The sequence below is a fragment of the Nonomuraea sp. NPDC050022 genome (assembly GCF_044460705.1).
Lineage (GTDB): Bacteria > Actinomycetota > Actinomycetes > Streptosporangiales > Streptosporangiaceae > Nonomuraea.
In genome coordinates this window covers 395766-453436 of sequence record NZ_JBITKE010000006.1, presented here as the reverse complement: position 1 = coordinate 453436, position 57671 = coordinate 395766, and the positions used below count along the sequence as shown (strand labels likewise).

Annotated in this window: 46 protein-coding genes (2 of these 46 cut by a window edge); 26 read left to right on the top strand and 20 right to left on the bottom strand. The window is 70.9% G+C overall.

Features of this window, described 5'->3' with window-relative positions:
• Window positions 1–1018 carry the 5' portion of a sulfatase-like hydrolase/transferase gene (locus ACIBO2_RS27885; protein ID WP_397300515.1) on the bottom strand. It extends 524 nt beyond the left edge of the window, so 1018 of the gene's 1542 nt are visible here — the first part of the coding sequence; it begins with the start codon at window positions 1016–1018; its stop codon lies beyond the left edge, outside the window.
• A 107-nt stretch (window positions 1019–1125) separates the two neighbouring features.
• Here ACIBO2_RS27885 and ACIBO2_RS27880 point away from each other — a divergent pair, with 107 nt between their 5' ends.
• The 10 genes from ACIBO2_RS27880 (at window position 1126) to ACIBO2_RS27835 (ending at window position 15833) form a co-directional block, all read left to right on the top strand.
• On the top strand, window positions 1126–2934 hold the full coding sequence (locus ACIBO2_RS27880; protein ID WP_397300513.1) for a sulfatase: 1809 nt from the start codon (window positions 1126–1128) through the stop codon (window positions 2932–2934).
• A 147-nt stretch (window positions 2935–3081) separates the two neighbouring features.
• Window positions 3082–3711, top strand: coding sequence for a TetR/AcrR family transcriptional regulator (locus tag ACIBO2_RS27875; RefSeq protein ID WP_358556899.1), 630 nt, complete (start codon window positions 3082–3084; stop codon window positions 3709–3711).
• 176 nt (window positions 3712–3887) lie between these two features.
• On the top strand, window positions 3888–5462 hold the full coding sequence (locus ACIBO2_RS27870) for an ABC transporter substrate-binding protein (RefSeq protein WP_397300511.1): 1575 nt from the start codon (window positions 3888–3890) through the stop codon (window positions 5460–5462).
• Window positions 5459–6406, top strand: a complete 948-nt coding sequence (locus tag ACIBO2_RS27865; RefSeq protein ID WP_358556893.1) for an ABC transporter permease — start codon at window positions 5459–5461, stop codon at window positions 6404–6406. The genes ACIBO2_RS27870 and ACIBO2_RS27865 overlap by 4 nt, the downstream gene beginning before the upstream one ends.
• A gap of 2 nt (window positions 6407–6408) precedes the next feature.
• Entirely contained in the window at window positions 6409–7296 is an 888-nt protein-coding gene (locus tag ACIBO2_RS27860) for an ABC transporter permease (RefSeq protein WP_358556890.1), read from the top strand.
• Window positions 7293–9350 carry a dipeptide ABC transporter ATP-binding protein gene (locus ACIBO2_RS27855; protein WP_397300507.1) on the top strand — a complete coding sequence of 686 codons (2058 nt, stop codon included), beginning with the start codon at window positions 7293–7295 and terminating at the stop codon, window positions 9348–9350. The genes ACIBO2_RS27860 and ACIBO2_RS27855 overlap by 4 nt, the downstream gene beginning before the upstream one ends.
• Window positions 9347–10336 carry a formylglycine-generating enzyme family protein gene (locus tag ACIBO2_RS27850; protein WP_397300504.1) on the top strand — a complete coding sequence of 330 codons (990 nt, stop codon included), beginning with the start codon at window positions 9347–9349 and terminating at the stop codon, window positions 10334–10336. The genes ACIBO2_RS27855 and ACIBO2_RS27850 overlap by 4 nt, the downstream gene beginning before the upstream one ends.
• 73 nt (window positions 10337–10409) lie before the next feature.
• Window positions 10410–11972, top strand: a complete 1563-nt coding sequence (locus ACIBO2_RS27845) for a sulfatase (RefSeq protein ID WP_397300501.1) — start codon at window positions 10410–10412, stop codon at window positions 11970–11972.
• 16 nt (window positions 11973–11988) lie between these two features.
• Window positions 11989–14421, top strand: coding sequence for a glycoside hydrolase family 3 C-terminal domain-containing protein (locus tag ACIBO2_RS27840; protein ID WP_397300498.1), 2433 nt, complete (start codon window positions 11989–11991; stop codon window positions 14419–14421).
• Window positions 14422–14477: 56 nt separating this feature from the next.
• Window positions 14478–15833, top strand: coding sequence for a sulfatase (locus ACIBO2_RS27835; protein WP_358556876.1), 1356 nt, complete (start codon window positions 14478–14480; stop codon window positions 15831–15833).
• Window positions 15834–15839: 6 nt separating this feature from the next.
• Here the strand turns inward: ACIBO2_RS27835 and ACIBO2_RS27830 are convergent, their stop codons facing one another.
• Window positions 15840–16598, bottom strand: a complete 759-nt coding sequence (locus tag ACIBO2_RS27830; RefSeq protein WP_397300495.1) for an IclR family transcriptional regulator — start codon at window positions 16596–16598, stop codon at window positions 15840–15842.
• Between the two features lie 77 nt (window positions 16599–16675).
• On the opposite strand from ACIBO2_RS27830, the gene ACIBO2_RS27825 reads away from it, so the two are divergent.
• Both ACIBO2_RS27825 and ACIBO2_RS27820 read left to right on the top strand, forming a co-directional pair.
• Window positions 16676–17473 (top strand): cyclase family protein, encoded by a 798-nt coding sequence (locus ACIBO2_RS27825; protein ID WP_397300492.1) that lies wholly within the window; start codon window positions 16676–16678, stop codon window positions 17471–17473.
• A gap of 12 nt (window positions 17474–17485) precedes the next feature.
• Window positions 17486–18886, top strand: coding sequence for an MmgE/PrpD family protein (locus ACIBO2_RS27820; protein WP_397300489.1), 1401 nt, complete (start codon window positions 17486–17488; stop codon window positions 18884–18886).
• A 58-nt stretch (window positions 18887–18944) separates the two neighbouring features.
• On the opposite strand, the gene ACIBO2_RS27815 is transcribed toward ACIBO2_RS27820, so the two are convergent.
• Window positions 18945–20120 carry a hypothetical protein gene (locus ACIBO2_RS27815; RefSeq protein ID WP_397300486.1) on the bottom strand — a complete coding sequence of 392 codons (1176 nt, stop codon included), beginning with the start codon at window positions 20118–20120 and terminating at the stop codon, window positions 18945–18947.
• Window positions 20121–20209: 89 nt separating this feature from the next.
• Between ACIBO2_RS27815 and ACIBO2_RS27810 the strand changes: the two genes are divergently transcribed.
• Window positions 20210–20674, top strand: a complete 465-nt coding sequence (locus tag ACIBO2_RS27810) for a hypothetical protein (RefSeq protein ID WP_358556859.1) — start codon at window positions 20210–20212, stop codon at window positions 20672–20674.
• A 166-nt stretch (window positions 20675–20840) separates the two neighbouring features.
• On the opposite strand, the gene ACIBO2_RS27805 is transcribed toward ACIBO2_RS27810, so the two are convergent.
• From ACIBO2_RS27805 to ACIBO2_RS27780, 6 genes are all read right to left on the bottom strand, one after another.
• Window positions 20841–22028: an acyltransferase family protein gene (locus tag ACIBO2_RS27805; protein WP_397300483.1), complete on the bottom strand. Its 1188-nt coding sequence runs from the start codon at window positions 22026–22028 to the stop codon at window positions 20841–20843.
• Window positions 22029–22064: 36 nt separating this feature from the next.
• Window positions 22065–23087 (bottom strand): cation diffusion facilitator family transporter, encoded by a 1023-nt coding sequence (locus tag ACIBO2_RS27800; protein WP_397300481.1) that lies wholly within the window; start codon window positions 23085–23087, stop codon window positions 22065–22067.
• Between the two features lie 165 nt (window positions 23088–23252).
• On the bottom strand, window positions 23253–24416 hold the full coding sequence (locus ACIBO2_RS27795) for an acyl-CoA dehydrogenase family protein (RefSeq protein WP_397300478.1): 1164 nt from the start codon (window positions 24414–24416) through the stop codon (window positions 23253–23255).
• Between the two features lie 75 nt (window positions 24417–24491).
• On the bottom strand, window positions 24492–25742 hold the full coding sequence (locus tag ACIBO2_RS27790) for a hypothetical protein (RefSeq protein WP_397300475.1): 1251 nt from the start codon (window positions 25740–25742) through the stop codon (window positions 24492–24494).
• Window positions 25743–25953: 211 nt separating this feature from the next.
• A complete protein-coding gene (locus ACIBO2_RS27785) occupies window positions 25954–26568 on the bottom strand; it encodes an amino acid-binding protein (RefSeq protein WP_357952597.1) in 615 nt (204 codons plus the stop codon).
• 179 nt (window positions 26569–26747) lie between these two features.
• Window positions 26748–29861 (bottom strand): bifunctional cytochrome P450/NADPH--P450 reductase, encoded by a 3114-nt coding sequence (locus tag ACIBO2_RS27780; protein ID WP_397300472.1) that lies wholly within the window; start codon window positions 29859–29861, stop codon window positions 26748–26750.
• Between the two features lie 54 nt (window positions 29862–29915).
• Here ACIBO2_RS27780 and ACIBO2_RS27775 point away from each other — a divergent pair, with 54 nt between their 5' ends.
• A complete protein-coding gene (locus tag ACIBO2_RS27775; RefSeq protein ID WP_397300469.1) occupies window positions 29916–30476 on the top strand; it encodes a TetR/AcrR family transcriptional regulator in 561 nt (186 codons plus the stop codon).
• A 172-nt stretch (window positions 30477–30648) separates the two neighbouring features.
• Window positions 30649–31776, top strand: coding sequence for a S1 family peptidase (locus ACIBO2_RS27770; RefSeq protein WP_358556835.1), 1128 nt, complete (start codon window positions 30649–30651; stop codon window positions 31774–31776).
• A 151-nt stretch (window positions 31777–31927) separates the two neighbouring features.
• Here ACIBO2_RS27770 and ACIBO2_RS27765 read toward each other — a convergent pair whose 3' ends face one another.
• Window positions 31928–32905, bottom strand: coding sequence for an aldo/keto reductase (locus ACIBO2_RS27765; RefSeq protein ID WP_397300466.1), 978 nt, complete (start codon window positions 32903–32905; stop codon window positions 31928–31930).
• 68 nt (window positions 32906–32973) lie between these two features.
• Between ACIBO2_RS27765 and ACIBO2_RS27760 the strand changes: the two genes are divergently transcribed.
• Entirely contained in the window at window positions 32974–33645 is a 672-nt protein-coding gene (locus ACIBO2_RS27760) for a class I SAM-dependent methyltransferase (protein WP_358556829.1), read from the top strand.
• 32 nt (window positions 33646–33677) lie between these two features.
• On the opposite strand, the gene ACIBO2_RS27755 is transcribed toward ACIBO2_RS27760, so the two are convergent.
• Window positions 33678–34382 (bottom strand): TetR/AcrR family transcriptional regulator, encoded by a 705-nt coding sequence (locus ACIBO2_RS27755; protein WP_397300463.1) that lies wholly within the window; start codon window positions 34380–34382, stop codon window positions 33678–33680.
• 98 nt (window positions 34383–34480) lie between these two features.
• Here ACIBO2_RS27755 and ACIBO2_RS27750 point away from each other — a divergent pair, with 98 nt between their 5' ends.
• Entirely contained in the window at window positions 34481–35005 is a 525-nt protein-coding gene (locus ACIBO2_RS27750; protein ID WP_358556824.1) for a hypothetical protein, read from the top strand.
• 155 nt (window positions 35006–35160) lie between these two features.
• Window positions 35161–36174, top strand: a complete 1014-nt coding sequence (locus ACIBO2_RS27745; protein WP_358556821.1) for a LacI family DNA-binding transcriptional regulator — start codon at window positions 35161–35163, stop codon at window positions 36172–36174.
• A gap of 29 nt (window positions 36175–36203) precedes the next feature.
• On the opposite strand, the gene ACIBO2_RS27740 is transcribed toward ACIBO2_RS27745, so the two are convergent.
• From ACIBO2_RS27740 to ACIBO2_RS27730, 3 genes are all read right to left on the bottom strand, one after another.
• Complete coding sequence (locus ACIBO2_RS27740; RefSeq protein ID WP_397300459.1) at window positions 36204–36962, bottom strand: transcriptional regulator; 759 nt, start codon at window positions 36960–36962, stop codon at window positions 36204–36206.
• 180 nt (window positions 36963–37142) lie between these two features.
• Entirely contained in the window at window positions 37143–38297 is a 1155-nt protein-coding gene (locus ACIBO2_RS27735; protein WP_397300456.1) for a MalY/PatB family protein, read from the bottom strand.
• Between the two features lie 384 nt (window positions 38298–38681).
• Entirely contained in the window at window positions 38682–40412 is a 1731-nt protein-coding gene (locus ACIBO2_RS27730) for a family 43 glycosylhydrolase (protein WP_397300453.1), read from the bottom strand.
• A gap of 380 nt (window positions 40413–40792) precedes the next feature.
• Here ACIBO2_RS27730 and ACIBO2_RS27725 point away from each other — a divergent pair, with 380 nt between their 5' ends.
• Window positions 40793–41293, top strand: a complete 501-nt coding sequence (locus ACIBO2_RS27725) for a SigE family RNA polymerase sigma factor (protein WP_358550676.1) — start codon at window positions 40793–40795, stop codon at window positions 41291–41293.
• Window positions 41290–42408 carry a hypothetical protein gene (locus ACIBO2_RS27720; RefSeq protein ID WP_397300449.1) on the top strand — a complete coding sequence of 373 codons (1119 nt, stop codon included), beginning with the start codon at window positions 41290–41292 and terminating at the stop codon, window positions 42406–42408. The genes ACIBO2_RS27725 and ACIBO2_RS27720 overlap by 4 nt, the downstream gene beginning before the upstream one ends.
• Before the next feature lie 99 nt (window positions 42409–42507).
• On the opposite strand, the gene ACIBO2_RS27715 is transcribed toward ACIBO2_RS27720, so the two are convergent.
• The 5 genes from ACIBO2_RS27715 to ACIBO2_RS27695 are packed head-to-tail and all read right to left on the bottom strand — an operon-like array spanning window position 42508 to window position 49286.
• Window positions 42508–43752, bottom strand: a complete 1245-nt coding sequence (locus ACIBO2_RS27715) for a right-handed parallel beta-helix repeat-containing protein (RefSeq protein ID WP_397300447.1) — start codon at window positions 43750–43752, stop codon at window positions 42508–42510.
• A 59-nt stretch (window positions 43753–43811) separates the two neighbouring features.
• Entirely contained in the window at window positions 43812–45587 is a 1776-nt protein-coding gene (locus tag ACIBO2_RS27710; protein WP_397300444.1) for a glycoside hydrolase family 13 protein, read from the bottom strand.
• A gap of 6 nt (window positions 45588–45593) precedes the next feature.
• The gene (locus ACIBO2_RS27705) at window positions 45594–46433 is read right to left on the bottom strand and encodes a sugar ABC transporter permease (RefSeq protein WP_358184781.1); all 840 of its coding nucleotides are present in this window, start codon (window positions 46431–46433) and stop codon (window positions 45594–45596) included.
• Entirely contained in the window at window positions 46430–47998 is a 1569-nt protein-coding gene (locus tag ACIBO2_RS27700; protein ID WP_397300441.1) for an ABC transporter permease subunit, read from the bottom strand. Before ACIBO2_RS27700 ends, ACIBO2_RS27705 begins: the two co-directional genes overlap by 4 nt.
• Window positions 47999–48002: 4 nt before the next feature.
• Window positions 48003–49286 (bottom strand): maltose ABC transporter substrate-binding protein, encoded by a 1284-nt coding sequence (locus tag ACIBO2_RS27695; protein ID WP_358550667.1) that lies wholly within the window; start codon window positions 49284–49286, stop codon window positions 48003–48005.
• Between the two features lie 267 nt (window positions 49287–49553).
• Between ACIBO2_RS27695 and ACIBO2_RS27690 the strand changes: the two genes are divergently transcribed.
• The 3 genes from ACIBO2_RS27690 to ACIBO2_RS27680 all read left to right on the top strand — a co-directional run bounded on the left by ACIBO2_RS27690 (window position 49554) and on the right by ACIBO2_RS27680 (window position 53357).
• Window positions 49554–51041, top strand: coding sequence for a glycoside hydrolase family 13 protein (locus ACIBO2_RS27690; protein WP_397300437.1), 1488 nt, complete (start codon window positions 49554–49556; stop codon window positions 51039–51041).
• Between the two features lie 79 nt (window positions 51042–51120).
• Window positions 51121–52461 carry a HAMP domain-containing sensor histidine kinase gene (locus ACIBO2_RS27685; RefSeq protein WP_358550663.1) on the top strand — a complete coding sequence of 447 codons (1341 nt, stop codon included), beginning with the start codon at window positions 51121–51123 and terminating at the stop codon, window positions 52459–52461.
• Between the two features lie 77 nt (window positions 52462–52538).
• A complete protein-coding gene (locus tag ACIBO2_RS27680) occupies window positions 52539–53357 on the top strand; it encodes an SAM-dependent methyltransferase (protein ID WP_358550661.1) in 819 nt (272 codons plus the stop codon).
• A 40-nt stretch (window positions 53358–53397) separates the two neighbouring features.
• Here the strand turns inward: ACIBO2_RS27680 and ACIBO2_RS27675 are convergent, their stop codons facing one another.
• Window positions 53398–54738 carry a cation:dicarboxylate symporter family transporter gene (locus ACIBO2_RS27675; protein ID WP_358550659.1) on the bottom strand — a complete coding sequence of 447 codons (1341 nt, stop codon included), beginning with the start codon at window positions 54736–54738 and terminating at the stop codon, window positions 53398–53400.
• Between the two features lie 105 nt (window positions 54739–54843).
• On the opposite strand from ACIBO2_RS27675, the gene ACIBO2_RS27670 reads away from it, so the two are divergent.
• The 3 genes from ACIBO2_RS27670 to ACIBO2_RS27660 form a co-directional block, all read left to right on the top strand.
• Window positions 54844–56361 (top strand): sensor histidine kinase, encoded by a 1518-nt coding sequence (locus tag ACIBO2_RS27670; protein WP_358550657.1) that lies wholly within the window; start codon window positions 54844–54846, stop codon window positions 56359–56361.
• A complete protein-coding gene (locus tag ACIBO2_RS27665; RefSeq protein ID WP_397300433.1) occupies window positions 56358–57023 on the top strand; it encodes a response regulator in 666 nt (221 codons plus the stop codon). Before ACIBO2_RS27670 ends, ACIBO2_RS27665 begins: the two co-directional genes overlap by 4 nt.
• Window positions 57024–57095: 72 nt before the next feature.
• Window positions 57096–57671, top strand: partial view of an N-acetylneuraminate synthase family protein gene (locus tag ACIBO2_RS27660; protein WP_397300430.1) — the 5' end (the start) only. 1461 nt of this gene lie beyond the right edge of the window; the window shows 576 of its 2037 coding nt (coding positions 1–576); its start codon is at window positions 57096–57098; its stop codon lies beyond the right edge, outside the window.

The window sequence follows — 57671 nt, the reverse complement described above, 5'->3', positions numbered from 1 at the left end:
AGACGTCGACGAGTTCGACGAGGGCGTCGCTGGTGCGGCCCGCGGGCACCGGGCCGCCGCTGAGGATCAGGGGGTCGCGGGTGACGCAGGCGTGCATGGCCGACGGCCACTTCTCGATGACGCCGAAGTCGCCCAGGTACTCCCCGTGGTCGGAGAAGAAGGCGAACACGGTGTCCTCGGCCGCGCCCGTCGCGGCGACGGCGGCGCGCACGCGCCCGACGTGATCGTCCAGCCGGGAGACCATGCCGTGGTAGACGGCGGCGACCTCCTGCCAGATCTCGGGAGTGGCGCGGGCGAGTCCGTGCTTGTCCCGGATCGCCGAGAGGTAAGCCGGCGCGTTCCCGGACGGAGGCGGGACCGGCGCGGGCTGTGCGGCGCGGTCGTGCAGGGAGAACCACGGCTGCGGCACCTCGAAGGGGCAGTGCGGTGCCAGCAGGGGCACGAACAGCAGCCACGGTTGTTCGTGGGCGTCGCTCAGCCACGACTCCGCGGTCCGCACGGCCGCCTCGTCGAAGCCGACCGCGTCGTCCAGGACCTCGCCGCCGTAGAAGAGCCGGTCCCAGAGCGGGTCGTCGGCCCCGACCCCGGTGATCTCGGGGCGGCGGCGCCCGCGCTCGTACGGCTCGCCTCCCCAATGTGACCCGGCGGGCGGCCGCGTGAAGCCGTGCTCGTCCGCGCTGAGCTCGGTCGCGCCCGGCGCGAACGTGTCGCCCCGGTCGCCCGCCCAGACCACCCGGTAGCCCTGGTCGCGGAACGTGCGCAGGAAGTTCGGTTCCTCCGGCCGCAGGAGCGCGTCGAGGGTCCGGTGACCGGCCGTGTGCGGGTACCAGCCGGTGAGGAACGACGCCCGGCTCGGCGAGCACACCGGGTGCTGGACGAACGCGTTCGTGAACGTCATCCCGTCGGCGGCGAGCGCGTCGAGGTGCGGGGTACGGGCGCGCTCGGCGCCGAACGCGCCCACCGCGTCGGCCCTGAGCTGGTCGGCGACGATCACGACGACGTTGGGTGAGCGGGCCACGAGTCCTCCGGAGGGGTTGCCATGACGCCGGTGCGGCTGTTGTATGTCCGTGACGTTACCTACCTAATACTCGGTAGGTAAAGGACCTCGCCGGAAAGTGAGACCCCGTGAAGGCCATCGTCGTCATGTTCGACAGCCTCAACCGCCGCCATCTGCCGGCCTATGGGGCGCGGGATACGCACGCGCCGAACTTCGCCCGGCTCGCCGAGCGCACGGCCGTCTTCGACAACTGTTACGCGGGGAGCATGCCGTGCATGCCGGCGCGCCGGGAGATGCACACCGGGCGCTACAACTTCCTGCACCGGGGATGGGGGCCGCTGGAGCCGTTCGACGACTCGGTGCCGCAGTTGCTCACCGACGCGGGCGTGCACACGCACCTGGCCACCGACCACGCCCACTACTGGGAGGACGGAGGAGCGACCTACCACAACCGGTTCCGCACCTACGAGTTCTTCCGCGGCCAGGAGGGCGACTTCTGGAAGGGCCAGGTCGCCGACCCGGAGATGCCGCAGGATCTCAAGCGCGTCCGGCGGCCCGCCTACCGCCAGGACTGGGTGAACCGGCAATACCTCGCCGACGAGGCCGACCACCCGCAGACGCTGACCTTCGACGCGGGCCTGCACTTCCTGGACGTCAACCACGCCGAGGACGGCTGGTTCCTGCAGATCGAGACGTTCGACCCGCACGAGCCGTTCTTCAGCTACCAGCGCTATCACGACCTCTACCCCGAGGACTACGACGGTCCGCACCTGGACTGGCCCGACTACGCGCAGGTGCTGGAGACCCCCGAGCAGGTGGCGCACGTACGCAACCGCTACTCGGCGCTGCTGTCGATGTGCGACCGCTCGCTGGGCCGGGTGCTCGATCGCATGGACGAGCTGGACCTGTGGCGCGACACCCTGCTCATGGTCGTCACCGACCACGGCTTCCTGCTGGGCGAGCACGGCTGGTGGGGCAAGAACGTGCCGCCGTGGTACGACGAGACGATCCACACCCCGCTGTTCGTCTGGGATCCCCGCGCCGCGCAGGCGGCGGGCGAACGCCGCTCCGCCCTGGTGCAGACGATCGACTTCGGGCCGACGCTGCTCGACTGGTTCGGTCTCCCGCGTCCCCCCGACATGCAGGGCAGGCCGCTGGCGGAGACGGTCGCCGCGGATCGCCAGGTGCGCGAGGCCGCGCTCTTCGGTGCCTTCGGCGGGCACGTGAGCGTGACCGACGGACGCCACGTCTACATGCGCGCCCCGGCGACCGCCGCGAACGCGCCGCTGGCCGAGTACACGCTGATGCCCACGCACATGATGGCCCGCTTCCGTCCCGAGGAACTGCGCGACGCCGAACTGGCCGCGCCGTTCGCCTTCTCCAAGGGCGTGCCGGTGCTGCGGACCACGGGCCAGGCGATGTCCAACCCGTACGCCTTCGGCACCCTGCTGTTCGACCTCCAGGAGGACCCGGAGCAGCGCCACCCGCTCGTCGACGACGCGCTGGAGGCCCGGATGATCCGGCTCCTGGTCGGCCTGCTGCGGGACACCGACGCGCCGCCCGAGCAGTACGAGCGCCTCGGCCTGCCCCAGGACGGCGAGCCCGGCGAGCGGCATCTGCAGGTGCGCCGCCAGTGGGCCCAGGTCGTGGCGGCACGCGAGCCGGTGCGGCGCGAGGACTACCCGGACGGGCCGCTGAGCGCGCACACCCCCTTGCGGGAATTGCTGGCCGATCCGGCCGCGCGGGTGCTTCTGGACGAGCATGTCCCGGGTCTGCTTTCGGGCCCGCTCGCGGCCATGGCCGGCGGGCTCAGCCTCGTGGAGATCGCGGCCACCGCCGTCGGGCTGCTGCCCCGGGCCAGGCTGGCGCTGATCGCCGACGCATTGGCGCGGACCTGCGAAGATCGTGAGAATCCAGCGAAAGTTACCAGCGGGTAGGGTCTTCCTTACCTACCGAGTACTCGGTAGGTTACGGGTAATTAACACAGTAGTAACCCGGCCTTGAGCCGGGCCACACCGGCCGGGCGACGAGGGACGGGAGACCTTCCGCCGTCGTACGGTGGCCGGAGCGGAAAGGAGTCACGCATGGCGCAGGCAGAGGCAGGCCGGGTTCGCCGCCCGGCGGCCGCGCGGCGGGAGCAGATCCTCGCCGTCGCCGCGGACGCGTTCGCCATCGCGGGCTTCCGGGGCACGAGCCTGGCCGAGGTGGCCGCTAAGGTCGGGGTCTCTCAGCCCGGCCTGCTGCACCACTTCTCCGGCAAGGAGGCCCTCATCCTCGCGGTGCTCCAGCAGCGCGACCTTCAGGACGAGCAGTTCGTCGAGGCGCAGTTCCAGGGCGGCCGGCCCTCCACCAGGGAATGGCTCATGGCCTTCTGCCGCCGCAACGAGACACAACCCGGTCTCGTCCGGCTGTTCACCGTCCAGGCGGCCGAGAGCCTCGACCCGGCGCACCCGGCCCACGACTTCTTCTTCCAGCGCAACCAGCGCGTACGAAACCGGATCACCCAGCTCATCACCTCCGACCAGGAGAAGGGCGAACTGTCCGCCGCCCTCGACCCGGCCGCCACCGCCACCGAGTTGGTCGCGCTGATGAACGGCCTGCAACTGCAGTGGCTCCGCGACCCGGCGATCGACATGTGCGGGCTCTTCGAGACCGCTCTGCTGCGCCTCGGAACACCCCCGAGCGCCGCCCCACCATCGGCACCGCCTTCTTAGGCGAAGGCCCGACCTCCCTTTTCGCAGGCTTCACAGAGTTCACAGGCGAAGCCTGACCTCTCAGTAACACCCCCCTTGTACCGGTCCCGCGCGGACCGGCGCACCAGCCGGCGTGACGACGTGGGCCGCAGCATGCGCGCGGGCGGCGCCGTCCCCGGCTTAACGAGGAGCACCAAATGCGCAGAGGCCTACAAAACCCTCGAAACTCCCGTTCACCTCTTCGAATCGCCCTGGCGCTGACCCTGTCGTCCGCGCTGGCGACGGCCTGCCAGTCGGCGGTCAAGCTGGAGCAGCAGCAGGCCGCCGGCGTGTCCGCCGCGAGTTGCCGGCAGGGCGGCGCGCTGGTCGTCGCGAGCGCGCAACCGCCGCTTCCCGGCCGCGTCCTGGCCCAGAGCGCCGCGAACATGCTCTGGGCGCGCGGGGTCTTCGAACCGCTGATCAGCGTCAAGGACGGTGACGTCGCCAAGCCCGTGCCGTTGCTGGCGACCGCGTGGAAGATCGGCGCCGACGACCGCAGCGCCGTGCTCACCCTGCGCCAGGGTGTCACGTTCCATTCCGGCCGCCCGTTCACCTCGGCCGACGTGCTGTTCTCTTTCAAGCAGGCGCTCGATCCGGCGAGCCCGTCGAACGACAAGCAGATCATCGGCGGCTGGCAGATCAAGGCGACGGGCGAGCACGAGGTAACGATCGAGTCCAAGACGCCTCTGACGCCCGTGCTCGCCAGCGTCCTCGACGACACACCCATCGTGGACTCGCAGACCTATCGCGACCTCACCGACGGCTCCAAGATCATCGGAACCGGGCCGTTCCGCGTGGAGCGCTACCAGCCGGGCGCCCAGATCGTGCTGGTCCGCAACGACCGCTACTGGGAGAAGGGGCTGCCCCACCTCGACCGGGTCGAGAACGTGGTCATCTCCGACTCGACCGCGCAGCTGGCCGCGCTGCGGTCCGGGCGCACCCACCTCGCCTCCGGCCTGACGACTCAGGACGCCGCCACGGTAGCCCAGAAGGGCGGCCAGTTCCAGCTCAGCCGGAACCTGCCGGCGGTGTACTCCCTCGTCCTGGACACCGCGAACGGGGTGTTCGCCGACAAGACGGCCCGCCAGGCCATCGGGTACGCCATCGACCGCGACCGGATCAAGCAGCAGGTCTTCGGCGGCCTCGGCGACACCGGCGGCCTGGTGTGGCCGGCCGGCGCCGAATACCCCAAGGACCTGGCGAACACCTACCGCTACGACCCCGCCAAGGCCAAGCAGCTGGTCAAGGAGGCCGGCGCGACCGGGGCGGAGGTGCCGATCACCATCATCAACAACCCCCAGTTGCAGGCCGAGTACCAGATCATCGCCAACAACCTCACCGACGCCGGGCTCCGGCCGAAACTCGTCGCCCTCGCCGCGCCCGACTACCAGGCCCGGCTGGCCGCCGGTAAGGCCGGCAGCTATCTGTCCTTCCGAGGGCAGGCCGGCACTCCGTCGCTGCTCGCGCAGACGAACCCGGACGTACGGCTGCAGGGTGCCCACCGCCAGTTCACCAGCAAGGAGTACACCACCCTTGTCGGCGCGGTGATCAAGGCGGGCAGCGCCCCGGCCGCGGCCGGGGCGGTGCGCGAGCTCACCACGTACATGCTCGACCAGGCCGTCCAGCACGTCCTGGTGACGACGCCGTCCATCATGGTCAAGTCCACGGCCGTGCAGGGGGTCGCCATGACCTCCGGCGGGCTCCTGTCGCGCGAAACGTGCCTGGTCCGATGATCCGCTACCTGGTCGGGCGCATCCCCTCGATCATGCTGGTACTGCTGGCCACCAGTGTGATCGCCTTCCTCCTCCCCCGGCTGACGCCGGGCGACCCGGCCGCCGTGATCGCCGGTCCCGACGCCACACCGGAGACCATCGCCGCGATCCGCACCCAGCTCGGCCTCGACCGGCCGCTGCTGTCGCAGTACGCGAGCTGGATGGGCGGCCTGTTCACCGGCGACCTCGGGCGCTCCTTCCAGTACGGCCGCCCGGTGGCCGAGCTGATCGCCAACCGGCTGGGCAGCACCGTGCAGCTGGCGGTGCTGGCCGGGCTGTTCCTGGCGCTGGCCGGGATCGGACTGGGCGTACTCGCCGGCTCCGCCCGCTCCCGGTGGGCGCGGGTACTGGTCGACACGGCGAACACCGGCCTGCTGGCCGCGCCCCCGTTCCTGGTCGGGCTGCTGCTGATCCTGGTGTTCGGGGTCGCGATCCGCGTCCTGCCCATCAGCGGCGAGATGTCGATCATGGAGAACCCGGAGATCGGGATCCAGTATCTGCTGCTGCCCGCCCTGGCGCTGGCCCTGCCGATGTCGGCCGGTGTGGCACGGCTGGTGCAGACCTCGATGGTGGCGGTGCGCGAGGAGGACTTCGTCGACCTGGCGGTGGCCAAGGGCGTGCCGTCCCGCCGGATCAGCGTCCGGCACGTGCTGCGCAACAGCCTCGGCCCGGGGGTGGTGGCGATCGGGATCCGCTTCGGCGACCTGCTGGCCGGCGCCGTGGTCATCGAGGCCATCTTCGCCAGGAACGGGCTGGGACAGCTCGCCGTGACGGCCGCGCAGACCGCCGACTACGCGGTCGTGCAGGTCCTCATCGTCGGCACGGTGTTCGTCGCGGTCATCGCGCAACTGCTGACCGAGATCAGCCTGGCCGCCCTCGACCCCCGCATCCGATTGGGGAAGTGAAGATGACCATCCCGAAGACGATCGCTGCTCCGGCACTCGCCGGGCCGGTCCGGCGGCGGCCCGACCGCGCAGGCGCGTGGGCCCGGTACGCGCGGGCCTTCCGTACCCCGAAGGGCATCGCGGCCGCCGTCCTGCTGACGCTGCTGGTCGCGCTGGCCCTGCTGGCACCGGTCCTCGCGCCCGGCGGCTACGACCAGCAGACCAGGGACGCGCTCACCGGGCCGTCGGCGGCGCACGTGCTGGGCACCGACGAGTTCGGCCGCGACATCCTGGTGCGCACGCTGTACGCGCTGCGTACCGACCTGAGCCTGATCCTCACCGCGGTCCCGGTGAGCATGGTGATCGGCACGCTGCTCGGCCTGTCCGGCTACCTGTCGCGGATGCTCGGCTCGCTGGCCCAGCGCGTGCTGGACATCATCCTCGGCTTCCCGGGCCTGATCCTCGGCATCATGATCGTCATGATGATCGGCGCGGGCTGGAAGGCCCTGTTCGCGGCGATCGTCATCGCCGGCCTGCCCGGCTTCGGGCGGCTGGCCCGCGCGGGCCTGCTCGCCCAGCAGCAGCGGGAGTACGTGCTGGCCGCCCGGGTGCTCGGCGTGCCGCGCTCGACCGTCATGGTCCGCCACATCCTGCCCAACGTGATCGACCCGATCCTCGTGCAGACCACCGTGTTCATGGTGGTGGCGATCTTCATCGAGGCCGGGCTGAGCATCGTCGGGCTCGGCATCGACCCGCCGAACCCCTCGCTGGGCGCGATGCTCAACATCGGCGCCCGCTACATCGACGGCCTGCCCTCCTACGTGATCGGCCCCGGCCTCGTGCTGCTGCTGCTCGCGCTGGCCTTCACCTTCCTGTCCGACGCTCTCAACCAGGCGGCGACCCGACGATGAACCAAGCACTTGAGGACATGGCGCTGCTGGAGGTGCGGGGCCTGCGCACCCGGTTCGACACGGCGGACGGCGTGGTGCACGCGGTCAACGACGTGACCTTCTCGATCCGGCCCGGCCAGATCGTCGGCATCGTCGGCGAGTCGGGATCCGGCAAGTCCGTGGCCGCCCGCTCGATCCTGCGCATGGTACGCCCGCCCGGCCGGATCACCGCCGGTGAGGTGCGCTACCGGGGCACCGACCTGCTGACCCTGCCGGAGAAGCGGATGCGGGAGCTGCGCGGCCGTGAGATCGCGATGGTGTTCCAGGACCCGCAGTCCGCGCTCAACCCCGCGATGACCGTCGGCGACCAGATCGCCGAAGCGCTGATCGTGCACGGAACCACCAAGCGCGAAGCGCGTAAGCGGGCCGGGGAGCTGCTCAACCAGGTCGGCATCCCCGACGCCGGCCGCCGGATCGACGACTATCCGCACCAGTTCTCCGGCGGCATGCGGCAGCGGGTGGTGATCGCGGTGGCGCTGGCCGGCTCGCCGTCCCTGCTGATCGCCGACGAGCCGACCACCGCGCTGGACGTGACCGTGCAGGCGCAGATCCTGCGGCTGCTCGGCAGGCTCCGCGACGAGCTGGGCATCGCCGTACTGATGATCACCCATGACATGGGGGTGGTCGCCGAGATGTGCGACGAGGTCGTCGTGATGTACGGCGGCCGCGTCATGGAGCGCGGGCCCGTGGACGTCATCTTCGCCCGCCCCGAACTGCCCTACACCGCCGACCTGCTCGCCGCCATGCCCCGCATCGACGAGCACTCCGCCGGGCGGCGCCTGCCCGCCATCCCCGGCGCCCCGCCCGACCCCGCGAACCTGCCGCCGGGCTGCCCCTTCCACCCGCGCTGCCGGCTGAGCGAGGACATCTGCGCCCAGGAGGTGCCCGCGCTGTCACCACGGGCGGGCGACGGGCATCTGGCCGCCTGCCACGTCACGCAGGGCGGCGCGGCGATCCCGCCGATGCGCACCGCCGCCGCCACGTCCGCGCGCCGCGAGCAGGACCCGGCGCCGCTGCTGGAGATCGACGGCCTCAGGGTGGACGTCAACGCCGGCCGAGCCGGCCTGATCCGCAGGCACCGCCCGGTGTACGCCGTCGACGGGGTCGGCCTCACCGTCTCCGGCGGCGAGACCCTCGGGCTGGTGGGCGAGTCGGGCTGCGGCAAGTCCACTCTGGCCAGGGCCATCGTCGGCATCAACGTGGCCGCCGCGGGATCGATCCGCGTCGGCGCGCACACCGTCGGCGGCAAGGACCCGGCCGGCGCCCGGGAGCTGCGCGAGACGGTCCAGTACGTGTTCCAGGACCCCTACGCGTCGTTGAACCCGCGCCGCACCGTCCGCCAGTCCCTCGACGAGGCGCTCGCCGTGCGCGGCCTGCCGGTGGCCGAGCGGGCCGCCGAGGTGACGACGCTGGCCGAGCGCGTCGGGCTCAACGAGGGCCAGATCGACCGCTACCCGCACGCCTTCTCCGGAGGGCAGCGCCAGCGCATCGGGATCGCCCGCGCCCTCGCGGCCCGGCCGAAGCTGCTGGTGCTCGACGAGCCGGTCTCCGCGCTGGACGTGTCGATCCAGGCGCAGATCATCAACCTGCTGGAGTCGCTGCGCGACGAACTCGGCCTCGGTTACCTGTTCATCGCCCACGACCTGGCGGTGGTGCGGCATCTCAGCGATCGGGTTGCCGTGATGTACCTGGGCCAGTTCGTCGAGATCGGTGACGCCGAGTCTGTCTACACCGCGCCGCAGCACCCGTACACGGCGGCGTTGCTCGCCTCGTCCCCGATCCCGGACACCACCGGGCGCGATCGCGAGCGGATCGTGCTCGGCGGCGACCTGCCCAGCCCCATGAACCCGCCGACCGGATGCCGCTTCCGCACCCGCTGCCCGATCGGGCCGCTGCACCGCCCGGACCGTACGGTCTGCGCCGAGCAGGCGCCCACGCTCACCCCCACCGGTGCGGGCCAGCTCGCCGCGTGCCATTTCGCCGGCGAACTGGCCGGGACCGGGGTGCCCGCATGAGCGGCTGCTGCGCCCCCGGCCGCCCCTCCCCCGGCAGCCTGTCCCCCGACGGCCCGTCCACCGGCGGCCCGTCCCTCGACCGCCCGTCCTCCCGTACGCCGGTAGCCGCTCCGCGCGGGCGAGAGGGGCACGGATCCGACGAAGGGATGGTACGGCTCGCGGGCGGACCCTTCCGGATGGGCACCGACGACGCCGAAGGTTTCCCTTCCGACGGCGAGGGCCCCGTCCGCACGGTGGAGCTGTCGCCGTTCCTCATCGACCGCTACGCGGTGACGAACGAGGAATTCGCGGCGTTCGTCGCGGATACGGGGTACGTCACGGAAGCGGAGCGGATCGGCTGGTCCTATGTCTTCGTCCGGTTCCTGAACCGAGAGTTGCGCCGGATCTCGCCGCGCCCCGAGATCACCCCGTGGTGGGCGGCCGTCCGCGGGTCGGACTGGCGCCATCCCGAAGGCCCTGGCAGCCTCCTGGAGGACCGCGGCGACCACCCGGTCGTCCATGTGTCCTGGCACGACGCCGACGCCTACGCCCGCTGGGCCGGCGGACGCCTGCCGACCGAGGCGGAATGGGAGTACGCCGCACGCGGCGGCCACGACCAGCGCCGCTACCCCTGGGGCGACGAGCTCACCCCCGGCGGCCGGCACCTGGCCAACATCTGGCAGGGCCGCTTCCCGGTCACGAACACCGCCGAGGACGGGTACGCGGGGACCGCGCCGGTGCACGCGTTCCCGCCCAACGACTACGGCCTGCACAACATGGCCGGCAACGTCTGGGAGTGGTGCGCCGACTGGTGGGCCACCGACCACGCCCCGAACACCAAGGACCCGTCGGGCCCGCGCTCGGGCACCGACCGGGTGATGCGCGGCGGCTCGTACCTCTGCCACGCCTCCTACTGCAACCGCTACCGGGCCGCCGCCCGCTCGCACAACACGCCGGACAGCTCCGGCGGCAACACGGGCTTCCGCTGCGTCCGCGACTCCAACTGATCGACCACGTCCGGGAGTCCAGCTGACCGAGCGCGTCCGCGACTTCAACTGATCGACAACATGAAGGGTTTCCATGCGCGTCATCTACATTGATGTCGACACACTCCGGGCCGACCACACGCAGCCCTACGGCTACCAGCGCCCCACCACCCCCAACCTGCAGGCGCTCGCCGACAAGGGCGTCACCTTCGAGCGCTACTACTGCTCCGACTCCCCCTGCCTGCCCTCGCGCACCGCGCTGACCAGCGGCCAGTTCGGCATCACGAACGGGGTCGTCGGGCACTTCGGCGAGGCCGCCCGCTACCGGCTCGACTCCGGCCACAGCCCGCATCCGGAGCGCCCGCTGCTCGGCCAGCGGCTGGGCCAGCACGGCTACTACACGGCCGCCGTGTCGATGTTCGCCGAGCGGCACCGGGCCTACTTCTTCCTCGGCAACTTCCGCGAGTCCATCCGGGCCAGCAACGAGATCAACGACGAGGACGGGCGCGACATCAACCGGGTCGGCCTCGACTGGATCCGCCGCCACGCCCACGAGGACGACTGGTATCTGCACCTGACCTACTGGGAGCCGCACACCCCGTACCTGACCGAGCCGGGCTGGACCGAGAAGGCGGCCGAATCCGGCCCGCCACCGGCCTGGCCGGACCAGGAGGCCATCGACGGGCACGCCGAGGTCTACGGGCCCCGCAGCGCGCTGGACCTGCACTACTCGGTCGTGCCGCGCCCCTCGCCGGTCCCGCACAACATGCCGGACGCCATCCGCACCCGCGCCGACTACGAGCACCTCATCAACGGCTTCGACGGCACGATCATGTACTGGGACAGCCTGTTCGGCGAGCTGCTCGCCACGCTGGACGAGCTCGGCATCGCCGAAGAGACCGCGATCATCGTGAGCGCCGACCACGGCGAGTCCTTCGGCGAGAACGGCTCCTACGCCGAGCACGGCCACGCCAACGAGCCGGTCCACCGCGTGCCGATGATCGTCTACTGGCCCGGGGTGACCGACGACCTGCCCGAGGACGCGCGCCGCTGCGACGCCCTGCTGTACAACATCGACCTCGCCCCCACGCTGTGCGACCTGCTCGACATCCCGATCCCGGGCGGCTGGCAGGGCGCCTCGTTCGCCGAGGCGGTACGCGGCTCCGCCATCCCGTCGCGGCCGTACCTGGTGCTGGGCCACGGCGCCCACACCTACCAGCGGGCGGTGCGCACCCGCGAGCACCTCTACATGCGCACCTATCACCCGGGCAGCTGCCGCGCCGAGTGGGAGCAGCTCTTCCACGTCGAGTCCGACCCGCACCTCACCACCGACCTCATCGACAAGGAGCCGGAGCTCGCGGCGCAAATGCGGACGCACCTGTCGGAGTGGTGGCACACCTACGCCGGCCGGCCAGGCGCGCTGCCCGACCCCATGCAGACGACGCTGCAGGTCGGGCCCACCTACTACAACGACCCGGCCCGCTACATGGAGCACCTGCGCGCCACCGGCCGCGCCCACCTCGCCGACGACCTGGCGGAGCGGCTGTCCACCGCGACCGGCGCCACGCCGGTCTCGTGGCACGCCCCGGAGATCCCGTGGACGCCCGAGCGGCACGCCGGGCTGGAACGCCGGATGGCCGCGGCCAAGCCCGCCTGACCGGAAAGTGACCGCGATGACCACCTCACACCCCGCTTCCCTGGACCTTCCCGGGAAGGTGGCCCTGCTCACCGGCGCGAGCATGTTCACGCTTCGGCCCGAGCCGTCCCTCGGGCTCGGTGAGCTGCGTATGTCCGACGGGCCGACCGGCGTGCGCGGCATGACGTTCACCGGCGGCCGCACGGTCGCCCTGTTCCCGAACGCGACCCTGCTGGCCTCGTCCTGGAACACCGGCAGCGCCTACGAGCTGGGCAGGATGCTCGCCGAGGAGGCCGTCGCGCAGGGCGTGCACGTCGTGCTCGGGCCGACGATCAACCTGCACCGCAGCCCCCTCGGCGGACGGCTGTTCGAGGCCTACTCCGAGGACCCGCTGCTGTCGGGCGTGCTCGCCGCCGCGTACGTGCGCGGGCTGCAGGACCACGGCGTCGGCGCCTGTCTGAAGCACCTGGTGGCCAACGAGTCGGAGACCGCCCGGCACACCGTGGACAGCGTGGTGGACGAGGCCACGCTGCGTGAGGTGTACCTGCTGCCGTTCGAGATCGCCGTCGCCGACGCGGACGCCTGGTCGATCATGGCCGCGTACAACCGGGTCAACGGCGTCCCCGCCACCGAGCAGCACCACGTGATCAACGAGATCGTCAAAGGCGAGTGGGGCTACCGCGGGCTGATCGTCTCCGACTGGTGGGCCACGACGAGCGCCGCCCCCGCCGCCAACGGCGGGCTCGACCTGGTGATGCCGGGCCCCGCCGGACCGTGGGGCCGGCACCTCGTGGACGCCGTCGAGGCGGGCGAGGTCGACGAGGCGGTGATCGACGACCACGTACGCCGCCTGCTGCTCCTCGCGGAACGGGTCGGCGCGCTCGGCGAGCGGCCCGGGGAGTCGCCCGGCGAGCAGCCCGGGAAGTCGCCCGGGGAGTCGCCCGCCCCGGACAGCCCGGTCCGCCGGGCCCAGCTCACCCGGCTGGCCGCCGAGGGCATGACCGTGCTCAAGAACGAGCACGCGACCCTGCCCCTGGCGCGTGGCGCCACCGTCGCGCTCATCGGCCGCCACGCGGTCGACACCATCGACATGGGTGGCGGATCGGCCCAGGTCAATCCCCCGTATCAGGTCAGCGTGGCCGAAGGGCTCACCGCGCTGCTCGGCGACGCCGTGACGGTCGTGGACGGGGTGGAGGTCCGGGACCGGCCCGTACCGGCCGCGCCGGGCTTCGCCGTGCACCCGGTCACCGGCGACCCGGGTGTGCAGGTGATGGTGTACGCCGAGAACGGAACACTGATCGACGAGCGGCACGCCGTCTCGGGCGCCACGATGATCGGGATCGACGACGACCTGCCGGAGCCGCCGCATGTCGTACGCCTGCGGGCCCGCCTGCCCGAGGGTGGGCGGGTGCGGGTCGGCGGGATCGGCGTGGGCTCCTGGCAGGTGCGTGCCGGTGATCACGTGGAGCGGTTCGAATTGGCGCTCTCCAGCGGAGACGTCGGTGAGGCGGTCCTGCGGCCACCGGGCGCCACGACGCTCGCCGAGGTCGCGCCGGGTGACGTCGTCGAGGCCGAGGTCCTGCCGGCGAGCACAGGTCCCCGCGGCAAGAGGGGGCTCTACGGGCTGGCCGCGCACCCGGCACCGGACGACGTGGAGACCGTGACGGCCCGCGCGGTCAGCGCCGCCCGCGCCGCGGATGTCGCCGTGGTCGTCGTCGGGCTCACCGAGGAGCAGGAGACCGAGTCGGTCGACAAGACCACGCTGCGGCTCCCGGGCGCCCAGGACGACCTGGTCACCGCGGTCGCCGCCGCGGCCCGCCGCACGGTGGTCGTGGTCAACGCGGCGACCCCGATTCTCATGCCGTGGCTCGACCAGGTGGACGCCGTACTCTGGGCGGGCCTGCCCGGACAGGAGGGCGGTCACGCCGTGGCGGCCGCGCTGCTCGGCGACATCGAACCGGCCGGCCGCCTGGTCACCACCTTCCCGGCCGCGGACGGGGCCGTCCCCGCCTGGTCGGTCACCCCTGTGGAGGGCAGGCTCGGCTACACCGAAGGCGCGTTCGTCGGCTACCGCGGCCACGAGGCCGGCCGCGCGCCCGAGCCCGCGTTCTGGTTCGGGCACGGCCTCGGCTACACGACGTGGGCGTACTCCGACGCCGAACTCCTCGACGAGCAGGGCCGGCACGTCGCCGTGACCGTCACCAACACCGGCGGCAGAACCGGGCGCGAGGTCGTCCAGGCGTACTTCCGTCCTGACGATCCCCGCCAGCCGGTGCGGCTGATCGGCTGGCGGGCCGCGACCGTCCCCTCCGGCCAGAGCGCACGGGTCGAGGTGAGCGCCGACCCCCGCGTGTGGCGCCGCTGGGACGACGAGCGCGGGACCTGGGAGTCGCTGCCCGCGCGGGGCCGGATCCTGCTCGCCCGCGGCCTGGGCGACATCCGCGTCACCCTCGAACTGGCCGGCCGCTGAGGAGCGTCATGCCATGTCCGCGCCACCCTCCAACTGACCGGCCGCTGAGGAGCGTCATGCCATCGAACATCCTGCTGATCACCGCCGACGACATGGGCGGCGACACCCCGGGCTGCTTCGGCGGGCCGGCGGAGGTGACCCCCGCTCTCGACCGGCTCGCCGCCGAGGGGATGACGTTCGGGCGCGCGCACGTGGCCATCGCCGTGTGCCAGCCCAGTCGGTCCGCGATCATGACCGGTCGGTGGCCGCACCGCAACGGCGCGCAGGGGTTCGAGCCCATCGCCGACGGGGTGCCCGTGCTCACCCGGCTCCTGCGCGAGGCCGGGTACATGTCCGGCATTCTCGGCAAGGTGCAGCACCTGCAGCCGGTGGAGGCGTTCGGCTGGGACTTCACCCGCGGCATGCGCGAGCTGGGCATGGGGCGCGATCCGCGGGCCTACGGCGAGGCGGCCCGGCGGTTCATGACGGAGGCGGCCGAGCAAGGCCGCCCCTGGTTCCTCATGGCCAACGCGCACGACCCGCACCGCCCCTTTTCCGGCGGCCAGGACGAGCTGGAGCGGTTCCCGGCCGAGGAGCGGGCCACCTACCCGGCCCCGTCGAAGGTGTTCGGGCCGGCGGACGACGTCGGCGCCGTGCCGGGCTTCCTGCCCGAACTGCCGGAGGTGGCGCGGGAGTACCGCGAATACCTCAGCTCGTCGCGCCGTTGCGACGACGTGGCCGCCGAGGTGCTGCGCGCGCTGGAGGAGAGCGGGGCGGCCGGCGACACGCTGGTGGTGTTCCTGTCCGACAACGGGATCGCCGTGCCCTTCGCCAAGGCCAACTGCTACCTGCAGAGCAGCCGGACGCCGCTGATCGTCCGCTGGCCCGGCGTGACCCGCCCCGGGACGCGCGAGGACACCGCGTTCGTGTCGATGCTCGACCTGTTCCCGACGTTCTGCGCGGCCGCCGGCCTGCCGGAACCGGCGGGTCTGGACGGGCAGGGCATGCTGCCGCTTTTGCGCGGTGAGCCGCAGGACGGCCGGGACGCGGTGTTCACGGTCTTCCACGAGACCGCGGCCAAGGGCCGGTACGAGATGCGCTCCCGCCAGGACGCGCGGTTCGGCTACATCTGGAATGAGTGGTCCGACGGCGCTCGCGCGTACCGGGCGGAGAACATGTTCGGCAGAACCTGGCCGGCGATGCTCGCCGACGCGCGGCTCGCCCCGCGCACCCGCTTCTACCTGCACCGCGCGCCCGAGGAGCTCTACGACCTCCACGCCGACCCGCACTCTCTGACCGACCTGTCCGGCGACCCCGAACACGGTAAGGACCTGGCGGCCGCCCGGCGCGACCTGCTCGCGTGGATGACCGAGACCGGCGACCCGTTGCTCGGCACCTACCGCGCGTTCCTCAAGGAGCGCGTCCCGGGCTGAGGACGGTCAGTGGTGGCCCAGGTGGGCGGACAGGCGGTCGGTGGTCTGGAGGAGGGCGGCGGCGCAGGCGTCGGCTTCGGCCATGAAGCGGTCGGCCGGGCCGCACACGCTGATGACCGCCGCCGGTCGGCCGTGGTGGTCGAGGATGGGGGCCGCCACGGAGGCCGCGCCGCTCTGCCGTTCGGCGATCGACATCGCGTAGCCGCGGCGGCGGATGAGGGTCAGGTCGGTGCGCAGGCGGCCGGGGTCCGTGACGGTGGCGGGCGTCAGGCTCTCCAGGGAGCGGGCGAGATAGCGGTCGATATCCGCTTCTGGGAGGAACGCCAGGAACGCCTTGGACGAACCGCCCGCGTGCAGCGGATACGGCACGCCCAGCGAGACCGACATGATCACCTCCCGCTCGGGTGTCGCCTGGTCGATGTAGACGCGGGTGTCGCCGGTCCTGATCGACAAGGTGGCGGTCTCGCCGGTCAGCCTCGACAGGGCGGGCAGTTCGGGCGCGGCCAGCCGCCGTACGTCGATGCGGTCGAGGTAGGCCAGGCCGAGCCGCATCGCCGTCAGCCCGAGCGAGTAGCGCCTGCTCTCCTCGTCGAGCACGACCAGCCCCCGGCTCCTGAACGAGGCCAGCACCCGGTGCACCGCGGCCTTCGACATGCCCAGGCTCTCGGCCAGCTCGGTGACGCCGAGCGTGTCCGTGCCCGCCTCGGCGAACCGGACGAGGATGTCGGCGGCCCGTTCGACGGTGGCGGCGGTCTGGCTGGGCATGGTGGGCCTTCCCCGGTGAATCATGTGTACTGTCGGGAACAGCATTCCTACTATTGGAACACAAGGAGCCACCGGATATGTCGTCGTTGTGGAAGGCCCTGGAGGGCTCGCGCGTGCTGGACCTGGCGCAGCCGATGCGCAAGGGCATGCCGCAGTCCCCCAACCACCCGCCGTTCCGGATGGCCCTGGAACGCCGCCACGGCGACATGGTCAGGGCCGACGGCGGCTCGGCCGCCAACGAGATCATCGTCACGGGCGGCCACGTCGGCACGCACGTCGACGCTCTGGCGCACGTCTCCCAGGAGGGCCTCCTGTACGGCGGGCAGCCCGCGGGCGAGGTGATGTCGCACGAGGGGTTCAGCGTCATGGGCATCGACGGGTTCGAGCCGTACGTGGGCCGGTGCGTGCTGCTCGACGTGGCCGCCGTGCACGGGGTGGCCACGCTGCCCGCCGGCTATGAGGTCACCGCCGACGATCTGGAGCGGGCCGCCGGAGACCTGGAGATCCGCGCGGGCGACTCCGTACTGGTCGGGACCGGCTGGTCGCGGCTGTGGGAGTCGGGGGACGACTTCGTCGGTCAGCGGAACGGCGTTCCGGGTCCGGGCGCCGATGCCGGCCGCTGGCTGGCCGCGCGGCGGCCACGCGTGGTGGGCGGCGAGACCATCGCCTTCGAGCACATCGCGGCGGGCCGCGGGCATGCCACGCTCCCCGTGCACCGGATCATGCTGGTGGAGTCGGGCATCAACATCGTGGAGACGATGCGGCTGGCCGAACTGCTCGACTCGGGAGTCCGCGAGTTCCTGCTGGTGCTGAACCCGCTGCCGATCGTCGGTGCCACGGGCGCCCCGGTCCGCCCGCTCGCCGTCATCGCCTGATCGGGAGCGGAAATGACCACTCATGTTCAGCGGCTCGCGGAATTCGCCGTGGATTGCCGTGATCGCGGCGTCCCGGCCGAGGTACGCGACGACGTGACGGGCCGGGTGCTCGACGTGCTCGGCAACTGCCTGGCCGCCTACGCGGAGCCGGCGGGTGACGCGGCCCCGGCCGTGCTGCGGGCCGTACGACGGTGGCAGGGGGCCGGGGAGGCGATCGCGATCGGAAGCGGCGACCGGCTGCCCGCGCCCTCGGCGGCGCTGGTCAACGGCACGCTGGCGCACGCGCTCGACTATGACGACACGCATCTGCCGTCCGTACTGCATCCGAGCGCTCCCGTGGTGCCCGCCGCGCTGGCCGCCGCCGAGGCCACGGGCGCCTCCGGCGAGCGGCTGATCGCGGCCGTCGCGGCCGGCGTCGAGGTGTGCAACCGGCTCGGCATGGCCTCCTACCTGCCGGAGGCCGGCAACTCGCTGTTCTTCGAGAAGGGCCAGCACGCCACCTCGATCTGCGGCACGCTCGGCGCGGCGGTCGCGGCCGGGCTGCTGTACGGCCTGGACGCCGCCGGCATCGCCCACGCCGTCGGGGTGGCGGCCAGCATGGGCGCCGGCGTCCTCGAGGCCAACCGCACGGGCGGCACGATCAAGCGGGTGCACTGCGGCTGGGCGGCCCACTCGGGCGTCACGGCGGCCGTGCTCGCGCTGGAGGGGCTGACGGGGCCGCCCACGGTGCTGGAGGGCCGGTTCGGCTTCTTCCAGGCGTGGCTGGACGGCCGGTTCGACGCCGAGGCGCTGCTGTCGGGTCTGGGCGAGCGGTGGGAACTCCTGCGCACGGTCTACAAGCCGTATCCGACGAACCACTTCACCCATCCGGCCATCGACTGCGCCCTCGCCCTGCGCGCCGGCGGCCTGTCCCCCGCCGACATCGAGGAGGTCGAGCTGGGGGTCGCGGCTCCGGTGCTGCGTACCATCGCCGAGCCCCGGGCCGACAAGGTCAGGCCGCAGTCGCCGTACCACGCGAAGTTCTCGGGACCGTACACGGTCGCGGCGGCGCTGCACGGCGGCGGCGGGCTGGGGCTGTCACTGGACGACTTCGCCGCCCTCGATCCCGAACGGCTGGCGCTGGCCGAGCGGGTGCGCTGCGTGGCGGACGAGCGGGCGACGGAGATCTTCCCGCACGCGTTCGCGGCCGTGCTGCGGGTACGGCGCCGCGACGGCTCGGTGCTGGAGCACCGGGTGGACTCCTCACGCGGCGGCCCGGAACATCCGCTGACGGCCGAGGAGCTCGCGGTGAAGTTCCGCACGAACGCCGGGCGGGCGCTCGACCCCGACCGCGTAGCGGTCCTCGTCACAGTGGGTCGCGGCCTGCCGGAGGCCCCAACCGTGGCACCGCTCCTCCGGCTGACGATCGCCTGAGCCACCTGGGTGGGGATCGGCATATGGTGGTGTCTCTGCTGCGCCGACAGTAGGCCGGTTACCGAGAGGTGGTCCACCGCGGCCCGTCAGGTGTGTCCTCGACGAGCACGCCGCCGCTGAGCATCGCCGCCCGCAGCGCGTCGGCGGTCTCGTAGCGGCCCTGCCTGCGCAGGTCGTTGCGGAGCGCCAGCAGAGCCTCGACGAGGGCGCGCAGGTCGGCGGTGGTGGCCACCTCGGCCAGCCGGGCGATCAGCAACCGCATGAGCTCCCGGGCCTCGTCGACGCCGCCCGCGTCCTCCTCGGTGTCGGCCGCCCACTTGACCAGCTCGGCCTCCAGGTCGAGGACGGCGCGGGCCGCGGCGCCCAGGTCGGGCGCCGCCGCCGCGAGCTGGAAGCGCCGCTCGCAGGAGCGGATGGTCTCCTCCAGCGTGATCTGGGCCGGCGCGGTGACGGCGGCGGGCCGGGGCGACGGCGCGGCGGTGACGCAACCGCCTTCGGCCAGGCGGCGGACCTCCCCCAGACCGATGTGGGTGCCCGCGGGCAGGACCGCCTGCGAGCCGGGACGACGTACGGTCAGCCCGCCGCGGCCCGCCACCTCGACGGTCTCGGCGTCGAGGTCGATGACGACCGCGGTGTGCTCGTCGATGCCGAGAACGGCCGTGCCCGGCGGCAGCTCCCGCTCCATCCGGGACAGCCGCCGCTCCCCCAGGTAGCAGTAGCGGGTGTCGTGGGTGCCGCCTTCGGCGTTGTCGAAGTGCGGGATCAGCACCGCCCGCAGGTCGAGCGCCGCCAGCAGGTCGAGGCCCTCGCGCCAGTGCGGCTCGGCGCCCACCTTGTAGATCTCATAGACCGGCACCGTCGCGAGGCCTGCCGTGCAGGCGGCGGCCGAGGCCAGCACGGTCACGCCCTGACGGGCGCGGACACGGGCCCGCAGGTCGCCCGCCGTGGGGGCGGCCGTCCACTGATCGAGGGCGTACGTCGGGCTGCCGGGACCGGAGAACACCCAGTCGGCTCCGGCCGCTCCCGTCGCCACCTCGACCTCAAGGCCGACACTCCGGGCGAAGTAGCGACGGGCACGGGCGGAGATGTCGGCCGCGTTCTCCTGGAAGGCGTAGGGGGTGTCGAGCAGCACGGCCCGCGCGCCCGGCCGCAGCCGCCGCGCGGCGGAGCGGTGGACCTCCACCATGGTCGGGCTCGTCTCGCCCGACCCCATGAGCACCAGCAACCCGGGCATGGCTGTCCGCCTCTCTCTTCGCGTCTCCCTATCTACGGCCTTCTGCGAATAGATCGCTTCTGCATATCGCTGGCAGTAGATTGTCGGAGGTGACGGGAAGACACGTCGTCTCGGTCGAGACGCTCATGCTACGGGCGGGCAGTGACAGTAAGTGGGCGTACCGGCACGCCACCGCCGTGCCCGCCCCCGGGGAGACCCCCGACCAGGCCGCGCGGCGGGTCAGCGGGATCCCGGCCGACGCGCCGTCCACCGTCGTGCACTCCACGAGCTGGCGCTGCCGCCCCGAGGGCGAGATCGTGCTCACGTACGCCGTCTGCCCGGACCCTGAGCCCTGGCTGCCCGCGATCGACCTGCCCGTGCTGGAGATCGTCGCCGGTGACGCACCCGCGACGCCCGCGCCCGGCCGCGTCGAGGTGGCCAATGTGGTGGCCCACGCCATCCGGCACCTGGCGTTCCTGACAACCGAGGATCCCGTCGTACGGCAGGCACTGGCCCATCACCCGGAGATCGTCACAGCCCTGGACCAGCCACGGCGGTGCGTCACGACTCCCTGAGCGCCAGCCGGTCGTCGTCCGTCCGCCCTCGACGAGGTTGCCTCTCCACGAAACCCCAGCCACACGGACCGTCTCCTTCCGCTCCCCCGAAGGGGGTATCCCGCCAAAAGGACCCCAGCCACGACGGACCGTCACACGGATCGAGGCGGTCGCGTGACGAACCGCCCTAGGCGGCGCGACGGGACACCCGACGGCCTAACGACTGCATCGGCTTCTCGACGAAGCGGTAAGCCAGGGCGCTGGCCAGCAGGACCAGCACCATGGCCAAGGTAGCCATGCCGATCTGCAGCGGCAGCGGCGACCGCCGCAGATCCCCGCTCACCTCCACGAAGAACTTCAGCAGCGGATGATGCACCAAATACAGCGAGTAGCTGATCAGCCCGAGCCAGGTCAGCACCCGCGGCACCCGCCGCCCCCGCAGCGCCATCCCGCCCGCGAAGGTGGCCGCCGCCAGCGCGATCGTGGTGATCCACACGTCCGGCTCGACCCACCACCATCCCGCCTCGATCGCCCAGATCGGGGCCAGCGCGACCAGCCCGGCGGTCACCGCAACCGGCCACAGCCCGCCCGTGCCGCGTTCCCAGCGGTGGATCGCGGTCCCGGCGAACATGACGCCCAGCACGGCCACGCCCATCCACGGCACCCGGCTGCCGAGGACCAGCAGCGCCACCGCCATCAGGCCCAGGGCGCACGCCGCCCCCGTACGGAATCTGCCCGAGATCACGCACGCCATCCCGGCGAAGAAGGCGGCCCCGGAGGCGTACGCGACCCAACCGCCCTTCAGCAGCGCCCCGCCGACCAGCAGCCCGACCACCACCGAACCGGCCGCGAACAGCACCGCGAACAACCCGCTCCGCTCATGCAGCCGGGTCACGAACAGCGCGGTGACGAGCAGGTAGAACACCATCTCGTACGAGAGCGTCCACATGGTGTCGGCCACACCCCCGACGCCCACCACGTCGAGCAGCATCGTCGCGTGCGCCGCCACAGCCGTGCCGTCGCGGGGCACCTCCGCGCGTACCGGCACCCACCAGGCCGCCGCCAGCACCAGGGCGGCCACGGCGAGGTAGAGCGGGTAGAGGCGGAAGGCGCGGCTGACCCAAAACGTCCGCACATCGCCGTGCCGCTCCAGCGACGTCGGGATGATGTAGCCGCTGACCAGGAAGAACACCAGGATGCCGTAGACACCGAGACTGAACCAAAAGGGCCGGAGCGCCGGCAGGAACCAGGGCAGCAGGTGCTCGGCGACCACGGCGAGCGCCCCGATGCCGCGCAGGGCGTCGAGCCAGGCGAGGCGCGCGGGGGCGGGGGCCGTGGTGGGTGTGGTCGTGGCGGGGGCGATCGACACCCGCATCAACCTACCCTGACCCGGACGAGTGATGCCCCATCGTCAGCGATGGCTGGTCAGCGGGGCGTGATGGTCGGCGCCCGCCGGGCCGTGCGGGTCGGTGTGTACGGTGGCGGCGCGCAGTCTGGGCAGGCCGTGGATGAGGCGGTGTTCGGCGGCCACGGCCACGGCGTGCGCGTCCACGAGGGAGAGTTCGTGGCCCACCAGGATCTCCACCTCGGCGTGCAGCGCGTGGCCGATCCAGCGCAGCCGTACGGAGCCGACGCGTTCCACTCCCTCGACGCCGCCCAGGATGGCTTCGGCCTCGTCGACGATGGCCGGGTCGACGGCGTCCATGAGCCGGTGATAGATCTCACGGGCGGCGTCGCGCAGCACGAAGCAGATGGCGACGGTGATGAGCAGGCCGACGATCGGGTCGGCGAGGGGGAAGCCCAGTGCGGCGCCGCCCGCGCCGATGAGCACGGCGAGGGAGGTGAAGCCGTCGGTCCTGGCGTGCAGCCCGTCGGCGACCAGCGCGGCGGAGCCGATCTCCCTGCCGACCCCGATCCGATAGCGGGCCACCCACTCGTTGCCGAGGAACCCGACCACGGCCGCCGCGGCCACCCACCCGACGGCCCGCATGTCCTGGGGGTGGAACAGCCGCGTGACCGCCTCGTACCCGGCCAGGACGGCCGAGGCGGCGATGATCAGCACGATGGCGATGCCGGCGAGGTCCTCGGCTCGGCCGTACCCGTAGGTGAAGCGGCGGGTGGCCGCCCGGCGGCCGAGCGAGAAGGCGATCGCGAGCGGTACGGCCGTGAGCGCGTCGGCGACGTTGTGCAGCGTGTCGCCGAGCAGCGCGACAGAGCCGGACATGACGACGATCACGGCCTGGACGGCGGCGGTGACCAGCAGCACACCGAACGAGACGGCCAGCACGCGCAGCCCGCGACTGCTGCCTTCCAGGGCGGCGTCGGTCTTGTCGGCGCTGTCGTGACTGTGCGGCGCGAGGGCATGCCCGGCCTTCGCTAGCAGCCCTCTGATCCCGCCGCGCCCACGCTTGCCCTCATGCCCGTGACCATGCACATGCTCATGACCGTGCCCGTGCCCGTGCCCGTGTTCGCCCGAAGAGCCCGAAGCGCCCGAAGCGCCCGACGAAGCTGGCGACCCTGAAGAGCTGGAATCGTGCTTACCGGTCATAGCACCTCACTTGCCCAACAAGTCGCGTGCTCTACCGCGCCCGCCGAGCCATCACCACCCGACGTGATTCTTGCCGGAGACGAGCGATCGGGCGATCACCAGCCGCTGGACGTCATTGGTGCCCTCGCCGATGGCCATCAGCGGCGCGTCCCGGTAGAGCCGCTCGACCACGAACTCCTGCGAATAGCCATATCCACCGTGAATGCGCATCGACTCCAGCGACGCCTTCAACGCCACCTCGGAGGCGAAGTACTTGGCCATCCCCGCCTCCATGTCGACCCGCTTCCCGCTGTCGGCCTGAGAGGCCGCCCAGTAGGTCAGCAGCCGGGCCGCCTGGATCTCGGTCGCCATGTCGGCCAGCTTGAGCTGTACGGCCTGGAAGTCGGCGATGGGCTGGCCGAAGGCGTTGCGCTCGCGGGCGTAGCCGAGCGCGGCGTCGTAGGCGGCCTGGGCGACGCCGATCGCGCGGGCGGCGATATTGATCCGCCCGATCTCCAGCCCGCCGAGCACCTGCTGCATGCCGCGCCCCTCGACCCCGCCGAGCAGCGCGTCCACGGGCACGCGCACGCCGTCGAGCACGACTTCGCACGTCTCGGTCCCCTTGTAGCCGAGCTTGGGCAGGTCCCGGCTGACTCCGAACCCCTCGGCCGCCGGATCGACGAGCAGCACCGACATCCCCTTGTGCGCGGGCTCGGTGACGGACGTCTTCACCAGCACGGGCAGCGGATCGGCGTGGCGGGCGTTGGTGATCCACGTCTTGGTGCCGGTCACGACATAGTGGTCACCGTCGCGTACCGCCCTGGTCTGAATGCCCTGCAGATCCGTCCCGGCCCCGGGCTCGGTGAGCGCGATCCCGGTACGGCGGGCTCCGGTGGCCAGATCCGGGAGATGGCGCGACCTCTGCTCCTCGGTGCCGTGCCGGGCGATCATCCAGCAGGCCAGCGAGTGAGATCCGATGGTGCCGGCGACCCCCATCCAGCCCCGGGCGATCTCCTCGAAGACCAGGGCGAACGACACCATGTCCGCCCCGAGCCCGCCGTACTCCTCGGGCACGCTGAGGCCGAAGAGCCCCATCGCCTTCATCTTGTCGACGATCTCCGTGGGGTATCGCCCGGAGTGCTCCCACTCGATGGCGACGGGCATGATCTCTTTGTCGACGAAGGCCCGCAGGGTCTCCCGGAAGGCCCTCTGCTCGTCGCTCAGCTCGAAATCCACCGGTTCCTCCTCAAGCGTTACCACGGCCGGGGCCAACGATACGCGCGTCGGAGGATCATCCCCTCGGACAGACCGTCACCGGTAGACGGTCGGCTCCTTCCCCTTGCCGGGGAACACCATGATCAGCAGCTCGACCGCGCCGTCCGGAGGGTAGGGGACCTGGTAGACGCGCTCACGGCCGCGCAGGTGGACCCGGACCCGGTAGGACCCGGGGCCGCTGGTCGTCAGCTTGGGCGACGTGGCCCCCATGCCGTCGCCTAGGCTCAGCGAGCCGGTCGGGCTCTCGTAGGCGACCTCGACCACCTCCTTCCACCCCTTGGTCTCCAGCGGCGGCCGCCGGGTGTAGGACTCGGTGGTCACGCAGGCGTACCCGGACTCGTCGGCGGCCCAGACGCTCAGCGCGCCCCGTTCGCTGCCGACCAGCTCCTTGACCAGGTCGGGAGCGGCGCCTTCGTATCCGTCCTCCCAGCCGTTGACGGTCCAGAACTCGGTCCACACGGTGGCGCGGTGTCGCCGGACCGGTTTGATCTTCGGGCGGTGCGCGGGATGCACGGCGCAGGCCTTCTCCATCTTGGCGGTGTACGCGTCCTCTTCCTCCTGTTGCCGCCGACCGGCCAGTTCCTGGGCCCGGGCCACCGCGGGGCACATCGACCCCAGCGCGCCGGCCAGCGCCACGTGCGGTGCTTCGCGCACGGCAGGGGCGTTGAGTTCGCCGCCGTACTGCTCGGCCAGACGGCACAGGTCGCGGCCCTGAGTCAGGACCACCCGATCAGGAGCTTCGGCCCAGCCCTCGATGCCGTCGTTGATGAAGGGGGCATAGCCGCGGACCTGGCACAGGAAGTCCTTTTCCGCCTTGGTCAGGTCGTGGACGGTGCCGCCCCCGAAACCGGCGCAGTCGAGCTCGCCTTCGCTGCTCACTTTGCCGGGAGGGGCCGCCTGGTCCACGACCAGGAGGGTCGTCATCAGCGTCAGGATCGCGACCGTCGTACGGGAGAAGCGGCCTCTGCGGACGAACCCGCGGCGAGCTGGACGCCCCGCGAGCAGAACCAGGATCGGCGGCGCCAGGAAGTAGAGGTTCATGCCCGCGTTCCAGCTCAGCATCTCGGATGGACCCCACGCCTCCAGGCATCGCGGGCCCAGCGCCCCGTCGAGCGTGAACAGCAGCAGCTCCGGGACGCGGAAGAAGAGCAAGGTAACGGCGCCTGAGCGGGCGATGATCCGGCCGAGCCGGTCACGCCCGGTCCGCACGCTCAGGTACCAGCAGGCGAAGGCCACGACGATCATCGGCGCCCCGCCGAACCAGAAAAGGGGGAGGTCTCTGATCACGCGTTCCGGATACCCGATCAGGTCGTTGATCTGGTTACCCAGGCACGAACCCACCGACATCCACATGTAGCTCTGGCTGCCGTCATCTCCGCCCAGAAACGATCGAATCCAGAAGAAGACATCGGGAATCAGCGTGACCGCTAACGCCGCACTCCACAGAATCCATGATCGTCGAGGCACGGCACCGACATTAGGGCACCGCGAAGGAAAGTCAGTTGGGGGCGGGCAGCACCGAGGACAGTTTGGAGACCACGGCCACGATGCGCGCGGCCCGTTCGAGTTCGGCGCGGTGGAAGTGCGGTCCCGCCGCGCGAGCGACGACCACGTGCAGCCCGTGCGTGGCGACCGGCAGCAGCATCAGCCGCAGGTCGTCGGCCGCGCGCGTGGCGGCCCTGAGCGGCGGCTCCAGCAGTTCGAACACCTCCGGCGCGCCCAGACTGGCGTGCCGTACGACGTCGCCCGCCAGCGCTATCGACCATTCGGCGCCGCACAGCCCCGGCAGCGCGTCCACCAGCGTCGCGATCCCCCGCGACGGCTCCGACGCGACGTGCATGAGCAGGTCGTAGTCGGGCGCCGAGCCCGGGAGGTCCTTGGTCGGCCAGACCCCCTCGACGCGTACGCCCGGGACGGCCGAGAGCCGGTCGCGCACCTCGTCCGGGGTCACCTTCCCCGGCCAGGACACCGTGAAGTCGTCCACCGCCCGGCCCGTCTCCCGTTCCAGCACGGTGACCTGCAAAATGTCGGCACCCAACGCACCGAGTGACCGCGCGACCTGGCCCAGCCCCCCGGGCCGGTCCGGCAACGACACCCTCAGTCTGAGCAGCATGACCCGCCCCCTTTCCAGAGGCTCTCACAGTGCCCGTGGAAGGTTTCCAGCATGTTCCACGGATATGTCACGCATGCTGCACTTATATCCAAGGATGGTCCGCTAATCCGGGTTTCGGGATAAAGGTTCGCCCAGCGCCACCTGCGGAAAGCCGCAGGTGGCGCCCAAGAACGCGGAGATCAGGCGAAGACGTCCTGCTGGTAACGACCCTGCTCTTCGAGCGCGGCCAGCCACGCCTCTCCATCCGTCCCGGTCTTGTCCCGGTGGATGGCGAGCAACGCCCGCCGTACGGCGGGCGCCATGCGCAGCCCGTCGCCGCAAACGTACACGTACGCCCCAGCCTCCAGCAGTTCCCACACCGCCTCGCCCCGCGCGGCGATCGCGTCCTGCACGAACCGGTACGGATGCCCGGCCACCGCCGAGTAGGCCACGGTGACGTGCACCCCGTCAGCCGACGCCCAGCCCTCCACCTCGTCCCGGTAGAGCCAGTCATGCGAAGGATGGCGGCACCCGGCGAACACCTCGGCCCGTCCGGTGGCCCCGGTCAGCGCCCGCTCCTCCAGGAACCCCCGCAACGGCGCGAACCCGGTGCCGGGACCGACGAGGATCACCGGCGTGGCGGGGTCCTCGGGCAGCCGGAACGGCGGCGCGGGCACCCGGATGTAGCCGTAGAAGCTCTCCCCGGGAGCCAGCCCGGCCAGGTAGGCCGAGCACATCCCGCGGTATTCGCCGCTGCCCGACCAGGCGGGGCCCTCCACCAGCCCGACCGTGATCCTGACCAGGGCGGGGTCGGCCAGCGGCGAGGAGGAGACGGAGTAATAGCGCGGCCGGATCGGCCCGGCCATCTCCAGGAAGACCGGCAGCGGCAGCTCGATCGCCGGGAAGCGGTCGAGCAGCGCCAGCGGGGAGACCCGCTTGGCCAGGATCTCGTCGGCGTAGTCGGCGGTCAGCGCGTCGAGCTGGCTGCGCGTCCACGGGCACGAGGTGTGCGCGGCCAGGGCCGCCAGGTCCGACCTGGTGGCCACCTCCTGCAGCTCGGCGAACTCGGTCAGCAGCAGCCCGGCCGTCACCGGCGTGTCCACGGGCAGGTGGGTGGCCCCGCCGGTGCGCAGGCGTACGACCTGCTCGCGCGGGACGCGCAGGCAGCGCAGCGCCCACTCCACCAGCTCCGGGTCGTTCTTGGCGAAGGCGGCCACGTGGTCGCCCGCCGAGTAGGTCACGCCCTCGGGCAGCCGCGCCACGATCGAGCGCACACCGGGCCGTGGCGCCTCCAGCGAGAAGTCCCACAGCCCGGCCGGGTCGCCGGTCAGCTCCTCGTTGGAGACCACGGTCAGCGGGAACGCCCGCGCGGACACCACCGCGGGCCGTACCTCCGCCTCGCTGAGCACCTCCATCTGGTAGCGGGGGCCCGCGTCGGCGGCCGAGGCGCTGTACTCCTCGGCCGTCGCCGCCCACAGCTTGGCGGTCCACGCCGACACGTCGCCGTCGAAGTCGCCGTCGGCGTCGGCCTCGCCCCGCTCGATCAGGGGTACGGCACCGGCCGCCGTCAGCTTGGCGAAGGCGCGGCGGGGGAAGTCCTGGTACGTGGGCCACTGGGTGTTGCCGCAGCCCAGCAGCGCCAGCCGTACTCCCGACAGGTCGGGCAGCTCCTCCAGCGCGTCGAAGCGCTGGGCGTTGTCGGGCGCCTTGCCGTTGTAGGAGGAGGCGACCACCAGGAGCAGCCCCTCGCTCGGCGGGACCAGCTCGTCGAGGGTGGTCAGCGTGGTGGCGAAACCGGCCCGCCCGGCGCGCTCGGCCAGCCGCTCGGCGATGTCGGCGCAGGTGCCCAGGTTGGAGCCGTAGGCGACGGTCAGCGCGACGCCGGTGACGGCGATGTCCTGCTGCTCCTCCACCTCGATCGGCTGCCCGAGCACGGTGACGCGCTCGTGGGGACGGCGCTCGCGCACCCGGACGGTGAACCCGTCGGGCTTCAGGGTGAGCGTCTGCTTGATCTTCATCTTGTAAACGGTGGGGTCGGAGACGGCGAAGCGCCGCAGGATCATCGCCAGCGCCAGCCTGGCCTCGGTGAGCGCGAACTGGCGGCCGATGCAGGCCCGCTCGCCGTTGCCGAACGGCTTGTAGGCGCCGGGGTGATGGTCACGCTTGTTCTCGGGCAGCCAGCGGTCGATGTCGAACTCGTCGGGCCGCTCCCACGCCCTCGGGTTGCGGTGCAGCGACGGCAGCAGGACGATGACCGGCGCCCCCGCCGCCACCTCGTACTCACCGCCGAGCGTGGTGTCCGCGATGGCGTTCACGGAGAAGGCCGGGATCGGGGACCACACCCGCAGCGTCTCCTCCAGGATCCGGGAGATCACGTCCAGCTTCATGACCGTCTCGTAGGCCGGCGGCTCGTCGCCCGGCAGTAGCCGGTCGACCTCGTCGTAGGCCCTGGCCAGGGTGTGGGGGTCGCGCAGCAGGTTGTACAGCGCGAAGGAGAGCAGGCCGCTGGTGGTCTCGTGTCCGGCGATCAGGAAGGTGAGGACCTGGTCGCGGATGTTCGCGTCGGAGAGCCGGGCGCCGGTCTTGGGGTCGGACGCCTCCAGCATCAGGCCGAGCAGGTCCTTGGCGGCGGCGCCGTCCTCCGCGCGGCGCCGCCTGATCACGTCGTCGACCAGCTCGCGCATCAGCTCGATGTCGGCCCGGTAGGCGACCTCCTGCTTGCGCCTGAGCTTGGTGACGAACGGGAGCTGCTGGTTGCGCAGCATCGCCTCGGTCAGCGCGCCGCCCATCGCCGTCAGGAACGGGTGCAGCTCAGGCGAGTCGAAGGAGTCGAACCGGTATCCGAACCCGGTCAGCGAGATCGTGTCGAGGGTGAGCCTGGTCATGTCGTCGGCCACCGGCAGATCCTGCCCCGGACGCCCCGCCCAGGACTCCACGAGCCGGTCGGCGACCTCCAGCATCTGCGGGTAGTACGCCTTCATCGACCGCTGGCTGAAGGCCGGCATGAGGATCCGGTGCGCGTGGCCCCAGACGGGCTCGTCCGGCCTGGCCGTGAACAGCCCGTCACCGGCGAAGTCACGGACGATCGACAAGGGCGGGTTGATCTCCTTGCGGAACCGCGTCTCGTCGCACGCCTCGGCCACCAGGTCCGGATCGTGGATCACCACGACCTGACGACCGAGCAGGTCGAGCTGATAGATGCCCTCCGGGTGCGCCCGCGCGACCTCCTCGAAGTAGGTCATGGGCGAGTGCGCGGGCACCTGGAACGCGTTTCCGACGATCGGCAGCCCCCGAGGGGCGGGGATCTCTCTCATCAGCACTCCTTTCGGGTAGCCATACACCGTATGGCTCACGCTACCATACGGTGTATGGCAGTGAGCGCGCGCAGGGGAACCCCGCTGACCCTCGAGGAGATCTACACCACGGCGTTGCGCATGGTGGACGAGGTGGGCGTGGAAGGGCTGTCGATGCGCAAGCTGGCCGCCGAGCTCGACGTCAATCCGATGTCGCTCTATCACCACGTGGACAACAAGATGGCGCTGCTCACGCAGATCTGCGACACCAACGTCCAGCGCCTCGATCTCCCGCCGGACGAGTCGCTGCCCTGGCAGGAGCGGCTGCGCATCCTCGCGCGCGCCTATCGCCGGCTCACCACCGACCACCCGGAGATGTGGCGCTATGTGTACGCCCACCCGGAGATCACCGCCGACCGGAGGAGCGGCCTGTGGGGCGTGCTGTTCCCGATCCTGGAGGCGGCGGGCGTGCCGCAGGGGGAGCTGCGGCGGACGGCGGACGTGCTGTACGGGTTCGTGGCGGGCCTGGTGTTCGCCGAGACGGCCGGGCACATCGGCCAGGGCCAGGACACCGAGGAGGCCGACCGCACCTTCGAGGCGGCGGTCGACCTCATCGTCCGCGGCCTGGGCGGCTGACCCACCGCTGGGGGCCTGGCCGACCAACCGCTGGGGGGCTGGTTGACCAGCCACCGGAGGGCCGTCCCACCACCGCGAGCCGGGGCCATACCACCGTGATAGGGGTCGTTTGCCATCTATGCCAATCCCTACCAACCGCTAGCTTGACAGGCACCCCCACAAAGGAGTGCACATGCGGAGTAAGCGCTGGCCTCTCTTAGGCGCCACCATCGTGGCGGCCTGCCTGGCCACCACCCCCCTAACCCCCGCCGTGGCGGCCTCCCCGTCTCCCGTCCCTTCGGAGTCGACCCCGCCGTCCGTGATCGACTCCCTCGAGCGCGACCTCGGCCTGTCCGAGCAGCAGGTCATCACCCGGCTGGCCAACGAGCAGCGCGCGGCGGCCACGGAGGCCGCACTGACGTCCTCGCTCGGCGCCTCCTACGGCGGATCCTGGCTGACCGCCGACGCCGCCAAGCTCATGGTCGCGACGACGGACCCGGCCACCACCGGCTCCATCGAGGCGAAGGGCGCGCAACCCGTGCTCGTCTCGCGGACGCTGGCCCAGCTCACCGCGGTCAAGGACCAGATCGACCGGGCGTCGGACCAGGCCAAGGCCGGCGCGTCCCTGTGGTACATCGACGTGACCACCAACAGCGTCGTCATCGTCGCCGGGCAGCAGGCGGCCGGTGACGCCCTCGCCACGGCCGCCGGCGTCGACAAGAACGCGATCCGCGTAACCGTCTCCGGCGAACAGCCGCGGACCCTGATCAACATCGTCGGCGGCGCCCCCTACTACATCGGCGGCGCCCGGTGCAGCATCGGCTTCGCCGTCACCAAGGGCAGCACCCCCGGCTTCGTCTCCGCCGGGCACTGCCGGGTAGCCAACAACACCACCAACCCGACAGGCACCTTCCAGGGCGCCTCGTTCCCGGGCAACGACTACTCCTGGGTCGCCGCCCCCGGTAACACCGCTACGCCGTACGTACGCGGCGCGGGCGGCGCGAACGTCACCGTCCGCGGCTCCACCGCGGCCGGCGTCGGCTCCTCCATCTGCCGCTCCGGTTCGACCACCGGCTGGCACTGCGGGACCGTCCAGCAGCTCAACGCCACCGTGCGGTACGCGGAGGGCACCGTCACCGGCCTCACCCGCACCAACGTGTGCGCCGAGCCCGGCGACTCCGGCGGCTCGTTCATCTCCGGCAGCCAGGCCCAGGGCGTCACCTCCGGCGGCTCCGGAAACTGCAGCAGCGGCGGGACGACCTACTTCCAGCCGGTCAACGAGATCCTCAGCGTGTACGGGCTGACGCTCCGTACCGGCTGAGAACAGCCCTTCCACGCACCCTCGCGTGCCCGGTGCCCTCGGCGCCGGGCACGCTTCACGTGTGCCGCAGACGGCGCCGGGCCGCTTCACGGACGGCACGGCCGGCCCCGCCCCGACCCCGGCCCGCCGCTCTGGCCAGCAGCAATCGGGGTTACCAGCGGTCGTGGACCTGGGGGCGGATCAGCTCGTCGTAGACGGCGGTGACCGCCGCCCGGGTCTCCTCCGTGAGCGCGGGGAGCCCGGCCGCGGCGGCGTTGGCGCCGGCCTGCCGTGCGTCGCGGGCCCCGGGGATGACCACGCTGACGCCGGGCTGGTCGATGATCCACCGCAGCGCGAACTGGGCGGTCGTCATCCCCTCCGGCACCAGCGGCTTGAGCCTCGCCACGGCCCGCAGCCCGGTGTCGTAGTCGACGCCCGAGAACGTCTCACCGACGTCGAACGCCTCCCCGTGCCGGTTGAAGGCGCGGTGGTCGTCGTCGGAGAAGCGGGTGTGCTCGTCGTACCGGCCCGACAGCAGCCCGCTGGCCAGCGGGACCCGGGCGATGATCCCGACCCCGGCCGCGGCCGCCGCCGGCAGCACCTCCTCCAGCGGCTTCAGCCGGAAGGCGTTGAGGATGATCTGCACGGTGGCGACGTTCGGCCGCGCGATCGCGGTCAGCGCCTCCGCGCAGGTCTCGACGCTCACGCCGTACGCCGCGATCCTGCCCTCCTCGACCATGGTGTCGAGCGCGTCGTAGACCGCCTGGTCCGAATAGACCGGAGTCGGCGGGCAGTGGAGCTGCACCAGGTCGAGGGTGTCCACGCCGAGGTTCTTCCGGGACCGGTCGTTCCAGGCCCGGAAGTTGTCCAGGGTGTAGGCCGACACCTCCTGCGGCACCCGGCGCCCCATCTTGGTGGCCACCGTCAGGCCGGGGCGTTCCTTGATCAACTGCCCGACGATCCGCTCGCTGCGCCCGTCGCCGTACACGTCGGCGGTGTCGATGAACGTCACCCCGGCGTCGACGGCGCCGTGCAGCGTCGCCAGCGCGTCATCCTCTCCGACCGCGCCCCAGTCGGCGCCCAGCTGCCATGCCCCGAGGCCGACCACGCCGACCTGCCTGCCCGTCCTGCCCAGCTCACGCTTCTCCACAATCCCGATCGTACGGGCACACAACTTCCCAATAGACAAGACGCAACGGCGCGTCTAATCTATGCGTCATGACAAACACCCTGCACTCTCCGCTGGTCCGTACCGTGCTCGACCGGCTGTTCGCCGCCGCGGCACTCGACGACGACGCGCCCCGCGGACCGCTCCCCGGCGGTTCCCTGGAGACCGCCACCGCGCAGGAGCGCGCCGACGCCCTGGCGGCCCTGTACCTGCCGATCTCCGCTCGGGGCGGCGACCTCCTCTACACGCTGGTACGGGCCGCCCGCCCGGAGACCGTCGTCGAGTTCGGCACCTCGTTCGGGATCTCCACGGTGTACCTGGCCGCCGCGGTCACCGACAACGGCACTGGCCGGGTGTACGGCACCGAGATGAGCGCGACCAAGGTCGCCACCGCCCGCGCGAACCTGGACGAGGCCGGTCTCGGCGGCGTGGTGACGATCCTGCCCGGCAACGCCCTGGACACCCTCGCCGACGTACCGGGACCGATCGGCCTGGTGCTGCTGGACGGGTGGAAGGAGCTGAGCGTGCCGGTGCTCCGGCTACTGGAGCCCCGGCTGGCGCCAGGCGCGCTGGTGGTGGCCGACGACGTCACCTTCGCCTCTATGGCCGACTATCTGGACTACGTACGCGATCCGGCCAACGGATACGTCAGCGTCGCCTTCCCCGTGGAGGACGGCATGGAGATCAGCTGCCACACCGGCGGCGCCACGACGTACAACTGACACGACGTACAGCCGAACGGATCGGCCGACGCTCAGGCCGGAGTGTCGGCGCCTCCCGAGGCCGGGCGGAGAAGGGTCCCTTCGATACCGGCGGTCAGCATGACCACCACCGACTCGAACAGCACGTCCGGCGGCTCCACGATGGCCTCCTCGCCGATCCGCCCCAGATGCGGCCGACCCTGGGCGGGCGGCGCCGACGGCATCGCGACGGAGAGCAGCCCAGCGGGCGGGCGGTCGTGCCAGGTGTCCCAGATCTCGGCGAAACCGGCCACCTGGAGCACGGTGATCGTCCAGGCCCGGTAGGCGTTCTGCGGGCTCAGCCCGAGCGCGAGGAAGAAGCCCACCAACGCGTCGTCGGCGTCGAGCAGGCCGGGGGTGGCCAGGTGGGTGAGGTTCTCGGCGTGGGCGAGCGCCAGCAGGCCGGGGTGAGCCCGGTACCAGGACCGCAGGTCGAGGCAGTAGTCGCGCAGGCTCTCACGCCACCGCCCCGGATCCAGGCGCGGTTCGGGACGGTCGGCGTGGCAGATCGCCAGCACCTCGCGCAGCAGGTCATCGCGGTCGCTCACGTAGTTGTACAGGGCGCGCGGCGAGACCTGGAGCTCGGCGGCGACGTTGCGCATGGTCAGCTCCGTCGGACCGGCCCGGCCGAGCACGCGCAGGGCCGCGCGGGCGATCCGTTCCCTGGTCAGAGTGGGCCTGCCCATACGGACTTCGGGGCGTCGGCGGCGGGCGGGCACCGAGCCATGCTAGCCGGATCCGTTGAACTTCACACACCGTTGACTTTAAGCCGTATCCCCCTCCACACTTAGGCGACCCTTACCAAGGAGGAAACGGCATGCGGTGGTCTCTGGTCGTCGAATACGGAGTGGGATTCGGGCTGGTGATGAGCGCGCTCTTCACCGTGGCGATCTTCGCCGGGGCGTTCGTCAGCCGCGATTTCCTGCTGAACGACTACCCGCCGGCCATCCAGGAGCGTTACGCCAAACCCAAGAGCGCGCGCGGCCGCCGGGTGGCGGCCTGGGTGGGGGTGCTCTTCTGGGGACTGTGCTGCGTGCCCCTGACGGTCGCGGCGATGCTCCGCCTGCGCGCGGACCTCGGCACCGACCTGGGCTTCGGCCCGGCCGCCGTGGCGGGGGCGCTCATGTTCCTCACCCTGTCGGTGTACGACCTGGTGGTGCTCGACTGGATCGTCTTCGCCGGACTGCGCCCCCGCCTGATGGTGCTACCGGGCACCGAGGGCATGCGGGAGTACCGGGACCTGCGCTTCCACGCCGTGGCCGCCCTCAAGGGCAGCCCGCTGATCCTGGTCGTCGGCTTGCTGAGCGGAGGTGTTGTCGCGGGGCTGGAGGCGATCGCCTGACCGTCGTCAGATGGGCCGCGGCGTGGATGCGCGTGTGAAACGTGACCAGGACGCGGCGACGGAGTCCCCTCCCCGGCTGCGGCTATCATCGCTTGAAAGGGTTTTCTCGGCGGCATTCCCGAGCCACCTCCAGCGAGTCACACGAAGGACGGCGCATGGCCAGGGGCGCGAGCGGCAGGCCGGCGACCATCACCGCGGTCGCGAAGCAGGCCGAGGTCTCCATCTCCACGGTCTCCCGGGTGATGAACGGCAACGCCCACGTGGACCCGGCGATCGCCGAGCGGGTCCGCGCCGTGGCGAGCGAGCTGCACTACTCGGCCAGCCCGCTGGCCCGATCGCTCGTGCTGGGCCGCTCGCAGCGCGTGGCCATCCTGGTGCCGGACCTGGAGAATCCGACGTTCCAGAGCGTGCTGCGCGGCCTGACCCGCGCCGCCGCCAGGGACAACTACCACGTACTGGTGGCGGACTCCCTCGAAACGGCCGACGAGGAGGGCACCCTGGCGCTGGAGGCGCGCCGCTGCTGCGACGCGATCGTGCTCTGCGCGCCCAGGATGCCGGAGGACAGGCTCAGGGTCCTGCTGCCCGAGCTGGCGCCGGTCGTCCTGATCAACCGCGAGAGTCCGTACGTCCCGGCGCCGACCCTCACCGCCGACTACGAGGCGGGCATCCAGCCGCTCGCCCGGCACCTCTATCAGCTCGGGCACCGCCGGATCGCCTACCTGGAGGGCGATCCCGACAGCGTCTCCAACACCCGGCGGCGGACCGGACTCGCCCGGTTCCGCGCCGAGCATCCCGACGCCGATGTGCTCGGCATTCCGTGCGGGGTCACGTTCGAGCGCGGGCACGCCGTGGCGGACGCGGTGCTCGCGTCGGGGGCGACCGGGGTGCTCGGGTTCAACGACCTGGTGGCGATGGGGCTGCTCAGCGCGCTGAACGAGCGGGGCGTACGCGTGCCGGAGCAGTTGTCGCTGACCGGGTTCGACGACATCCCGTTCGCGAAGTACACGACGCCGCCGCTGACCACGGCGTCGGTGCCGGTCGTCGAGCTGGGCGAGGAGGCGTGGAAGCGGCTGCACGCGCTGCTCAACGGGGACAAGCCGGACCACGACCTCAGCTTCCGTCCCCGGATCGAGGTCCGTGGCAGCACAGGCCCCGTCCCCGGCTCTTGACGCGCGTGTCCGGCGGACATGCGGCGAGGTCAAGCGGATTGCTCAGCGGAGCCGTTCAGCTCGTTGAGGTAGTTGTAGATGGTGAAGCGGCTGACTCCGAGTGCGGCGGCCGCCGTTTCGGGTGCCTGCTTGACCAGGAAGAACCCGCGGCGTTCCAACTCGGCGATCACCTGGAGCTTGTGTTCCTTCCGCATCTCCTCGACCGGGACGCCGACCGCCGTGATGGCTGCCTCCAGCAGCAGGGCGGACAGTTCCTCGACGCTGTGAGGGAAGGACTCCCCTTGATGGTCGGCTGCCGGCTTGGCGGGACCCGCGTCGGCCGAAGGCATGGACGGCGCTGGAGGCATGGACGTCAGGTCGTGCCCGAGCACGAACCGGTCCATGGCGGACCTGAGTGAGACCCAAGCAGACACATCGGTGTTCAGGCAGAGCGCTGCCGCGGGGCGGCCCTCGTCGTCGGTGTACACGATCGTCGTGCTCTGCAGGTTGCGTCCGTCCGGCAGCTGGGATCGGTAGCCGATCTCGTGACGCAGGTCGCCCGCGGCGACACGTTCGAGCAGCTTGTCGGTGGGAGGGTGTCCGCCCTGCCGGCCGGTGACCGTCCCGGCGATCGCGCGAACGGTGTTCGGAATGCGGCGGAGGTCATGCAGCACCACTTCGGTCGGCTGGGTCATCGCCGCCTGGAGAGGAGCGACAAGGAGTTCGAGAACGCGGTTGATGCACTCCGCGTCCATCCCCTCCAGGGCCGCAGGTGCCGGAAGCATCGAGCTGTCTGACGCCCGTTCCATACGTGACACCGTCCTCTGTTCAGCGCCGGGAAACCGGCCGAGCTCTCCAGACCCGGTTCGCTGCAACATCGTGAGAATATCGAGGCGCAGACCTCGATGGACCAACAATTTCCGCGAAGTTCCTGGGCGACCTCCACAACCAGTTGATGTCCGCGACGCGTCGGGGCGGGGTTCGTTCGGCTAGCGCGCGTGGAGAGCCGCGCTGCGTCCCATTCGGGTGATCGCCTCGGTGAGGACGGCCTGGGAAGTGGCGAAGTTCAGGCGGACGTGCCCGGCTCCTCCCGTTCCGAAGATGTGGCCGGAGGACAGGGCCACCCTGCCGTGCTCCAAGAACAGCCGTGCGGGACCGGCCAGGTCAGTGACCACCGCGAGCCCCGTGGCGTCTTCTTCCGGGGCGATGCCGAGGGACCGGCAGTCAAGCCAGGCCAGGTAGGTTCCCTCGGGTCTGGCGTATCCGACCCCGGGCAGGTGTTCGGCGACGAGCCGACCCAGCAGGTCTCGGTTCGCGTCGAGCCCCGCCAGCAGCGCGTCGAGCCACCCGTCCCCGTGCCGGAAGGCCGCTGTGTGGGCGATGACGCCCAGATAGCTGGCACCGTGGTGGACCTCCTCGGGCATCCGGCGCAGATCAGCGGCCGCCTCAGCCCCCGCGATGGCGAGCGCCGCTTTGATGCCGGCGAGGTTCCAGCCCTTGGTCGCCGACATGAGCGAGAAGGCGTCTTCGGTCCCGGGCACGCTCAGATAGGGCGTGAACTCAGCGCCTGGCAGGACGAGCGGGGCGTGAATCTCGTCGGCGACGACACGGACTCCGTACCGACGAGCCAACGTCGCCACGGCGGCGAGCTCCTCGTAGGTGTGAACCGTGCCGGTCGGGTTGTGTGGATTACTGAGGAGGTAGGCGATCTTGCCCTTGCCGCTCTGTTCCCTGGTACGCCGGAACGTCTCCTCCAGCGTTTCCAGGCTGATCCGGAGGTCCTGCCCGAGCGGCGCTTCGATGACCCGGCGGTCGTCATGGGTGATGAAGGCGTAGAAAGGCGCGTACACGGGAGAGTTGACGACGACTGGGTCGCCAGGGTCGGTGATCAGCCGCAGCACCTGGACCGCGCCCATCATCACGTCCGGGATCAAGGCGACGCGGTCGACCACCATCCCATCCCATTTCCAGCGGCGCGCGGCGAAGCCGGCCAGCGACTCGGCGAACTCGGTTCCGGTGGGGTACCCAGTGTCACCGATCTCGATGGCTTCGCGCAGCGCGTCGGCGACCGCCGGTGCGAGCGGGACATCCATCTCCGCCACCCACAAGGGCAGGACATCCGGCGGATATACCCGCCACTTCATGCTCCTGCGCTGACGGAGCTGCTCGAGCGAGAACTCCTCGAGAGGGTTCGCACACTCTCCGGCCTCGGCGCCAACCTCTGCTGAGCGGCGCTCGAACAAGGGCGAGGCTGGCTGATTCATGACAGACCTCCGTGGTCGAGCGGCAAGGGAATGACAGTTCGCGGATCGTGAACACGCCGCCGAGCTCTCAACACAGAGTTGCAAACGGGCGACTCCCTTGGCAAGAGTTGCACAGATTTTTGACACACCAAAGCGGTCTATCCACTGTCAATGCAGGTCAGGTTGATTTTGCCAGGCCCACCTTCGCACACAACAACATGTTGACAATCTGGCGCAGCCCGCCCTGCCTTCAACCAGAATTTGAAGTCAGTGCGCGCATTGGTTCTAGCGGGGGTGGATGGTCACTGGGCCGAAGACGGCCATGCCCTCGCCGGGCGATCCGGGCGGGGCGGCCGCGAACAGGCCGAGTTCCGCCGAGATCCAGCGCCCCTGCTCCGCCTGAAACCCCTCGAATCCGGTGACCCAGCCGTCACCAGCGCCACGGATGCCAGCACCGACCTCATCAGCGCCACCGTTGCCAGCGCCACCCTCATCAGCGCCGCTGTTCCCAGCGCCGTCGCCAGCACCCGCGCCCGGGCCCGTATCAGTGCCGTCGCCGGCGCGGTGGCGGAACCGCAGCGCGCAGACCCCCGCGTCGTCGGAGTCGATCCGCAGCCCGACGGTCGCGGCCTCGTCCGGCAGCCGTGTGCTGAACCGTGTCACCTCGCCCTCATCACCGTCCTGATACGTCCGGACCTCGACGCTGACCCCGTCACGGTCGCGCGCCAATCCCACGTACGCGTAAGAGGCGCCGAGCACGACCACTCCGGCCCTGGTCCCCGGCTCATCCGCTGCCAGCCGGAGTGTGGTGGTGAACCGCGCGGCCACACCGGGCACCTGCTGGCCGAGCACCTGTGGCAGATTCCGCAGGTTGCCCCGGTCGTTGGGCAGCGCGCGCACTCTGGCGTGACCGTCGCCGTCCAGACGCAGCAGGCCGGGAGCCGGATTCGCCTGCCAGTACCACTGCGGCCCCAGCTCCCCCGCCCGGAAGTCGTCGTCCCGCCCCGGCTCCGCCTGCCCGGAACCGGCCGGGTGCGGTCCCAGCGCCGAAGCACGGGCCGGAGCCGGGTGCGGTCCCTGCGCCGGTGCCGAGTGAAGGACCGCCGCCGAGGCGCGCGCCGGGGCCGGGTGTTCCAGGACGGGCTGTCCGTCCACTCCCATCACCGGCCACCCGTCGTCCCCCCAGCGCATCGGCTGCAGGTGGACCACCCGGCCGAACACGCCACGGTCCTGGAAGTGCAGGAACCAGTCCTCACCCTCCGGCGTGGTGACCCAGGCCCCCTGGTGCGGCCCGTTGACCGGCGTGTCGCCCTGCTCCAGGACGACGCGGTCCTCGTACGGACCCGCCAGCGACCGTGACCGGAACACCGACTGCCAGCCGGTCGCGACACCCCCGGCCGGGGCGAAGATCCAGTACCAGCCGTCGCGCTTGTAGACCTTGGGCCCCTCCAGCGTCGAGTAGCCGGGCAGGGCATCCCCGTCGATGACGGTGACGGGCGTGCCGATGATCTCGCGGGCGTCCGGCGTCATCTCCACCAGCGACAGCCGGTTGCTGATGCCACTGCGGCTCTTCGCCCACCCGAACACCAGCCAGGCGCGCCCGTCGTCGTCCCAAAGCGGGCAGGGGTCGATCACGCCAGGCCCGGGGAGCAGGAGGTGGGGCGCCGACCACGGCCCCGCCGGATCCGTCGCCGTCAGCACATGAACCCCATGGTCGGGGTCGGGGTAGAAGATCCAGAACAGGCCGTCGTGATGCCTGATGGAGGGCGCCCACGCCCCGCCGCCGTGCCGGGGCACCTTGAAGTGCTCCGCCGGTGGCGCGGCGGGCAGTGCGCGGCCGATCAGCTCCCAGCGCAACAGGTCGGGCGAGCGCAAAACGGGCAGCCCAGGGGCGCGGTTGAAGCTCGACGTGACCAGGTAGTAGGTCTCACCGACGCGGATGACGTCCGGATCGGGCCAGTCGGCGTTGAGCACGGGGTTGCGGTACGTGAGCCGTCCGGCCGATTCGTCTGCCATGTGTCCAAGCTCCCGAAACTGGCCGAGAAAACGTTTCCCAGCCATTCTGGCACGCCGTCCGTATCAGCTGGAGCCCGCCTGACGCCCATCCGAGATGTGCGGGCCCATCCCTGGGTGGTGGGGGTGGTGGGGGTGGTGGGGGTGGTGGGGGTGGTGGGGGTGGTGGGGGTGGTGGGGGTGGTGGGGGTGGTGGGGGTGGTGGGGGTGGAGATGGTGGACAGCGGACAGCGGACAGCGGACAGCGGACAGCGGACAGCGGACAGCGGGCGGCGGGCGGCGGGCGGCGGGCGGCGGGCGGCGGGCGGCGGGGAAGTATGCGTTCAACAGTTCGGCCGTCTGGTCCGTCTATCTCGTGATGAATCGAGGAAAGGCGCAGGCCATTGGATGAAATTTCGCGCTTCGAGGACTTCGTCGCGGAACGGGCCGATGCCCTGCTGCGCTATGGATACCTGCTCAGCGGCAACCCGCACGACGCGGCCGACCTCACCCAGGAGGCGCTGATCCGGCTGCACCGGGCCTGGCCACGGGTGCGCCAGAAGCAGGCTCCCGAGAGCTACACCAGGATGATCATGGCCAGGTTGCACATCAGCGTCTGGCGGCTGCGCAGGCGCGAGCGGCTCGACTGGGCGCTGCCCGAGACCGGCCGGCTCGACGTGCTGCCCTCCGGCATCGAGCAGGACCTGTGGCAGGCGCTCGCCGGCCTGCCGCGCAAGCAGCGGGCCGTACTGGTCCTGCGCTACTACGAGGACCTCGCCGACGAGGAGATCGCCGGTGTGCTCGGCATCTCCCGGGGGACCGTGCGCAGCCACGCGTCGCTCGGCCTGGCCAAGCTCCGTTCCACCGTGCCCCACCCCTCAGCGATCGACGGGAGCCCCGCATGACCGACCAGTTGGAATCCCGCCTGCGTTCGACCCTCGGCCACGCCGCCGAGCATGCGCCGAAGGCGCCTTCTGGGCTGCGTGCCGAAGTCGTGTCGCGGTCGCGGCGGCGCAGGACGCGCAGCCAGGCCCTCGTCGTGGCACTGGCCGTCACCACCGTGGCCCTGCCGGTCACGCTGACGGTCACCGGCGGGCAGAAGGGTGACGACGTCGCCACCGGCACCATCGACCCACGCCGCAGCTGGGACGTCATGGAGGGCAAGACCCCGATGGGCGACCGTCTGCTGATCGACAACCCGTCCGAGGAGCGGCCCCTGACCCTCTGGTACGCCATGGGGAAGACGGGCACGGTCCTCTGCCAGTCCTACGAGAGCAGGACCGGCGTCACGACGCAAGGGTGCGGCGAGCCGCTCAACAACCTAGAGGCCACCATGCAGAGTTCGACCGATTCGTTCCCCTATCCGTCCACGGGCGTGGTGATGTTCTTCGGCAGCGCGGAGTCCGAGATCGTCCGCGTCACCGCCGTGATCAAGGGTGGCGACCGGGTGACCGGGACGATCTACCGTCCGAACGGCGCTCCCCAGGGCATCTGGACCTTGTCCGCGCCCACCAGCGAGAGGGTGACGGCGTTCGAGTTCGCGAATGCCAGGGGCCAGACCGTGGCATGGCTCAAGAACAAGCCCATCATCTTCCCCGAGGAAAAGGCCCAGCCCGTCGGCCCCGCCGTGCGGATGCCGGGAGATCTGTCCGTAGGTCTCTACAAGGTGCCGGGTGAGACGCTGCTCTGGAAGCTGAACGGACAGACCGTCGTCATGAATCTCGTCGAGCCCGACCACTTGATGACCGACAAGGACGGCAAAAAGTACCCCGTGGAGCTGGCTGAGCACGACAAGCGCTGGTTGGGCATCGCGAGCGCGAAGACCGCCCGGGTCACCCTGCTCTTCGGCGACGGCCGGTCCGTGTCGGCCGCCACTCGGCCGGACCCGTGGAACCTCGGCATCCGGTTGTTCGCCGGGACCTACGATCGCGCCCGCAACATCAGCTACGAACGCTTCCAGATCATCGGCTACGACGAGGCGGGCGTGCAGATCTGGCAGCAGACGCACGAGAAGCGCTGAACGAGTGACCGCCCGGGCGGTCACATCACAGCCGCCCGTCGGGCTTGGCGAGCAGGCGATATCCAGAATTACAGGATATATCCCGAAATACAGGGAGGTTCAGCGCTGGTAGGCGCCGGCGTTCGGGGCGGCGGGCAGGGCCGCGATGTCCGTGCCGCCCGACGCCCGGCCGAACCACGCGGCACCGAGCCGGACGCCCCGGCCCAGCGCCGGCGAGCCGGGCCGCAGGTGGAGGTCCGTACGGGAGACGAAGCGGGGGTCCGCCTTCACCGACTTGGGCCCCAGCTTGAAGGCGTACTTCCGCCCCTTGTAAACGCCGCCCGCGTCGTCGGCGCCCTTCCCGTCCTCGTACCCGGCCTCACCGCCGACCGAGATCGCGTTGTTGCGCAGCTTGAGTATCGACGGCGAGCACCCGCCGTGGCAGGACCAGCCGATCGTCGCCCGCGCGGGCAGGTAGACCGAGTTGTGCACCGCGATCGTCCCGGTCACCGGGCCGACGATGTGCTGGGGGCCACGGGTGATCAGGAACGATCCATGCTTGCGCGAGGAGGTGACCACGTTGAAGGCGAACACGTTCCCGACGGCCGTCTTCCCCTTGCGGGCGCCGAGCTCGGTGAACGTCTCGTTGTCGCGGGCGGTGTTGTGCGTGATCAGGTTGCGGTCGCCGTCGAAGATCTCGACCGCCGCCCCGTCGAAGCCGTAGTCGTTGCTCGGCGCGTAGCTGCCGGTGATGGTGTTGCCCGTCACCGTGTTGTCGTCGCCGTTCAGCAGGATGCCGAACGCCCCGGAGTCGTTGTCGGGCTCGGAGTCGTTCACGCTCATCCGGGCGTTGGAGGTCAGCGTGCTGTCCCTGATGACGTTGCGGGAGCCGGTGGGGGTGACCAGCACTCCGGCGATGTTGCGGTCGGCCCGTACGCCGACGAGCTCGTTGCCGTCGCCGCTCAGCTCGAACCCCGCCCATTGGCAGCCGGAGGCGCGCAGGCCACTGATGCGCCAGTGGTTGCCGGTCACGACGACGCAGTTGCCGTCCATGCCGGAGATCTTCGCCATGGGGCCGGTCCCGTACGGCTGGATGACGATGGGTTTGGCCGCCGTGCCTTTGGCGGTCAGGGTGAGGGTGCCCGTCCATTTGCTGCCGCGTTTGACGCTGACCGCGTCGCCGGGTTTGAGGTCGGCGGCGCCGATCTTCTCGAGTGATTTCCAGGGTTTGGTGGCGCTGGTCCCGGCAGCCGAGTCGTCGCCCGTCCGCGAATCGACGTAGTAGGTGGTGCCCGCGCGGGCCAGAGCCGAGGCCGGGAGGGCGGGCGCGAGCGAGGCGATGACGGCCACGGAGAGCAACCTCATGCGAACACACCACTATCAAGTTTAAATCTGAACGATGGGGGGCCGCCCACGCTAGCGCGTCACCGCGCGAGGCGCCAGACACGCAGCGAAGGGCCATCACCCGGCAACACATCGGTGTCAGAAGCGTTATAAACCCCTGCCGCCCGCATGGGAAGGGGAATGGCCTGGCCCGGTGCCCTGCGCGCGCACACCAGCAGCGACTCCTCGGCGGCCTCCCGGAGAAAGACCAGGCAGTCGGCGTCGGCGTGCAGCCACCGCAGCCCGCCGTGGCGCAGCGCGGGCTCGGCCCGGCGCAGGCCGAGCAGCTCCCGGTAGGCGGCCAGCGTCGCGAGGTCCTGGTCGGCGGGCCGGTCCCAGGGCATGGGGGTACGCGCGTGCTCGCCGTTCACCCCCGTCAGCCCGTACTCGCTGCCCGCGAACACCATCGGCGTGCCCGGCAGCGTGGCCTGCAGCCCGAGCGCGACGAGGTGACGCTCCGCCGAGCCGGTCACGGTGCGGATGCGCGGCGAGTCGTGCGAGTCGAGCAGTTGCCATGAGTGCACCTGCGAGCGCCACGACAGGTGGGAGGCGAATGTGCGGAACGTCGCGTACGTCTGGAGCCCGTCACGCGACGGCACCCCGCCGGGCACGCCGAGGAAGTTCGCCAGCTCCAGGTCGGGCGAGCGCAGCCAGGCCCACACCGGCCGGGTGAAGCCGCCGTAGTTCATCGTGCCGTGCCAGCCGTCGCGGTCCAGGTCGGGCGAGGCGTCATGGCAGTGCTCGGCGATGAGCGCCGCGCCTGGCCCGATCGCGCGGCGCAGCAGGGCGGCGATCTCGTGGTTGTGGTCGTCGCGGCCGTGCCGGCCGGTCATGTTCGCGACGTCGACGCGCCAGCCGTCGAGCGGGCCCAGCCACTTCTTCAGTACGGCCGGGATCCGGGCCCGTACCAGGTCGCCGCCCCAGTTGAGCTTGGGCAGCGACTTGACCCCGTACCAGGACTCGTAGTCGCCGGTGGCGGGGTCGAAGTAGAACATCTCCCGCTCGGGCGCGCTCACGTCGGACATCGCGGCGGTGAACCAGGGGTGCGTCCGGCCGCAGTGGTTGGTGGTGATGTCGCCGATCAGCCGCATGCCGCGCGCGTGCAGCGCGTCGGCGAGCCGGTGCAGCGCCTCGTCGCCGCCGAGCAGCGGGTCGACGCGGTCGAAGTCGGCGGCGTCGTAGCGGTGGTTGGAGCGGGCCGGGAAGATCGGCGTCAGGTAGACGGTGTCCGCGCCGAGCGCCTGGACGTGGTCAAGACGCTCCACGATGCCGTCGAGGTCGCCGCCGTAGAACTGCTGGGACGTGCCGGGGCCCGAGGGGATGACCGGGTCGCGGTCCCAGTCGCGCGGCAGCGCCCAGTCCGGCAGCTCCCGCATCGGCCTGGACCTGGCGAAACGGTCAGGGAAGATCTGGTAGACGATCGCCTCGGCGAGCCACGGGGGCGGCGTCTCGTGGCTGACCAGCCGGAAGTCGGTGACGTCGGTGACGTCGTGCGTGACGAGCCCGGCCGCGGTCAGCCACGCCTGGCCGCCCTCGGTGTGCAGGAGGAAGCGGTAGGGGGTGACCGGGTTGGCGGCGACGAGGTCCGCGCGCCACCAGACGTCCGTCTCGCCGTAGCCACCGACGGCGCCGGGCGTGTCGGGCGAGGCGGCGGTGAAGCGGGGTTCGCCGTCCCGGACCGTACGGACGTGCACACCGGTGATCCCGGCCGACAGCGGCGCCCGCAGCCGGACCGTCACCGTCGAGCCGGGCGCCGGCGCCTGGGTGGAGACGTACAGAGCGGAGCCGTCGTGATGCGGCTCGCCGAGGAAGCGCAATGAGACCTATCCCTTGACGGCACCGGCGGTGAGCCCGGAGACGATGTACTTCTGCAACCACAGGAACACGCCGACCGTGGGGACGGCGGTGAGCAGCGTGGCCGCGGCGAACATGCCGAAGTTGGCGTTGCGCTGGTCCCCCGCGATCATCCCGTACATGCCCACGGCCAGCGTCTTGCTCTCCGGATCGCGCAGGAAGACGTTGGCCATGATGAACTCGCTCATCGTGCCGATGAAGGCCAGCAGCGCGGTGACCGCGAGGATCGGCGTGACCAGCGGCATGATGACCCGCCAGAAGATCTGCGCGTGCGTGGCGCCGTCGACCGTGGCCGCCTCGTCGAGCTCCTTGGGGACGGTGTCGAGGAAGCCCTTCATCAGCCACGTGTTGACGCCCAGCGCGCCGCCCAGGTAGAGCAGCATGAGCCCCCACACGGTGTTGAACCCGAACGCGGGGTAGAGCTCGGTCACCTTGGTGAAGATCATGAAGATCGTCACGATGGCCAGGAACTGCGGGAACATCTGGATGAGCAGCAGCGCCAGCAGCCCGACCCGGCGCCCCCGGAAGCGCATCCGGCTGAAGGCGTAGGCGGCGAACATCGACAGCAGCAGACTGGCGAACGACGACGTCAGCGCGACGAACACCGAGTTGATGAACCACCTGGCGAACGGATACCGGTCGGAGGTGAACAGGTCGGCGAAGTTCCCGAGGCTGGCCCCGGTGGGCAGCAGGTCGGTGGAGGCCAGCGTGCCCAGCGGGTTGATCGCGGCGGAGACCACGAACAGGATCGGGAAGACCGCGAACGCGCACACCACCAGCACGAACACGTGCCGCAGCGCGAGTCTCATGCGTAGACCTCCTCCTGTCTGCGGGTCCGGCGGAAGGCCACCGCGGAGATGATCGCCACGATCGCGAAGATGAACACCGAGATCGAGGCGGCGAAGCCGAACTGGGCGCCGTAGGTGCCGAACGCCAGCCGGAAGGTGTAGGTGATCAGCAGGTCGGTGGCCCCCACCTGCGGGCTCTCCGCCGGGAACGGGCCGCCCTCGCTGGTGAGCGCGATCGCGTTGAAGTTGTTGAAGTTGTAGGCGAACGACGAGATCAGCAGCGGCGTCAGCGCCACCAGCAGCAGCGGCAGCGTCACCTTGCGGAAGCCCTGCCACGGCGTCGCCCCGTCGATGGAGGCCGCCTCGGTCAGCTCGCGCGGGATCGCCTGCAGCGCGCCCGTGGTCACCAGGAACATGTACGGAAAGCCCAGCCAGAGGTTGACCAGGATCACCGCGAACCTGGCGGTGGACGGCTGCCCCATCCAGTCGACGTCCAGCCCGAACAGCTGGTTGACCAGCCCGAAGTCGCGGTTGAACATGTCCCGCCAGACCAGCAGCATCGCGAAGGCGGGCATCGCGTACGGCAGGATCAGCGCGATCCGGTAGAAGCGGGTGCCGCGCATGCGCGGATGGTGCAGCGCCAGCGCCACCGCCATCCCGAGCGCGAACGTGGCCACCACGGAGGCCAGCGCGAACACCACGTTCCACCCGAAGACCCCGATGAAATATCCGGAGATCGTGGGATTCGTCAGGACACGGGTGAAGTTCGCGAAGCCGACGCTCACCTGCCAGCCCTGCGCGAGGTGCGCGCCCGAGGCGTTGACGAAGTAGCCCTGCCCCTCGTCGGCCTTCCACCGGTCGCCCTCGCCCTGGACGCAGTCGCAGCGCGCGTCGTAGACCAGCGCCGAGCGTCCCTCGACCGCGCGGCTCAGGCCGTTCGCCTTGATCAGGCCGCCACGGGTCGGTACGGCCAGCGCCGCGATCTGCTGTGCCCTGGCCGCCGCCTGCGGTGCCGTCAGCACGGTGAAGCCGGGCGCCCGCAGCACCTTGCCGGTAATGCCCACCTCGGCACCGGTCACCGGCGCGAGCCCGGCCGGGTCGCCCGCCTGGACCTGCTTGGTCTTCGGGTCCACGAGGAGGAAGACCAGCCGGTCGCCCTTCAGCGCCGTGGTCAGGCTGTACTCGGGCGAGCCGGGCGCCTGCCGGACGGAGCCGGTCTCGATCGCCGTGATGGCGGCCCGCTTGTCGCCGCGGTGACCGTCGCCGAAGTTCGTGAACGCCGTGCTGACGGTGTAGAGGACCGGGAACACCTGGAAGGCGATCAGGAAGATCGTGCCGGGGAGCAGGTACTTGGCCGGGATGAAGCGGCGGGTCAGGTAGAGGTAGGCGATGACCGCGGTGGCCAGGCCGAGGACCACCAGGGCGGGCCACGACCCGGCGGCGACCAGGGGCGGCGCCGCGTACACCAGGAGCGCCGCCGCCACCGCGAGCACCACGACCCTGCTGACCAGGAACGCCGTGGTGATCTCGCGGCGAGGCCGCGGGGGAGCATGGGATCCCGCGGCCGCACGCACGTCCAGGGACATGACGTCAGTTCTTGAGCGAGCTGTCGATGGCCTTCTGCGCGGCCTCGGCGGCCTTGGCCGCGTCGCCGCCCTTGACCACCGCCGCCTCGGCGATGCCGAACGGCTCCCAGACAGCCTGCATCTCGGGGATGGCCGGCATCGGCATACCGTTCTTGCCCGCGTCCATGAACTTGCCCGCGTCGGGGTCGCTCGCGCCGACCTCCTGCAGCGCCTCGGTCAGCGCCGGGGGCCGCGGGTCGGCCGCGTACAGGGCCTTGGCCACGTCCTTGTTGGTCACATAGTTGGCGACGAACTCCTGCGCCAGGGTCTTGCTCTTGCCCTTGGAGGCCACGAAGAACGACTGGACGCCGACGAACGGGGTGGCGGGCTTGCCGTCCTTGAACGACGGGACGGGCGTGATGTCGTAGCTGATGCCGCCCTTCTTCACATCGCCCATGGCCCAGGGGCCGGAGATCAGGAACGCGCACTTGCCGCCGGCGAAGCTGGCGACGTAGTTCTCGTTGGTGATGGACGTCTTGAGCGCGCCGTCACCCTTCTCCCCCAGCTCCTTCAGCTTGCCGAACGCCTTGACCGAGTCGGGCGAGCCGAGCAGCACCTTCTTCGGGTCCGGGTCGCCGGAGGCGGTGGTGCCGAACAGCGAGCCGCCGCCCGCCGCGAAGATCGGGTAGACGTGGAAGGCGTCGCCCTTCTGCGCCACCGGCAGGCAGAGCACCTCTTTGACCTTGCCCGCCGCCTTGAGCTCCTTGCCCTTCTTGACCATGTCCTCGAGCGTCGCGGGGGCATCGGGGGCGAGCTTGGTGTTGCGGATCAGCGCGATGTTCTCCACCGCGTACGGCGCGGCCATCACCTGCCCGTCGAAGGTGACCGCCTTGATGGCGATCTCCGGGAAGGCCGCCTTCTGCGCGTCGGTGAGGTTGACCGGGTCGATGGCGCCGTTCTGCACCAGGTTGCCGATCCAGTCGTGCGCGCCGACCATGATGTCCGGGCCGCTGCCCTGCTGGGAGGCGGTGAGGAAGGTCTGCTGGTTGTCCTTGCTGATCTCCTTCACCTCGACGGTCACGCCGTTCTCGGTGCCGAACTGCTCGGCGAAGGGCTTGAGCGCCTTGACCCGGTTGGGGTCGGCCCAGATCACCAGCTTGCCGCTGCCCTTGTCGGCGGGGGCCGAGGAGGAGGCGGCGGCGGAACCGCTGGGGGCGGCGGAGGGGGTGCCGGGCTGAGAACCGCCGCAGGCCGTGGCGGCTAATGCCAGGGACGTGAGAGCGGCCACACCCAGGGCTCGCTTGCGCATGGGACCTCCTGAGGTCACGGAGGGAGCAATTGACCGCTTTCGCGGCTTATGTTTCCGGGACGTTAGCGACTCTTTGCAAAATTTGGAAGAACTTGCGAAAGAGCGTTACCCGATCCAGACCCGCTGGATACTCCCTTGACCTCGCCAACCGAACGCGACGGAGAAGTGGGGGCCCATCTGCAACTTTCCGCAACTTACACTTGACCCCACTGAACCATGCAGGCCATCCTGCACCAGACATCACGGACAATCCCCGGAAGGACCCCCATGTTCGGCAACGACGACTGGTGGCGGGACGCCGTCGTGTACCAGGTCTACCCACGCAGCTTCGCCGACGCGAACGGCGACGGCATGGGAGACCTGCCGGGCGTGCGCGAACGCCTGGACTACCTCGCCGAGCTGGGCGTGGACGCCATCTGGCTGAGCCCCTTCTACACCTCGCCGATGGCCGACGGCGGCTACGACGTGGCCGACTACCGCGACGTGGACCCGATGTTCGGCACGCTGGCCGACCTCGACGGGCTGATCGCCGACGCGCACGAGCGGGACATCAGGGTGATCGTGGACCTGGTGCCGAACCACTCCTCCGACCGGCACCCGTGGTTCCAGGCAGGTCTGCGCGACCGCTACATCTTCCGGGACCAGCCCAACGACTGGGAGTCCATCTTCGGCGGCCCCGCCTGGACACAGGTGGCCGACGGGCAGTGGTACCTGCACCTGTTCGCGCCCGAGCAGCCCGACCTCAACTGGGACAACCCGGAGGTGCGGGCCGAGTTCCGCGACATCCTGCGGTTCTGGCTGGAGCGCGGGGTGGACGGCTTCCGCGTCGACGTGGCGCACGGCATGGTCAAGGCCGCCGGGCTGCCCGACGTGGGGCCGAAGGAGGGCCGTCAGGCCGAGATGCTCGGCGACGAGCGGGTGCCGTACTTCGACCAGGACGGCGTGCACGAGATCTACCGCGAGTGGCGGCCGATCCTCGACTCCTACCCCGGCGGGCGGATGGCCGTCGCCGAGGCGTGGGTGTCCTCGCCCGAGCGGCTGGCCCGCTACGTCGGCCCCGACGAGCTGCACCAGGCGTTCAACTTCGACTTCCTGCTGGCCGACTTCCACGCCAAGTCCTTCCGCGCGGTCATCGAGAAGGCGCTGGCCGAGGCGGAGCTGGTGGGCGCGCCGACCACCTGGGTGCTGTCCAACCATGACAAGCCCCGGCACGTCACCCGCCACGGCGGCCTGGCCAGGGCCAAGGCGGCCACGCTGCTGATGCTGGCGCTGCCCGGCTCGGCCTACCTCTACAACGGCGAGGAGCTCGGCCTGCCCGAGGTGCTCGACCTGCCCGACGAGCTGCGGCAGGACCCGGCGTTCCTGCGCAGCGGCGAGAGCCGCGACGGCTGCCGGGTGCCCATCCCGTGGACCACCGCCCCCGGCCTCGGCTGGCGGGACCCGTGGCTGCCGATCCCCGCCTCCTGGGCGGCGCTGTCGGTGGAGGCCCAGCACGACGACCCCGGCTCCACGCTGAACCTCTACCGGGCCGCGCTGCGCCTGCGCAAGGCCCACCCGGCACTCGGCGGCGGCACGCTGACCTGGCTCGACTCGCCCAAGGACGTGCTGGCCATCGAGCGCTCACCCGGCCTGGTCGTCATGCTGAACACCAGTGACGAGCCGGTGGAGGTGACCGGCGAGGTGCTACTGTCGAGCGGACCGCTCACCGCCGATGGCACCCTGCCGCCCGACACCACGGTGTGGCTCCAGCACTGACGCGAGACTGTCGGACAATGGGACAAACTTTCCCCTTGTCCGACATATCGGGGTAAATGTCGTTAGTAGCCTCGATTTAATGTCACGCCTATGGGCGAGTTCTCTCCGCGGCCGCATCACGCTGGTGGCGGCCGCCGTAGCTACCGCTGTGCTGATTCCCGTGGGGACCGGCACCATCGTCGTGGCCAAGTCCGTGGTCGAGGCGAACGTGTGGCACCAGACCAGGAACACCGCCGAACAGGTGGCGGCCGAGTGGCGCGTGGGCGACCTCCCGCTGGGCGCGACGATGCCGCTGACCGACCCCTCCGTCGACCTGATCCAGGTCGTCACCCCGAGCGGTCAGGTGGTGGCGACGAGCGACGCGGCCCGCAACCTGCCGCCGCTGAGCGACGTCTGGCCCACCGCGGACAACCGGGTCATCAGCACCACGAACTGCCTGCCGAGGCAGTGCGTCCACCTGACGGCCGTCCGCGCGTCGCCGTCCCCGGCCTCGAACGTCGTGTACGCCGGGCGCACCACCCCTGGCCTGCTGGACACGAGGATCCTGGAGGCCGTCGTGCTCACCCAGGTCCTCGTGCTCATCGCGCTGGCCACCTGGACGACCTGGCTGGTCATGGGCCGGGCGCTGCGGCCGGTGGGCGCGATGCGGGCCGAACTCGACGCGGTCAACGCCAGCGACCTGAGCAGCCGGGTGACCCAGCCGCCGGGCAAGGACGAGGTCGCCCAGCTCGCCAGGTCCGTCAACGGCACGCTGGCCCGCCTGGAGCGCTCGGCGTACCAGCAGCGCCGGTTCGCCTCCGACGCCTCGCACGAGCTGCGTACCCCCATCGCCGGGCTGCGCGCGCAGCTGGAGAGCGCCCAGCTCTACCCCGAGGACACCGACTTCATCGCGCTGGTGGACAGCGCGCTGCGTGACACCGACCGGCTCGAAGCGATCATCACCGACCTGCTGCTGCTGGCCAGGATCGGCTCCCGCGTGGACGTGGTGAAGGAGCGGGTGGATCTCGCCGTCCTGGTCCGCGACGAGCTGTCGGCCCGCAACGACCGGCTGCCCGTCAAGCTGATGCTGGAGGAGGGCGTCGTGGTGGAGGGGGTACGCCTGCAGCTGGCCCGGGTGCTGACGAACCTGCTGGACAACGCCCAGCGGCATGCCGAGAGCATCATCAAGGTGGCGGTCACCAGAGACGGGGACATGGCCGTACTGGCCGTGGAGAACGACGGCGTGGAGATCGCGCGGGCCGACCGCGAGTCCATCTTCGAGCGCTTCACCCGCCTGGACGCGGCCCGCAGCCGCGACTCCGGCGGCACCGGCCTGGGCCTGGCCATCGCGCGCGACGTGGCGGTGGCGCATCGCGGCGAGATCCACGTCGAGGAGTACTGCGGCGGCGCCCGCTTCGTCCTGAGGCTGCCTGCCGTGTGACATGATCCACCTCCCGTTGGTCACCTTGTGACATGAAACGGTGGATTTACTGGTCGTTTGTCCGAGATCATGGGCACATGACGGAACAAGCGCCGCAAGGTGTGGACCCGCACATCCCTAACGCGTCGCGGATGTACGACTACTTTCTTGGTGGCAAGGACAACTTCAAGGCCGACCGGGATCTCGCCGAACTGGTGATGAGCGTCCTCCCCGAGGTCAGAGAGGGCACGAGGCAGAACCGCAAGTTCATCGGGCGAGTGGTCGAATACCTGTGCCGTCAGGGCATCACCCAGTTCCTCGATCTCGGCTCCGGCCTCCCGGCCGCGGAGAACGTGCACGAGGTCGCCCACCGGTTCGCGCCGGACGCGCGCATCGTCTACGTCGACAACGACCCCGTGGTGGCCGCGCACGGCCGCGCCCTGCTGGCCGACCCGAAGAAGGTCGCCATGGTGCTGGGCGACGGCCGCGAGCCGGAGAAACTCCTCCAGCATCCCGAGGTGCTGTCGCTGCTGGACTTCGACCAGCCGGTCGCGGTGCTCATGATGTTCTTCCTGCACCTGGTGCCCGATGAGGACCGGCCGCAGGAGTTCGTGGCCGCCTACCGGGACGCGCTGGCGCCGGGCAGCTACCTGGCCATCTCCCATGTCGGCAACGACGTCGTGCCGGAGCAGGTGGCCAAGATCGTCGAGTTCTACCAGAAGGCCAACTCACCGTTCTGCCCGCGCCCCGGCACGGAGATCGCCCGGTTCTTCGGTGACTTCGAGCTGATCCCGCCGGGGCTGGCCAGCGGCCTGGGGCCGGAGGTCGGCTGGCCGTTCAACGACCCCCAGGAGACGATCTTCCTCGACGATGAGATGGCGCGGATGGGCTACGCGGGCATCGGCCGCAAGCTCTGACCCATCTGACGACGGATCAGAGCTTGCGGCGGCCAACGGCTCAGACCGGCGACATCTCCCGTCGCTCGTCGTCCGCCGCGGGCGGCTCGGGCCGCTCGTCCTCGTCCAGCAGCGTCGACTCGTCGAACGGCGCGTTGCCGGCGAGCACCTCGGCGGCTCGTTCCTTGTCGAAATCCCCCGTCCAGGTGGCGACGAGGATGGTGCCGACCGCGTTGCCGGCGAAGTTCGTCAGGGCGCGGGCCTCGGACATGAACCGGTCGATGCCGACGATGAGGCCGACACCGTCGACCAGCGCCGGCCGGTGCGACTGGAGAGCACCGGCCAGCGTGGCCAGGCCCGCTCCGGTCACGCCCGCCGCGCCCTTGGAGGCGATCATCATGAACAGCAGCAGCGCGATCTGCTCACCGAACGACAGCGGCGCTCCGGTGGCCGAGGCGACGAACAGCGTGGCCATGGTCAGGTAGATCGCGGTGCCGTCGAGGTTGAAGGAGTAACCGGTCGGCACGGTGATGCCGGCCACCGTACGGCTCACGCCGAGGTGCTCCATCTTGGCGATCAGCCGGGGCAGCGCGGCCTCGGACGACGACGTGGACAGGATCAGCAGGAACTCACGCCCCAGGTAGCGGAACAGCGGCCACATGCCCACCTTGGCCACCATCCACAGCAGCGGGCCGAGCACGAGGCCGACGAACAGCAGGCAGGTGGTGTAGAAGGCGACCATGATGATGCCCAGGGCCTTGAGCGCGTCCAGGCCGGTGGCGCCGACGACCGCGGCGATGGCGCCGAACGCGCCGATCGGCGCCGCCCACATGATCATGGCGAGGATGCGGAACACCAGCCGCTGGATGTGCTCGACGGCCGTCAGGATCGGCGCGGCCTTGGGTCCCATGGCCAGCAGCGCGAACCCGACGAGGAGCGCGACCAGCAGCGTCTGCAGCGTCTGTCCCTCGGTGAACGCCGACACCAGGGTGGTCGGGATGATGCTGAGCAGGAAGTCGGTCGATCCGGCGGCGGCCCCCTTGGCCGCCTCCGCCTCCGCGGCCTGCTTGGCCGCGTCGGTGAGGTGCAGCCCTGAGCCCGGGTCGATGAAGTTGCCGACCACGAGTCCGATGATCAGGGCTACGGTGGACATGATGGTGAAGTAGCCGATGGTGAGGCCACCGACCTTGCCGACCTTGGCCGCCTTGCTGACCGAGCCGACGCCGAGCACGATCGTGCAGAAGATGATCGGGCCGATCATCATCTTGACGAGGTTGACGAACGCGGTGCCGAGTGGCTTGAGTTCCTTGCCGACGTCCGGCCAGACGAATCCGACCAGGATCCCTAGCAGCACCGCCACGATGACGGCCATGTAGAGAAGGTGGGTGCGATCACGACGCATGGGACGGTCTCCGGTCGTATGGACGAGACTGCTAACCATGCGAATATGCGCTCTGTGGTGACGCAGGTCACCATTGCGTAAGTTTCGTACACTGAAGAGATTCCCATGAGCCGATGGACCCTGGCCGGCCAGATGCTGGCCCTGCAACTGTTCGTTGTCGTCCTCACCCTGGTGAGCGCCGCCACGCTCGTCTCCGTGCTGGCCGGCAACCTCGTCACGGCCGAGGCGGCGGCCCAGGCCAGGGCGGCGGCCACCACGGTGGCGGCCTCGCCCGACGTGCGGGCCGCGCTCGACGCTCCGTCGCCGAGCAGCCGCCTACAGCCGTTCGCCGAGCAGGTGCGTGCCCAGACGGGCGTCGACTTCGTCACCATCATGAAGCCCGACGGCACCCGCTACACCCACCCCAACCCGGCGGAGATCGGCAAACGCTTCCTCGGCCACATCGACCAGGCCCTGCGCGGGCAGACGTTCACGGAGACCTACACCGGCACGCTCGGCCCGTCCGTGCGGGCGGTCGCCCCGGTCCGCGCGAACGGCGCGACCGGCCCGGTGCGGGCGCTGGTCAGCGCGGGCATCAAGGTCGAGAGAGTGAGCGCCAGGCTGCGCGGCCTGCTCTTCTGGACCGGGCTCATCGCGCTGGTCGTGCTCGCTCTCGGTGCCGCCGGCACCTGGCTGGTGACCGCCCGGCTGCGCAGGCAGACCCACGGGCTCGGCCCGGCCGAGCTGGGCCGCATCCACGAGCACCACGACGCGGTGCTGCACGCCGTACGCGAGGGACTACTGCTGGTCGGCAAGGACGGCACGCTGACGCTCTGCAACGACGCCGCCCGGCAGCTGCTCGGCCTGCCCGCCGACGCCGAAGGGCGGCACCTGGACGAGCTGGGCCTGTCGGAAGTGCTGGACGCGGGCCAGGAGGAGCGGGTGCACCTGGTCGGCGACCGGGTGCTGGCCGTCAACGGCGCGGCCAGCAGGCTGGGCACGGTGGTGACCGTGCGGGATCACACCGAGCTGCAGGCACTGGCCGGGCAGCTGGACGCCGAGCGCGGGTTCGCCGAGTCGCTCAGGTCGGCCGCCCACGAGTCGGCCAACAAGCTGCACACGGTCATCACGCTGGTGGAGCTGGGCCGTACCGAGCAGGCCGTGGCGTTCGGCACCGCGGAGCTGCGCGCGGCGCAGCACCTGACGGACCGGGTGATGGGCGCGGTACGCGAGCCGGTCCTGGCCGCGCTGCTGCTGGGCAAGAGCGCGGAGGCGGCCGAACGCGGCGGCGAGCTGGTGATCAGCGAGGACAGCGAGCTGGACGATCTCGGCCTGGACGCCGGGGAGCTCGTCACGATCGTCGGCAACCTCATCGACAACGCGATCGACGCGGCGACGCGGGTCGAAGTGCTGCTGCGGTCCGGGCCGGACGGCTTCCTCATCAGGGTGGCCGACGACGGTCCCGGCCTGATCGCGCCGGACGCGTTCCGGAAGGGCTGGACCACCAAGGGCGACGGGCACGGCCTGGGCCTCGCGCTGGTCGGGCAGGCGGTGCGGCGGCTGGGCGGGTCGATCGAGGTGGAAGGCTCGGTGTTCACGGTGCGGCTGCCCGTGCCCGAGCCCGTACCGGAGTCGGTCCGATGATCTCGGTGCTGGTGGTCGAGGACGAGGAGATCACCGCCGAGGCCAACCGCATCTACGTGGCCCGGGTGCCGGGCTTCGAGGTGGCGGGCGTGGTGCGCTCGGGCGGGGAGGCGCTGCGGTTCCTGCGGCGCACGCCGGTCGATCTCATCCTGCTCGACCTGTACCTGCCCGACATGCCAGGGCTTGAGGTCTGCCGGGCCGTACGGGCGGGCGGGCTGCTGTGCGACGTGATCGCGGTCACCTCCGCGCGCGATCTGGCCATGGTGCGCTCGGCGGTGTCCCTGGGCATTTCCCAGTACCTCCTCAAGCCGTTCACCTTCTCGACACTTCACGAGAAGCTGACCCGCTACGCCCGGTTCAAGGAGGAGGCCGGCGAGATCGTCGGGCAGGGCGACGTGGACCGGGTGCTCGACACCCTGCGCGGCCGCTCCGAGCTGCCGAAAGGCATGGCCCGCGACACCCTCGACGTGGTCGTCGCCGAGCTGCGCGGGCGCCCCGCGGGGATGTCGGCGCAGGCTGTGGGGTCGGCGGCCGGCGTCTCCCGGGTGACGGCACGCAGATACCTGGAACACCTGGTGGAGCTGGGGGTCGCGGTACGGATGCCACAGTACGGAGGAGTGGGCCGTCCAGAGTTGCTCTACCGGATCCCCCCGGAAAGTTAATAAAGGGGATGCTGCTCGTTCAATCCGTGCCTCTAGCTTCGGGATGCAATCCGTAAGCACTGAGGAGTCACGTTGCGAGTCCTGGCCGTTGTTCCCGCCCGCGGCGGTTCTGCGGGTGTTCCCCTGAAGAACCTCGCGCCGGTCGGTGGTATCCCCCTGGTCACCCGAGCCGTCCGCGCCGCGCTGCGCAGCGAGCTGATCGACCGGGTGGTGGTCAGCACCGACCACGCGGGAATCGCCGAGGCCGCCAAGGAGGCGGGCGCGCTCGTCGTGAACCGTCCGGAAGAGCTGAGCGGCTCGACCGCCTCCAGCGAGTCGGCGGTCCTGCACGCGCTCGACACGCTCGGCGAGGATCCGGAAGTGGTCGTGCTCGTGCAGTGCACCAGCGCGTTCATCGACTCCGAGGACCTGTCGGCGGCCGTGCGCAAGGTGCTCGACGGCGAGGCCGACGCGGTCGTGTCGGGCCTGCCGACGCACGAGTTCCTCTGGACCCCGGCCGGCGCCGGGATCAACCACGATCCCGCCTTCAGGCCGCGCAGGCAGGACCGTGAGCCGCAGTTCCGCGAGAACGGCGCGTTCTACGTCATGCGCGCCTCCGGACTGCGCGAGCACGGCCACCGCTTCTTCGGCACCATCGCCGTGCAGCCG

Excerpts from the sequence above, each read along its gene's own strand:
- ACIBO2_RS27875 (WP_358556899.1), top strand. The coding sequence starts at position 3,082 with ATGGCGCAGGCAGAGGCAGGCCGGGTTCGCCGCCCGGCGGCCGCGCGG.
- ACIBO2_RS27870 (WP_397300511.1), top strand. The coding sequence starts at position 3,888 with ATGCGCAGAGGCCTACAAAACCCTCGAAACTCCCGTTCACCTCTTCGA.
- ACIBO2_RS27865 (WP_358556893.1), top strand. The coding sequence starts at position 5,459 with ATGATCCGCTACCTGGTCGGGCGCATCCCCTCGATCATGCTGGTACTG.
- ACIBO2_RS27860 (WP_358556890.1), top strand. The coding sequence starts at position 6,409 with ATGACCATCCCGAAGACGATCGCTGCTCCGGCACTCGCCGGGCCGGTC.
- ACIBO2_RS27855 (WP_397300507.1), top strand. The coding sequence starts at position 7,293 with ATGAACCAAGCACTTGAGGACATGGCGCTGCTGGAGGTGCGGGGCCTG.
- ACIBO2_RS27850 (WP_397300504.1), top strand. The coding sequence starts at position 9,347 with ATGAGCGGCTGCTGCGCCCCCGGCCGCCCCTCCCCCGGCAGCCTGTCC.
- ACIBO2_RS27845 (WP_397300501.1), top strand. The coding sequence starts at position 10,410 with ATGCGCGTCATCTACATTGATGTCGACACACTCCGGGCCGACCACACG.
- ACIBO2_RS27840 (WP_397300498.1), top strand. The coding sequence starts at position 11,989 with ATGACCACCTCACACCCCGCTTCCCTGGACCTTCCCGGGAAGGTGGCC.
- ACIBO2_RS27835 (WP_358556876.1), top strand. The coding sequence starts at position 14,478 with ATGCCATCGAACATCCTGCTGATCACCGCCGACGACATGGGCGGCGAC.
- ACIBO2_RS27830 (WP_397300495.1), bottom strand. The coding sequence starts at position 16,598 with ATGCCCAGCCAGACCGCCGCCACCGTCGAACGGGCCGCCGACATCCTC.
- ACIBO2_RS27825 (WP_397300492.1), top strand. The coding sequence starts at position 16,676 with ATGTCGTCGTTGTGGAAGGCCCTGGAGGGCTCGCGCGTGCTGGACCTG.
- ACIBO2_RS27820 (WP_397300489.1), top strand. The coding sequence starts at position 17,486 with ATGACCACTCATGTTCAGCGGCTCGCGGAATTCGCCGTGGATTGCCGT.
- ACIBO2_RS27815 (WP_397300486.1), bottom strand. The coding sequence starts at position 20,120 with ATGCCCGGGTTGCTGGTGCTCATGGGGTCGGGCGAGACGAGCCCGACC.
- ACIBO2_RS27805 (WP_397300483.1), bottom strand. The coding sequence starts at position 22,028 with ATGCGGGTGTCGATCGCCCCCGCCACGACCACACCCACCACGGCCCCC.
- ACIBO2_RS27785 (WP_357952597.1), bottom strand. The coding sequence starts at position 26,568 with ATGCTGCTCAGACTGAGGGTGTCGTTGCCGGACCGGCCCGGGGGGCTG.
- ACIBO2_RS27780 (WP_397300472.1), bottom strand. The coding sequence starts at position 29,861 with ATGAGAGAGATCCCCGCCCCTCGGGGGCTGCCGATCGTCGGAAACGCG.
- ACIBO2_RS27775 (WP_397300469.1), top strand. The coding sequence starts at position 29,916 with ATGGCAGTGAGCGCGCGCAGGGGAACCCCGCTGACCCTCGAGGAGATC.
- ACIBO2_RS27770 (WP_358556835.1), top strand. The coding sequence starts at position 30,649 with ATGCGGAGTAAGCGCTGGCCTCTCTTAGGCGCCACCATCGTGGCGGCC.
- ACIBO2_RS27760 (WP_358556829.1), top strand. The coding sequence starts at position 32,974 with ATGACAAACACCCTGCACTCTCCGCTGGTCCGTACCGTGCTCGACCGG.
- ACIBO2_RS27750 (WP_358556824.1), top strand. The coding sequence starts at position 34,481 with ATGCGGTGGTCTCTGGTCGTCGAATACGGAGTGGGATTCGGGCTGGTG.
- ACIBO2_RS27745 (WP_358556821.1), top strand. The coding sequence starts at position 35,161 with ATGGCCAGGGGCGCGAGCGGCAGGCCGGCGACCATCACCGCGGTCGCG.
- ACIBO2_RS27740 (WP_397300459.1), bottom strand. The coding sequence starts at position 36,962 with ATGGAACGGGCGTCAGACAGCTCGATGCTTCCGGCACCTGCGGCCCTG.
- ACIBO2_RS27735 (WP_397300456.1), bottom strand. The coding sequence starts at position 38,297 with ATGAAGTGGCGGGTATATCCGCCGGATGTCCTGCCCTTGTGGGTGGCG.
- ACIBO2_RS27730 (WP_397300453.1), bottom strand. The coding sequence starts at position 40,412 with ATGGCAGACGAATCGGCCGGACGGCTCACGTACCGCAACCCCGTGCTC.
- ACIBO2_RS27720 (WP_397300449.1), top strand. The coding sequence starts at position 41,290 with ATGACCGACCAGTTGGAATCCCGCCTGCGTTCGACCCTCGGCCACGCC.
- ACIBO2_RS27715 (WP_397300447.1), bottom strand. The coding sequence starts at position 43,752 with ATGAGGTTGCTCTCCGTGGCCGTCATCGCCTCGCTCGCGCCCGCCCTC.
- ACIBO2_RS27705 (WP_358184781.1), bottom strand. The coding sequence starts at position 46,433 with ATGAGACTCGCGCTGCGGCACGTGTTCGTGCTGGTGGTGTGCGCGTTC.
- ACIBO2_RS27700 (WP_397300441.1), bottom strand. The coding sequence starts at position 47,998 with ATGTCCCTGGACGTGCGTGCGGCCGCGGGATCCCATGCTCCCCCGCGG.
- ACIBO2_RS27695 (WP_358550667.1), bottom strand. The coding sequence starts at position 49,286 with ATGCGCAAGCGAGCCCTGGGTGTGGCCGCTCTCACGTCCCTGGCATTA.
- ACIBO2_RS27690 (WP_397300437.1), top strand. The coding sequence starts at position 49,554 with ATGTTCGGCAACGACGACTGGTGGCGGGACGCCGTCGTGTACCAGGTC.
- ACIBO2_RS27685 (WP_358550663.1), top strand. The coding sequence starts at position 51,121 with ATGTCACGCCTATGGGCGAGTTCTCTCCGCGGCCGCATCACGCTGGTG.
- ACIBO2_RS27680 (WP_358550661.1), top strand. The coding sequence starts at position 52,539 with ATGACGGAACAAGCGCCGCAAGGTGTGGACCCGCACATCCCTAACGCG.
- ACIBO2_RS27675 (WP_358550659.1), bottom strand. The coding sequence starts at position 54,738 with ATGCGTCGTGATCGCACCCACCTTCTCTACATGGCCGTCATCGTGGCG.
- ACIBO2_RS27670 (WP_358550657.1), top strand. The coding sequence starts at position 54,844 with ATGAGCCGATGGACCCTGGCCGGCCAGATGCTGGCCCTGCAACTGTTC.
- ACIBO2_RS27665 (WP_397300433.1), top strand. The coding sequence starts at position 56,358 with ATGATCTCGGTGCTGGTGGTCGAGGACGAGGAGATCACCGCCGAGGCC.